Origin of the sequence: Pseudomonas sp. BF-RE-25, from assembly GCF_019956105.1 — a bacterium.
GTDB lineage: Bacteria > Pseudomonadota > Gammaproteobacteria > Pseudomonadales > Pseudomonadaceae > Aquipseudomonas > Aquipseudomonas migulae.
Genome location: NZ_JAHBDB010000029.1, coordinates 1 through 57,531, shown reverse-complemented (window position 1 = coordinate 57,531; position 57,531 = coordinate 1). Strand labels below are relative to the sequence as shown.

The window sequence follows — 57,531 nt, the reverse complement described above, 5'->3', positions numbered from 1 at the left end:
CCGTTTGGGTTCACAGGCGGCTGAACAGCGCGCTCTGCTGGAGCAGGCGCAGGTGGCGCTGAATGCGGTCCAGCAACGCCTGGCCACGCTGGAGGTGTCTGGCGTCAAGGCGCCTGAAACCAGCGAGCCACTTGCCGAGGAACCGCTTGCCAGCGAACCGGCCCCGTCCCCGGTATTCATTCTCGAAGAAGTCCCTGTCTCTACCCCGGAGATGGTCTGGGAACTCCCGCCCGAACTCGAACCGATCACCGCGACAGCGACGCAAACCAGCCGCCCGCTGCCCGACGATGCCTGGAAGTCCGAACCGGTTGCCCGCGAACCCGCCGTTCCGCGTGGCCCGAACTTCATCGAGCGCGCCATCAGCGGCGCCCGTAACTGGCTGTTCGGTGGCAACACCGTGCTGCGGGTCGGTGTGGTGCTGTTGTTCCTCGGTCTGGCGTTTCTGCTGCGTTATGCCACCGAAGGCATGGTGGTGCCGATCGAACTGCGTTACGCCGGGGTGGCGGCGGCTGCGTTGGCCCTGCTCGGTCTGGGCTGGTGGCTGCGTCATCGCAACACTAACTATGCGTTGATGCTGCAAGGCACCGGGATCGCCGTGTTGTACCTGACGGTGTTCGCGGCCATGCGTTTGCATCCGCTGCTTGATCCGACGGCGGCGCTCGGGCTGCTGGTGGCGGTGACGGTGTTCTCGGCCATTCTGGCCATCACTCAAGACTCGCTGGCACTGGCGTGCGCCGCCGCGTTGGGTGGTTTCGCCGCGCCGATCCTGACGTCCACCGGCGCCGGCAACCATGTCGCGCTGTTCAGCTATTTCGCCTTGCTCAACGCCGGCATTCTCACCATCGCCTGGTTCAAGGCTTGGCGGCTGCTCAACCTGATCGGCTTTGTCGGCACCTTCGGCATCGGTTTCGCCTGGGGCCTGCGCTCCTACACCCCGGAGCTGCTGTGGAGCACCGAGCCGTTCCTGATTGTGTTTTTCCTGATGTACCTGGCCATCGGGCTGCTGTTTGCACGGCGCAAGTTGCTGGAAATGAGCGACGCGCCCGAGGACGACAGCCGCGAGGCGCTGCTGCACTGGTCGGCGCGCAAAGGCGACTACGTCGACGGCACGATGCTGTTCGGCCCGCCGCTGGTGGGTTTCGGTTTGCAGTTCGCGCTGGTCCAGCATCTGGAGTTCGCTGCCGCTTTCAGTGCATTGGCGCTGGGCATGATTTACATGGGCATGGCCCGTTTGCTGATGGGTGGTCGAGCGTTGTTGCTGGCGGAAACCTGTCTGGCGTTGGGCGTGATCTTCGCCAGTCTGGCGATCCCGTTGGGGCTTGATGCGCGCTGGACAGCGGCCGCTTGGGCGGTGGAAGGCGCCGGGATTTTCTGGCTCGGATTGCGTCAGCAAAGACCGCTGGCGCGCGCCTTTGCATTGCTGCTGCAACTGGGTTCGGCGCTGGCGTTCCTCAGTGAGCTGCGGTTCGGCGAAAGCAGCCTGCTGGAAGGTGCACCGCTGGGCGCGTTGATGCTCGGCGTGGCGCTGCTGTTCAGTTTCTACCAATTGCGCAACGCCTTGCCTGAGCAGACGTTGGCGTGGGAGCGCAAAGGCTTGCCGGTGCTGGCCTGCCTCGGTTTGACCTTCCTCTATCTGCTGGCGCCGCTGTTCTTCTTTACCCATGGCACGGCGATCAGTTGGGCGCTGGCCGGTCTGGCGACGTTGTTTGTCGGTTTGCGTCTGCAATCGCGCACTTTCCTCTTCACCGCGTTCGCTGTGCAATTGCTGGGCGGCGCGTTGTTCCTGCTGCGGCTGCAAGGTGCGAGCGGTGAGTCTGGCGCGGTGTTCAGCGCCGGTTGGAGCGGATTGCTCAGCGCGTCGCTGATTGGTCTGGCGTTGATCGCCGGTATGTTGCTTGCTGCGCGCGATGACATGGTGCGCAGCGATGTTCGGCTGTTGCGCGGTTTGTCAGTGGTGTTGCTGGCCGGCCTGGTGCTGATCAACCTCGCTGTTCTGTTCGTGCTGCCGTGGCAAACCGCAAGTGCGGTGTGGGCGGCCAGTGGTCTGTTCATTATCTGGCTGAGCCTTTATCTGAAGCAGCGCGTGAGTTTCGTCTTCGGTCTGCTGTTGCAGGTGATTGGCGGGGCGGCGTTCCTGTTCGCCGGGCCGGACCTGCTGGGGCCGCTGGCCAGCGAAGGGTTGAAACCATTGGCGCATAGCGGATTCTGGACGCCGTTGGTGCTGGGGCTGGCGGCGTTGGTCGGCGCCTGGCGCTTGCAGCTCGGCAACCATGCATCGGCTTTCGATGTGCTGAGTTTGCAGCGTTTGTCTGAAGTGCTGCTGGTGTGGGGCGCGGGTTGGTGGGCGCTGGCGTGGATCAGTGAAGTGCTGCGCTTTGCACCGGTAAATCTTCAGGCGACGTTGCTGCTGACGGTCGCGGCGCTGAGCGTGGCGCTGTGGGCCGTGTTGGCGTTGCGCCTGAAATGGCCGTCGCTGGGTTTGCTCTGCACTTTGCTGATTCCTGCGGCGGGTGTGGTATTGCTCGGGGCATGGCACGCGCGTTACCACCCGGCGGCCGATGTCGGCTGGCTCGCCTGGGCGGCGGTGTTCGTCGTGCATTTCATCTCGTTGCGGCGTCTGGCGCCGATGCTCCCCGAGCGGTCTTTGAGCACCGCTCATGTGCTCGGCTGCTGGTTGTTGATCGGTGTACTGGCGCTGGAGTTGCGTTACGGCTTGCTGCTGTTGTCCGAGCAATACAACGCCTGGCGTTGGCTGGGTTGGGCGATTCTGCCGAGTGTTTATCTGGTGTTGATGGCCGCGCCGCGTACCTGGCCGTGGCCGGTGTCGGCTTATCCGCGCGAGTATCGACTGTACGCGGCGGCGCCGCTGGCCTTGCTCATGCTCGGCTGGTTCTGGCTGGCGAATATTGTCAGCGACGGCACCGCCGAGCCGCTGCCCTATGTGCCGCTGATCAATCCGCTGGAGTTGGGGCTGCTGTTTGCGCTGTTCGGCGTTTACGTGTGGGCCCGCAGCGCCGTGACGCAACTGGCGATCCGCAAGGACATCTTCGATCACGCCACGCAGCTGATTGCGGGTGTTTCGCTGTTCGCGTTTTTCACCGCGCTGGTGAATCGCACGGCTCACCATTGGGGCGGCGTACCGTTCGAGCTGGATTTGCTGCTCGCGTCGATGCAGGTGCAGGCCGGTCTGTCGATCGTCTGGACCTTGATGGCGCTGAGTCTGATGATCGGCGGCCATCTGCGCCATCGTCGTGAAGTCTGGCTGATCGGCGCGGCGCTGATCGGTGTGGTGGTCGCGAAACTGTTCTTTGTCGAATTGAGTAACCGTGGCGGACTCGCCCGGATCGTCTCGTTTATCGGTGTTGGCGTGTTGCTGTTGGTGGTGGGCTATTTCGCCCCGTTGCCGCCCAAGCGCGTCGATGCTGCGCCGGAATCTGAAAAACCGGCCCCGGAAACCGAAGGAGTGTCGTCTTGAGTCAGAAGCTGAACCTGGTCTGGTTGGGCGTTGTTGCGTTGGGCGTGGCGCTGTCGGCCAGCGCGCAGGAAAAACCGGCGGACTTCGCCACGCAAGTGCCGTTGACCGTGAGCGGCGAAGGTCCGTGGTATCGCCTCGAATTGCCCTTGGCCGTGCAACTGAATGCGCGACAAACCGACCTCAGCGATGTGCGCGTGTTCAACGCGGCCGGTGAGGCTCAGGCCTACGCCGTGGCGCGGGAGACCGCGAAAAACGGCGAAGCCCCCACCCTGACCGACGTGAAATGGTTCCCGTTGTACAACTCGGCGGACGCCACCGAGCGCGCGCCGAGTGTGCGGGTGCAATCGAGCGCCAATGGCACGCTGGTCGAAGTGCAGCCGTCGAGTCAGCTGGAGGTGGGCGAAGAAGTGCTGAGCGGCTGGCTGCTCGACGCCAGCGGCATCAAGGCACCGTTGCAGCAATTGATCCTCGACTGGACCAGCGAGCGCGATGGCTTCCAGCGTTTCAGCATCGAAGCCAGCGACGATTTGCAGCATTGGCAGTCGTGGGGTGACGGGCAGGTGGCGCGGCTGACGTTTGCCGACGAGCGGGTCGAGCAGCATGAGGTCGGCTTGCCGGGACAATCGGCGCGTTATCTGCGTTTGTTGTGGAACACGCCGCAATCGGCGCCGATATTGACCTCGGCGCAACTGCAAAGCGCCAGCACGCGCAGCCTGCCGCTGCCATTGGTCTGGTCGCAACCGTTGGCGGGCGCCAGCGTGAAGGCGGGAGAATACACCTGGCAATTGCCGATGGGATTGAACGTCGAGCGCGTGCAGGTCGAACTGAATCAACCGAACAGCCTGGCGCCGGTGACGTTGTCCGGTCGTCGGGAAAGCAGCCTGCCGTGGCAGCCGTTGAGCAGTGGTTTGCTCTATCGCCTGACCCAGAGTGGCCAGGACGTGGTGCAGAACGAATTGCAGTTGCCGGGGCAAACCGTGCAGCAGTTGAAGTTGACGGTGGACGAGCGCGGCGGTGGCTTGGGCGCCGAGGCGCCGACGGTGCGTTTCGCTGTGCGCTCGACGCAACTGGTGTTCCTGGCGCGCGGGGCCGGGCCTTATACGCTGGCGTTGGGCAATGCGACAGTGAAAGCGGCGAACCTGCCGCTGGCAACGCTGATTCCGGATTACAGCGCGGCGAAGTGGGCGGCGTTGGGCAGGGCGACGGTGGCGGGCGGAGTGGTAGAGACGCCGAGCTCCACACTCACATCCGTTGCACACGCTGAACCGAACTGGAAGAAATTCGGGTTGTGGGCGGTGTTGTTGCTGGGTGTTCTGTTTTTGGCGGCGATGGCGTTCAGCTTGTTGCGTAAACCTCCGGCCAATTCCTGAGAATGGCTGGCGCTGCGCGCCATTCGCGGGCAAGCCTCGCTCCCACATTGGAATGCGGTCAACTGTGGGAGCGAGCCTGCTCGCGATGACTGACTGTCAGGCAGCAAAAATCTCAAAACTGCCACCTGTCGCCGGCCCACATCCGGCCGGTTTCGATCTACGCTAAACCCGGCACATGAACTCTGTTGGACGTATCACGTCTGATAGGAGGAAATACGCCCCGACTCGCGTTAAACTGCGCGGGTTTTTAGCCCCCCATTCCACCGGAGCCTTCCATGTCCCGCGTTACCCTGAGTCGCTATTTGATTGAGCAGACCCGTAGCAACAACACCCCTGCCGATCTGCGTTTCCTGATCGAAGTGGTGGCGCGCGCCTGTAAAGAAATCAGCCACGCCGTCTCCAAAGGCGCCCTGGGTGGTGTTCTGGGCAGCATGGGCACTGAAAACGTCCAAGGTGAAGTGCAGAAGAAGCTGGACGTGATGTCCAACGACATCCTGCTCGAAGCCAACGAATGGGGCGGTCACCTGGCCGGCATGGCGTCCGAAGAAATGGACAATGCCTACCAGATCCCGGGCAAATACCCGAAAGGCGCGTACCTGCTGGTATTCGACCCGCTGGACGGTTCGTCGAACATCGACATCAACGCGCCGGTCGGTACGATCTTCTCGGTGCTGCGTTGCCCGAACGAATACCTGACCCAGAACGAGCCTTTGAACGAAAAGGCCTTCCTGCAGCCAGGCGCTCAGCAGGTTGCCGCCGGTTACGCGATCTACGGTCCACAGACCATGCTGGTGCTGACCTTGGGCAATGGCGTCAAAGGCTTCACCCTGGACCGTGAAATGGGCAGCTTCGTACTGACCCATGAAGACATCACGATCCCTGAGTCCACTCAGGAATTCGCGATCAACGCCTCCAACCAGCGTCACTGGGAAGCGCCGGTACAGCGTTACGTCAGCGAATTGCTGGCTGGCGATGAAGGCCCGTTGAAAAAGAACTACAACATGCGCTGGGTTGCCGCGATGGTTGCCGACGTGCACCGCATCCTGACCCGTGGCGGTCTGTTCATGTACCCACGCGACAGCCGCGAGCCGTCGAAGCCGGGCAAACTGCGCCTGATGTACGAAGCCAACCCGATGTCGTTCCTGGTTGAACAGGCGGGCGGCGCGTCCACCGACGGCCATCAGCGCATCCTCGACATTCAACCGGAAGGCCTGCACCAGCGCGTAGCAGTGTTCCTCGGTTCGAAAGAAGAAGTCGCACGCGTCACGGCTTACCACCAGGAGTAAACATGACCGCGCCCTGGCAGCCGTTGCTCGAATGGTGGTTCGGAAATTCCGAATCGTCGAACGAAGTAGCGGCTGAGAAGGGCAGGTTATGGTTCGGCAAGCACGACAGCCAGGACCTCGAAGCGCAGACGCGTTTCGGGGACTGGGTTGAGCAGGCACTGGCCGGCGGATTGACTGACTGGGCGCAACGCCCGGAAGGTTGGCTGGCCTTGGTGCTGCTGCTCGATCAACTGCCGCGAATGATCTTTCGCGAAACACCCAAATCCTTTTCCGGCGATCTCAGGGCTCAGGCACTGGTGGCGCAAGGCATTGCTGCGGATTTTGATCGGCAGTTGCGGCCGATTCAGCGGGTGTTCATCTATCTGGTGTTCGAGCACTGCGAGAATCTGGCGGTGCAGAATGAGGCCGTCTCACGCTATATCGATCTGGTGGCGCAACAGCCAGAGGGCGACCGGGCGCTGTTCGGCGATTATCTGAATTATGCCGAGAAGCATCAGCAGGTGATTGCGCGGTTTGGACGGTTTCCGCATCGCAATGCGGTGTTGGGAAGGGAGTCTACGGTTGAGGAGTTGGTGTTTCTTTCGCAGCCTGGGTCAAGGTTCTAAATCTTTATCGCGGCTGATGCCGTCATCGCGAGCAGGCTCGCTCCCACAGTGGATCTCCAGCGTTACGAAGATCCATGTGGGAGCGAGCCTGCTCGCGATGAGGCCCGTAAAAGCGCTTTAGATCCTGAAGCTACCGACCAATTGCTTAAGACGCGCCGCCTGCTGCTCCAGATCGGAACACGCCCGCAACGTCGATTGCAGGTTTTCCACCCCTTCCTGGTTCAGCGTGTTGATCTCGGTAATGTCGACATTGATCGACTCCACCACCGCAGTCTGCTCTTCCGTCGCCGTCGCCACGGACTGGTTCATCCCGTCGATCTCACCAATACGCTGCGTCACGCTACCCAGACGCTCGCCCGCCTGATTGGCGATGCCGACGCTGCTTTCACTCTGACGCTGGCTGTCGGTCATGGTGCTCACCGCTTCACGGGCGCCGACTTGCAGTTCCTCGATCATCTTCTGCACTTGCTGCGCCGAGTCCTGGGTGCGATGCGCCAGGTTGCGCACTTCGTCGGCGACCACGGCAAAACCGCGCCCGGCTTCACCGGCACGGGCGGCTTCGATGGCGGCGTTCAGCGCCAACAGGTTGGTCTGCTGCGAGATGCTGGTGATCACTTCCAGAATCTGCCCAATGTTCACCGTGTTGCTGTTGAGCGTCTCAATGTTGCCGCACGAATCGCTGATCTTCGCCGAGAGCTGCTGCATCGCCGCGATGGTTTTATCCACCACTTGCTGACCGTCTTCGGCCAAGGCGCGCGCGTCGCTGGAATGCTGCGAGGCGAGGGCGGCGTTCTGGGCGATTTCCTGGGCGGCGGCGCCCAGTTCATTGATGGCGGCGGCCACGCTGCTGGTGCGCGAGGCTTGCTGATCGGAGTTGAACATCGACGAGTTGGACGCGGCGACAACGCGCAAGGCGACTTCGTTGACCTGGCCGGTGGCCGAGGACACTTCGCGGATCGAGGTGTGAATCCGCTCGACAAAACGGTTGAACGAAGTACCCAGCGCGCCGAATTCGTCGTGGCCGTGAATGGTCAGGCGCTTGGTCAGGTCGCCTTCACCTTCGGCGATGTCATGCATGGCGCGGCCCATGGTCAGCAGCGGCTGCATCAGGAAGCTGATCAGCATGCCCAGCAGCGCGATGATGATCACCACCGCGATAACCATGGCGATGATCGCCGAGGTGCGGAACTCGCTGAGCATCGAGAACGCGGTGTCCTGATCCAGCACCAGCGCCACATACCAATCCGCCGACGGCACGCCGTTGACGTGGGTGAAGGAGATGAACTGGCGTTTGCCGTCGATCTCGACCTCTTTCATGCCCGGGCTGACTTGCGGCGCGCCGTTCGGGTAGGCCTCGGCGAGGTTCTTGAGCACCAGTTTGCTATCCGGGTGGATCAGGATCTTGCCGTCGGCGCTGACGATAAACGCATGGCCGTGACCGCCGAAGTTCAGCGAGTTGATGATCGCGCTGACGCTGGACAGGTCAATGTCGGCGCCGGCGACGCCGATCATCTGGTTCTGATGCTTCACCGGTGTGGCCACGGTGATCACCAGTTTGCCGGAGGACGCAGCGATGTACGGTTCGGTGACGATGGTCTGTTGCGCGCCGTTGGCCGCCTTGTACCAGCCGCGTGCGCGAGGGTCGTAATCGGCGGCGCGATTGCCGGCCGGAACCGAGAACATCACGCCGTCAGTGCCGCCGAAGTAGCTCAGCTGGAAATTGCTGGTGTAGGCCGGCAAGTCGATGGCGCGCTTGAGGCTGGCCTGGGCGCTGCCGTCCACGGCGATCTGTTGGGACAGCGATTGCAGCAGCTGGATGCGGCTTTCCAGCCAGGTTTGAATGTTGCTGGTGGTCAGGCTGCCGAGTTCCTGCATCGACGATTCGGTACTGCTGCGCAAGGTCTGGCGCTGGCGGTAGTCGTTGAAGAGGATGAAACAGGCGAATGCAACGGCCACCACGAGGGCAGCAGCCAACAAGATTTTGTGGCTGAACTTCATGTTTCTGGTCATTAAATGAACTACCGCGGAGGTGCTGGTCGACAAGGGGCGTCAATTTGCCACAGGAACGGGCTTTGCGCTGCTTTTATGTCGACTGAGCGGCGCCAAAGATTAGGCGAATTCTGTCAAAACCGACGAAATGCTCAACAACGCGAGAAAGTGGCTGATTTTTCGGCAAAAGGCAGACGAGCGGCCCGATAAATAGGCGCTCGGTCAGGGAACCAGACAGGGGTTTTCTCTTCTAAGCTTCAGCTTGGCTGTCATGCCATTCCCCTTTGTCCCAGGAGCTACACAATGTTGCTGCGTTCCATCGCCCTGCTTTCGTTCTGCGTGTTGCTGGCCGCGTGCGGCAAAATCAATCAGGAAAACTACTCCAAGTTGTCGACAGGCATGGCCAAGGCCGAGGTGGAAACCTTGCTGGGCAAACCTACCGACTGCGCGGGCGCGCTCGGCATGTCCAGTTGCACCTGGGGCGACAAGAACAGCTTTATCAGCGTGCAGTACGCCGGTGACAAAGTGTTGATGTTTTCCGGCCAAGGCCTGAAGTAAACCGGGGCGATATGCCCACGGGAGAAAAACAATGAAGCGGTTATTGATCCTCCTTTTTGCCAGCCTGGTATTGGCCGGCTGCGCCACTTCTGGTGAAAATCCGTTGGCGCCGAAAACGGTCAACAGCGTCAATCTCAAGAAGTACCAAGGGACCTGGTACGAGTTGGCGCGTCTGCCGATGTATTTCCAGCGCAACTGCGCGCAATCCGAAGCGCATTACACGCTCAAGCCGGACGGCAACATTCTGGTGCTGAATCGCTGCCTGACGGCGGATTGGCAATGGGAAGAGGCCAAGGGCACGGCTTATCCACAGGTGCCGGGCAAGACCGACAAGTTGTGGGTCGAGTTCGATACCTGGTTTTCGCGGTTGATACCGGGTGTGGCGAAGGGCGAATACTGGGTGTTGTTCGTCAGCGACGACTACAAGACTGCGATCGTCGGCGACCCGAGCCGTCGCTATCTGTGGTTGCTGTCGCGAACCCCGACGGTCAACGGTGTAGTGCGCGAAGAACTGCTGAGCAAGGCGCGTCAGCAGGGGTATGACACCACGCGGCTGATCTGGCGTGCGACGGATACGCAGATGGCCAAGACCTCCAACTGATCACGCACCCTTTGTAGGAGCCGGCTTGCCGGCGATGGGGCCGTCATGTTCAACATCACTGTTGACAGACAGTCCGCCATCGCCGGCAAGCCGGCTCCTACAAGGGTTTGTGTCAGCCGAGGAGATCGCGCAGGACTTGGGTGAACGCGCGGTTACTTTCCTCTTCCCCGGCATGTCGCCCATCGCGCACAACCCATTGGCCATTGACCAGCACATCGCGCACCTGGCGATCGCCGCCGGCAAACAACCAACGATTGATAATCCCGTCTCCACTGGCGGTCGCCAGGTACGGATCGTTGCCGTCCAGTACCAGCCAATCTGCCCGTTTGCCAACTTCCAGTGCACCGATCGGCTGCCCCATCGCCTGCGCGCCGCCGTCGAGTGCTGCGTCGTACAGCGTACGGCCGACCATCGGCTGATCCGCGCCATACAACCGGTTACGCCGCTGATCTCGCAGGCGCTGGCCGTATTCCAGCCAACGCAATTCTTCCACCACGCTCAGCGACACATGGCTGTCAGAACCGATGCCCATGCGCCCACCTTGAGCGAGGAAGTCCACCGCCGGGAAAATCCCGTCGCCGAGGTTGGCTTCGGTGGTCAGGCACAAACCGGCAATGGCGCGACTCTTGGCCATCAGCGTCACTTCTTCCGGGTTGGCGTGGGTCGCGTGGACCAGGCACCAGCGTTGGTCGACTTCGGTGTTTTCGTACAGCCATTGCAGCGGACGGCGACCGCTCCAGCTCAGGCAGTCGTCGACTTCCTTCTGCTGCTCGGCGATGTGAATGTGCACCGGGCACTGCTTGTCGCTGGCCGCCAGCACTTCGCTGATCTGCTGCGGTGTTACCGCACGCAACGAGTGGAAACACAGACCCAGCGATTGGGCCGGTTGCTGCGCCAGGATCGGCTGTAAGCGCGACTGGAGCTTGAGGTAGTTTTCAGTGCTGTTGATAAAGCGACGTTGGCCGTCGTTCGGCGTCTGGCCGCTGAAACCGGAATGGCTGTAGAGCACCGGCAGCAGGGTCAAACCGATGCCGGCGGAGCTGGCCGCCTGGCTGATGCGTAGCGCCAGTTCGGCCGGATCTGCATAGGGTTGGCCGCTTGTGTCGTGGTGCACGTAATGAAATTCCGCCACCGAGGTGTAACCGGCCTTGAGCATTTCGATGTACAGCTGCCGGGCGATTACGCCGAGTTGATCCGGGCTGATTTTTCCGACGAGACGGTACATCAAATCGCGCCAGGTCCAGAAACTGTCGTTCGGATTACCGGCCACTTCCGCCAACCCGGCCATCGCTCGCTGGAACGCGTGTGAGTGCAGATTCGGCATGCCTGGCAGCAGCGGACCGCTTAGCCGTTCGGCACCATCTGCGTGGGAATCGGCCTGGATATGGGTCAAAACGCCGTCGGCGCTGACCTCAAGACGTACATTGTTGGCCCATCCACTAGGCAGCAGCGCGCGTTCGGCAAAGAAGGCGGACATGGTTCAGCACCCCATCGTGTGTTATTTGTATATACATATACAGACGTTTGCCTGCCCGGTAAACTCCGGCAAGCTAGCAACCTCTCTTCAACGAACAAGGATTAACCGTGCCGACTCCGCCTGCAGTGTCACCGTTGGCCGCGAACATGGGCGACAGTCCGGCGCCCTTGTACGCCCGCGTCAAACAGATGATCACCCAGCAAATCGACAGTGGAAACTGGCCGCCGCACTACCGCGTTCCGTCGGAAAGCGAGCTGGTCAGCCAACTCGGTTTCAGCCGCATGACCATCAACCGCGCGTTGCGCGAGATGACTGCCGACGGTCTGTTGGTGCGTATGCAAGGCGTCGGCACGTTCGTCGCCGAACCGAAAAGCCAGTCCGCGCTGTTCGAAGTGCACAACATCGCCGACGAAATCGCCTCCCGTGGCCATCGCCATACCTGCAAGGTCATTACCCTTGAAGAAGAGGCCGCCGGTTCCGAGCGCGCCCTGGCGCTGGACATGCGTGAAGGTCAAAAAGTCTTCCACTCGCTGATCGTGCATTTCGAAAACGATATTCCGGTGCAAATCGAAGACCGTTTCGTCAACGCGCTGGTCGCCCCGGACTATCTCAAGCAGGACTTCACCCTGCAAACGCCTTACGCCTATCTGAACCAGGTCGCGCCGCTGACCGAAGGCGAACATGTGGTCGAGGCGATTCTGGCCGAGGCCAGCGAGTGCAAGTTGCTGCAGATTGAGAAAGGCGAGCCGTGCCTGCTGATTCGTCGCCGCACCTGGTCTGGCCGTCAGCCAGTGACCGCCGCCCGTTTGATCCACCCTGGTTCTCGTCATCGTTTGGAAGGTCGGTTTCATAAATGAGTCGGATAAAGGTTTTACGTGCCGTTGATTACCCGCGCATGCCGTGGAAAAACGGCGGCGGCAGCACTGAAGAAATCACTCGCGATGCGGGTACTGGCCTGGATGGTTTCGGTTGGCGCCTGTCGATTGCCGATATTGGTGAGTCGGGCGGGTTTTCCACCTTCGCCGGTTACGAGCGCATCATCACCGTGCTGCAAGGCGACGGCATGACCTTGTCGGTTGATGGCCAGAACACGCGGCCGTTGTTACCGCTGGACCCGTTTGCCTTCAGCGGTGAGAGCCACGTTGCCTGCACACTGCTCGGCGGGCCAATTCGCGATTTCAACCTGATTTATGCGCCGCAGCGTTACAGCGCACGGTTGCAGTGGCTGGACGGTGAGCAACGGTTTTTCAGTTCGGCGGGCACGGTGTTGGTGTTCAGTGTCGGCGAGGCGCTGGCAGTGCAGGTCGGTAACAACACCCAGCAATTGGGTCGCCATGACTGCCTGCAACTCGACGGTAATAATGGCCTGCTGGAAGTCTTCAGTGTCGGCCCGTGCTGTGTGGTCGAGCTGACTGCACGCTGATCCAAATTCCTTTCGCGGGCAAGCCTCGCTCCTACAGTGGACCGCAGATCCCCTGTAGGAGCGAGGCTTGCCCGCGAAGCTTTTCGCTACTTGAACGCGTTTCCCATCGCGCACCAACTTGTTACCGAACGCCCCAGCGTGGCGCAAAACCCCGCTCAAGTAACAAGCCATCACCCCTTCGAAAAATCCCCCCGAAAAATTTCATCTCCCGCAGAACCCTTGATCTACAGGCTTCTCAGCCCCTAAACAATTTTTCTTGAACACCCATCCAACAAGTTGGCCGCTTGATTGCATATGCTTGTATGTACAAGTAAAGACGTATGCGTATGAGTCGATCGAGACTCTCCGCAGCGTCCACTGATTCGCTTGTGTCGCGTTGACGCGCACAGGCTGGCTTGCCCACCGCCAGGGTTGGTTTGAATTGATCGCTGAGGAGTCTTTTTCGTGACTGACAATACCCAGAAACCTACTAAGTTTCGTGACGTTGAAATCCGTGCCGCCCGCGGTAATAAGCTGACCGCCAAGAGCTGGCTGACCGAAGCGCCGCTGCGCATGCTGATGAACAACCTCGACCCGGAAGTCGCCGAGAACCCTAAAGAGCTGGTGGTTTACGGTGGTATCGGTCGTGCGGCGCGTAACTGGGAATGCTACGACAAGATTGTCGAAAGCCTGACCAACCTGAACGAAGACGAGACCCTGCTGGTGCAATCCGGCAAGCCGGTCGGCGTGTTCAAGACCCACAGCAACGCCCCGCGCGTACTGATCGCCAACTCCAACCTGGTGCCACACTGGGCGAGCTGGGAACACTTCAACGAACTCGACGCCAAAGGCCTGGCCATGTACGGCCAGATGACCGCCGGCAGCTGGATCTACATCGGCAGCCAGGGCATCGTTCAAGGCACCTACGAAACCTTCGTCGAAGCCGGTCGCCAGCACTACAACGATGACCTCAAAGGTCGTTGGGTCCTGACCGCAGGCCTGGGCGGCATGGGCGGCGCTCAACCTCTGGCTGCAACTTTGGCCGGCGCTTGCTCGCTGAACATCGAATGCCAACAGGTCAGCATCGACTTCCGTTTGAACAGCCGCTACGTCGACGAGCAAGCCAAAGACCTCGACGACGCTCTGGCTCGCATCGAGAAATACACCAAGGAAGGCAAAGCGATTTCCATCGCCCTGCTGGGTAACGCCGCTGAAATCCTGCCGGAACTGGTACGCCGCGGTGTGCGCCCGGACATGGTCACCGACCAGACCAGCGCCCACGACCCGCTCAACGGTTACCTGCCGGCCGGCTGGACCTGGGAAGAGTACCGCGCTCGTGCCAAGACCGAGCCTGCTGCCGTGGTGAAAGCCGCCAAGCAATCGATGGCCGTACACGTTAAAGCGATGCTGGATTTCCAGAAAATGGGCATCCCGACTTTCGACTACGGCAACAACATCCGTCAGATGGCCCAGGAAGAAGGCGTGGAAAACGCATTCGACTTCCCAGGCTTCGTACCGGCTTACATCCGTCCGCTGTTCTGCCGTGGCATCGGCCCGTTCCGTTGGGCTGCACTGTCGGGCAACGCCGAAGACATCTACAAAACCGACGCCAAGGTCAAAGAACTGATCCCGGACGACGCCCACCTGCACAACTGGCTGGACATGGCGCGCGAGCGCATCAGCTTCCAGGGTCTGCCGGCACGTATCTGCTGGGTTGGCCTGGGTCTGCGCGCCAAGCTTGGTCTGGCGTTCAACGAAATGGTACGCAGCGGTGAATTGTCCGCGCCAATCGTGATCGGTCGCGACCACCTGGACTCCGGTTCGGTGTCGAGCCCGAACCGCGAAACCGAGTCGATGCAAGACGGTTCCGATGCCGTGTCCGACTGGCCACTGCTCAACGCCTTGCTCAACACCGCGAGCGGCGCGACCTGGGTTTCCCTGCATCACGGCGGCGGCGTCGGCATGGGCTTCTCCCAGCATTCCGGCATGGTGATTGTCTGCGACGGCACTGACGAAGCGGCCGAGCGTATTGCCCGCGTTCTGCACAACGACCCGGCCACCGGCGTTATGCGTCACGCCGATGCGGGTTACCAGATCGCGATCGACTGCGCCAAGGAACAAGGGCTGAACCTGCCGATGATTACCGGTAAATAAAACAGCCTTCGGCACTACGCAAAACCTGTAGGAGCGAGGCTTGCCCGCGAAGGCGTCTTTACTGACCCACCGCGGTTCGCGGGCAAGCCTCGCTCCTACAGGGGGATATACCAACCCGGAAGAACAATCCACAGAGGTTGAATCATGGCTGTTAACAACGATCGTGCAGGCAGCAAACCGTTGATCGAGAAACGTTCGATCGACTACATCCCGGAAGCGGAAAGACACGGTCGTCTGTTCAGTCAGTTCACGCTGTGGATGGGTGCCAACCTGCAAATCACCGCGATTGTCACCGGGGCCCTGGCCGTGGTGCTGGGCGGTGACGTGTTCTGGTCGTTGATCGGTCTGTTGATCGGTCAACTGCTCGGCGGCGGGGTGATGGCGCTGCACGCTGCGCAAGGGCCCAAGCTTGGCCTGCCGCAGATGATCTCCAGCCGTGTGCAGTTTGGCGTTTATGGCGCGGCGATCCCGATCGTGCTGGTGTGCCTGATGTACCTGGGCTTCACCGCAACGGGTACCGTGCTGTCCGGCCAGGCGCTGGGCCAGTTGTTTGGCGTCAGTGACACCGTCGGTATCCTCATCTTCGCCAGTGTCATCGTGCTGGTCACGGTGCTGGGCTATCGGGTGATCCATTGGATTGGCCGTATTGCCAGCGTCATTGGTGTGATTGCCTTCGTTTACCTGTTCAGTCGTTTGATGAGCCAGACTGACGTTGGCGCACTCCTGCAAATCCGCCACTTCAGCTGGAGCAGCTTCCTGCTGGCGGTGTCGCTCGCGGCGTCCTGGCAGATCGCCTTCGGTCCTTACGTGGCTGACTATTCACGCTACTTGCCGAGCAAGACTTCCTCGGTGAAAACCTTTTTCGCCGCGGGTGCAGGTTCGGTCATTGGCGCGCAGGTGGCGATGATCCTGGGCGTGTTTGCCGCCGCTTCGGCCAATGGGCAATTCGCCGGTCACGAAGTGGCCTACATCGTGGGTCTGGGTGGTACCGGTGCCACCGCTGCGCTGCTGTACTTCAGCATCGCGTTCGGCAAGGTCACCATCTCCACGCTGAACTCCTACGGCAGCTTCATGTGCATCGCGACCATCATCAGCGGTTTCCGTGGTGACCTGAAAGTAACGCGCTTGCAGCGTCTGCTGTTTGTGCTGGTCATCGTGGGTACGGCGACCCTGATGGCGTTGCTCGGTCAGCACTCGTTCCTCGGTGCGTTCAAGTCCTTCATCCTGTTCTTGCTGGCGTTCTTTACCCCATGGAGCGCGATCAACCTGGTGGACTACTACTGCATCACCCGTGAGCGCTACGACGTGCCGGCGCTGTCCGATCCGAACGGTCGTTACGGTCGTTGGAACTTTCTGGGTATCAGCGTCTATGTTTTCGGTGTGCTGGTGCAGCTGCCGTTCATCTCCAGCAAGTTCTATACAGGTCCGCTGGTGGCCGCTCTGGGTGATGTGGATATCTCCTGGATCATCGGCCTGGTGATTCCCGCCGCCCTGTATTACGTGTGTGCAAAAAAATGGCACGGCACAGTGCCCGATCAACTGATCCTGCCGGTCGAGCGGGACGTTATTACCGAACAAAAGCTGAATGTCGGTCGCGCTGCGGCGCAGGCCTGATTGGACGTGGACAGGGCTGGATGCCTCTTGACTGCCGTAAGCCAATTCATGATTAGGAGCGTCACAACAATGAAATCGAACAAGACCCTGCTGACCACATTGCTTTCTATGGGCCTGCTGGCCAGCGCCGGCGCCACTCAGGCAGCCGGTTGGTGCGAATCGGGCAAACCGGTGAAATTCGCCGGCCTGAACTGGGAAAGCGCCATGCTCCTGACCGACGTGCTGCAAGTCGTGCTGGAGAAAGGCTACGACTGCAAGACCGACAGCCTGCCGGGCAACTCCATCACCATGGAAAACGCCCTGAGCAGCAACGACATTCAAGTGTTTGCCGAAGAGTGGGTCGGCCGCAGCGAAGTCTGGAACAAGGCCGAGAAGGCCGGCAAAGTCGTCGGTGTCGGCGCACCAGTCGTGGGCGCAGTCGAAGGCTGGTACGTGCCGCGCTACGTGATCGAAGGCGACGCCAAGCGCAAACTGGAAGCCAAGGCGCCGGACCTGAAAAACATTGCCGACCTGGGCAAGTATGCCGCCGTGTTCAAGGACGCCGAAGAACCCGCCAAGGGCCGTTTCTACAACTGCCCGGCGGGCTGGACCTGTGAGCTGGACAACAGCGAAATGCTGAAAAGCTACGGCCTGGAAAGCAGCTACACCAACTTCCGTCCGGGCACCGGCCCGGCACTGGATGCCGCAGTGCTGTCGAGCTACAAGCGTGGCGAGCCGATCCTGTTCTACTACTGGTCGCCAACGCCGCTGATGGGTCAGGTTGACCTGGTGAAACTCGAAGAGAAGCCGGGCGTGGACAAGCGCGTGACCATCAAGGTCGGCCTGTCCAAGACCTTCCACGAGCAAGCCCCGGAACTGGTGGCCGTGCTGGAAAAGGTCAACCTGCCGATCGACCTGCTGAACCAGAACCTCGGGCGTATGGCCAAAGAGCGGATCGAGTCGCCAAAACTGGCCAAGATCTTCTTGAAGGAACATCCTGAAGTCTGGCACGCATGGGTGAGCGAAGACGCAGCCAAAAAGATCGACGCGGCCTTGTAGGTTGAGCTTTTCCGACTGCCGTCAGCGGCAGTCGGATGCTTGATCGCAACCCCTTGATTGAGAGTCTCTTATGTTTCCCGAAAGCTTTACCTTTTCCATCGCCGACTGGGTCAACGGTTGGGTCGATTCGCTGGTCACCAACTACGGCGATGTGTTCCGCAGCATCTCCGACACCCTGTTGTGGGCCATCGTCAATCTTGAAGGGCTGCTGCGTGCGGCGCCCTGGTGGCTGATGCTGGCAATCGTGGCGGGCGTTGCCTGGCACGCGACCCGCAAGGTCGTGACCACCTCCGTGATCGTCGGTTTGCTGTTCCTGGTGGGCGCGGTCGGCCTCTGGGACAAGCTGATGCAGACCCTCGCGCTGATGATGGTCGCGACGGTCATTTCGGTGCTGATCGGCATTCCGCTGGGCATTCTCTCGGCACGCAGCAATCGCCTGCGTTCGGTGCTGATGCCGTTGCTGGACATCATGCAGACCATGCCGAGCTTCGTGTACCTGATCCCGGTGCTGATGCTGTTCGGCCTGGGCAAGGTCCCGGCGATTTTCGCCACCGTGATCTACGCCGCGCCGCCGCTGATCCGCCTGACTGATCTGGGCATCCGCCAGGTCGACGGTGAAGTGATGGAAGCGATCAACGCCTTCGGTGCCAACCGCTGGCAGCAACTGTTTGGCGTGCAATTGCCGCTGGCCCTGCCGAGCATCATGGCCGGGATCAACCAGACCACCATGATGGCCCTGTCGATGGTGGTAATTGCCTCGATGATCGGTGCCCGTGGCCTGGGTGAAGATGTGTTGGTGGGGATTCAGACCCTCAACGTCGGACGCGGCCTTGAAGCCGGTCTGGCGATCGTGATTCTGGCAGTGGTGATCGACCGCATTACACAGGCGTACGGTCGTGCACGGCATGAGGTGAGCAAATGAGCAACGCAGCCATCAGCAAGATCGAAGTCAAAAACGTCTTCAAGATTTTCGGTAACCGCTCCAAGGAAGCGCTGGGCATGATCGGCCAGGGCAAGACCAAGGATCAGGTGCTGGCCGAAACCGGCTGCGTGGTCGGTGTGAACGACCTGTCGTTGAGCATCGGTAGCGGCGAGATCTTCGTGATCATGGGCCTGTCCGGTTCTGGTAAATCGACCCTGGTGCGCCACTTCAACCGCCTGATCGACCCGACCAGCGGCGCGATCCTGGTGGATGGCGTGGACATCCTGCAATACGACATGGAAGCCCTGCGCGAATTTCGTCGTCGCAAGATCAGCATGGTGTTCCAGAGCTTCGGCCTGTTGCCGCACAAGACCGTGGTGGACAACGTCGCCTACGGCCTGAAAGTGCGCGGCGAGAGCAAGCAGATGTGCACCGAACGCGCGCTGCACTGGATCAACACCGTGGGCCTCAAGGGCTACGAAAACAAATACCCGCATCAGCTTTCGGGCGGCATGCGTCAGCGTGTGGGCCTGGCACGTGCGTTGGCGGCGGACACCGACATCATCCTGATGGACGAAGCCTTCAGTGCGCTCGATCCGCTGATTCGCGCCGAGATGCAGGACCAGTTGCTGGAGCTGCAAAAGACCCTGCACAAGACCATCGTCTTCATTACCCACGACCTCGACGAGGCCGTGCGCATCGGCAACCGCATCGCGATCCTCAAGGATGGCCGCCTGATTCAGGTCGGCACCCCGCGAGAGATCCTGCATTCGCCGGCGGATGAGTATGTCGACCGGTTCGTACAGCGGCGGGCGGCGGTGGTTTAAAGGTTTGCGGCGTTTGTGCCGGCCCCATCGCGAGCAGGCTCGCTCCCACACCTGTAGGAGCGAGGCTTGCCCGCGAAGGCGCCGGTGAAGCTGCATCAATATTCAGGTTGTACGGTTGAGGTTAATGATGTCCCAGGCTGAAAAAATCGTTATCGCCGATGCCCCGCTGCGTTGGCAGGATGTGGTCGCGGTAGCCCGTCACGGCGCACAACTCGAGCTGTCGGCCCAGACCTGGGCACGCATCGACAATGCCCAGGCGATCGTCCAGCGCATCGTCACCAGCGGCGAACGCGCCTATGGCGTCAACACCGGTCTGGGCGCGCTTTGCAACGTTTCGCTCAAAGACGAACAGCTCAGCCAACTGTCGCGCAACACCTTGCTCAGCCATGCCTGTGGCGTCGGCGCTCCACTGGCCGACGAGCAGACCCGCGCGATCATGTGTGCAGCGATCCGCAACTACTCCCAGGGCAAATCCGGCATTCACCGGCAAGTGGTCGAAGCCTTGCTGGCGCTGCTCAATCGGGGCATCACCCCGCAAGTGCCGTCCCAGGGTTCGGTCGGTTACCTGACCCACATGGCGCACATCGGCATCGCACTGCTGGGTGTCGGCAATGTCAGCTATCGCGGGCAGATTGTTTCCGCTCAACAGGCGCTGGCTGAAGAAGGCCTGCAACCTGTTCAACTCGGCGCCAAGGACGGTTTGTGCCTGGTCAACGGTACGCCGTGCATGAGCGGCCTCAGCTGCCTGGCGATTGCCGATGCGACGCGCCTGCTGCAGTGGGCCGACGTGATCAGTGCCATGAGCTTCGAAGCCCAGCGTGGCCAGATCGCTGCGTTCGACGCCGAGATCATCGCGCTCAAACCGCATCCGGGCATGCAACAGGTCGGGATCAACCTGCGGGCGCTGCTCGATGGCAGCGAAGTGATTGCCAGCAGCAAAGGCATTCGTACGCAGGATGCGCTGAGCATCCGGTCGATCCCGCAAGTCCACGGCGCCGCACGGGATCAACTGACCCACGCGATTCAACAGATCGAAACCGAGCTTAACGGCTGCACCGACAACCCGTTGCTGCTGGGCACACCGGACAACTTCCGCGTCATGTCCCAAGCCAACCCGCACGGTCAGTCCGTGGCCCTGGCAGCTGATTTGCTGGCCATCGCCATGGCCGAAATCGGCTCCATCGCCGAACGACGTCTGGACCGTTTGATCAACCCGCACGTCAGCGGTCTGCCGGCGTTCCTGGTGGCCAATCCGGGGGTGAACTCCGGGATGATGATCGTGCAATACGTCGCCGCTTCGCTGTGTGCGGAAAACCGCCAGTTGGCGCAACCGGCGGTGCTCGACAACTACGTCACTTCCGGCTTGCAGGAAGACCACCTGAGCATGGGCACCAACGCCGCGCTGAAGCTGCATCGCGCGCTGGAAAACTGCACGCAGATCCTCGCCATCGAGTACCTGCTGGCGGCCCAGGCTTTTGAGTTCCTCAAAGAGCAACGCTTCGGCGCCGGCACCGATGCGGCGTGGCGTCTGCTGCGTGAGCGTGTTCCGGCCTACGACCAGGATCGCTGGCTTGCACCGGACATCGCCGCCGCTGCCAGCGTATTGAAAGACTCGAATTTGCTGCACAAGGCTTTACCGAATCTGAACTGATTTCCACACAACACCAACGTGCCAAGGCGCGGCTCCCAAAAAGCGAGTCGCGACGGACAACGGATATCTCCGGAGCGTCTGGTGAGTCTTCTTCGTTTATGAAGAATAAAAACTCTCAAAAGGAGCACAAAATGACTGCACTAAACCTGATCCCCGGCCAACTGAGCCTTGCCCAACTGCGTGATGTCTATCAGCAACCGGTCAAAATCACCCTCGATAACAGCGCTGCTGCCCAGATCGAAGCCAGCGTTGCCTGCGTGGAACAGATCCTCGCCGAGAACCGCACCGCTTACGGCATCAACACCGGTTTCGGCCTGCTGGCCTCGACCCGCATCGCCAGCGAAGACCTGGAAAACCTGCAGCGCTCGCTGGTGCTGTCCCACGCTGCCGGCGTCGGCGAGCCGATCAGCGACGCGTTGGTGCGTCTGGTCATGGTGCTCAAGGTCAACAGCCTGAGCCGTGGCTTCTCCGGTATTCGTCGCGTGGTCATCGACGCGCTGATCGCCCTGATCAACGCCGAGGTTTACCCGCACATTCCATTGAAAGGTTCGGTCGGTGCCTCCGGCGACCTGGCGCCATTGGCCCACATGTCGCTGGTGCTGCTGGGTGAAGGCAAGGCTCGTTACAAAGGCGAGTGGATGGAAGCGACCGAAGCGCTGAAAGTCGCCGGTCTGACCCCGCTGACCCTGGCCGCGAAAGAAGGCCTGGCGCTGCTCAACGGTACTCAGGTGTCCACCGCTTACGCATTGCGCGGTCTGTTCGAAGGTGAAGATCTGTTCGCGGGCGCCCTGGCCCTGGGCGGCCTGACCGTTGAAGCGGTGCTGGGTTCGCGCTCGCCGTTCGACGCCCGTATCCACGCTGCCCGTGGCCAGAAAGGCCAGATCGACGCCGCTGCCGCTTACCGCGACTTGCTGGGCGAGCGCAGTGAAGTGTCCGATTCGCACGAGAACTGCGAAAAGGTCCAGGACCCGTACTCCCTGCGCTGCCAGCCGCAAGTCATGGGCGCCTGCCTGACCCAGTTCCGTCAGGCTGCCGAAGTGCTCGCCGTCGAAGCCAACGCCGTTTCGGATAACCCGCTGGTGTTCGCTGCTGAAGGTGACGTGATCTCTGGCGGTAACTTCCACGCCGAACCTGTCGCGATGGCCGCCGACAACATGGCCCTGGCCATCGCTGAAATCGGCTCGCTGAGCGAACGCCGCATCTCGCTGATGATGGACAAGCACATGTCGCAACTGCCGCCGTTCCTGGTGGCCAATGGCGGCGTGAACTCCGGTTTCATGATCGCCCAGGTGACCGCTGCGGCACTCGCCAGCGAGAACAAGGCGTTGTCCCATCCGCATTCGGTGGACAGCCTGCCAACCTCCGCCAACCAGGAAGACCACGTGTCGATGGCTCCGGCTGCCGGCAAGCGTCTGTGGGAAATGGCCGAGAACACCCGTGGCATCCTCGCGGTGGAATGGCTGGCCGCCGCTCAAGGCCTGGACCTGCGCGACGGTCTGAAGACCTCGCCGAAACTGGAAAAGGCTCGGGCGATTCTGCGTAAAGAAGTGCCGTTCTATGAGAAGGACCGCTTCTTTGCGCCGGATATCAATGCGGCCAGCGAGTTGTTGGCGACGCGTTGCCTGAATGAACTGGTATCGGCGAAGTTGCTGCCTAGTCTGTGATGGCTTCTTCGCGGGCAAGCCTCGCTCCTACATTGTAGGAGCGAGGCTTGCCCGCGAACCGATTTTGAACATTGTGGAGATTACGGGATGAAAACTCTCTGGCAACACTGCCACGTCGCAACCATGGCGCAAGGCGTCTACTCGATCATCGAGGACGCGGCCATCGTGACGTCCGGTGCGCACATTGAGTGGATCGGCCCACGTGCTGAACTGCCGGCGGGTGAATACCCGGCCGTCAACGATTTGAACGGGGCCTGGGTTACGCCGGGCCTGATCGACTGCCACACCCACACGGTGTTCGGCGGTAACCGCAGCGGTGAATTCGAACAGCGTCTGCAAGGCGTCAGCTATGCGGAAATCGCCGCGGCCGGCGGCGGCATCGCCAGCACCGTGCGCGCCACGCGGGCGGCCAGTGAAGACGAGTTGTTCGCCAGCGCCGCCAAGCGGCTGAAGAGTTTGATGCGCGATGGCGTGACCAGCATCGAAATCAAATCCGGCTACGGCCTCGACCTGGCCAACGAACGCAAGATGCTGCGCGTGGCCCGCCGTCTCGGGGCGGAACTGCCGATCAGCGTGCGCAGCACCTGCCTGGCGGCCCACGCCTTGCCGCCGGAATACAAGGATCGCGCCGACGACTACATCGATCACATCTGCGCCGAGATGCTCCCGGCCCTGGCCGCCGAAGGGCTGGTGGATGCGGTGGACGCGTTTTGCGAATACCTGGCGTTCTCGCCGGCACAGGTCGAGCGGGTGTTCGTCACTGCGCAAAAACTGGGCTTGCCGGTGAAGCTGCATGCCGAGCAACTGTCGTCGCTGCACGGTTCGAGCCTGGCGGCGCGTTATCACGCTCTGTCCGCCGATCACCTAGAATTCATGACCGAAGAAGACGCCATCGCCATGGCCGCGTCCGGCACGGTCGCCGTGTTGTTGCCCGGCGCGTTCTACTTCCTGCGCGAAACCCAATTGCCGCCAATGGAGGCGTTGCGCAAACACGGGGTGAAAATCGCCATCGCCAGCGACCTCAACCCCGGCACGTCACCGGCGCTGTCGCTGCGCTTGATGCTGAACATGGCTTGCACCTGTTTCCGCATGACCCCGGAAGAAGCCCTGGCCGGTGCGACGATTCATGCCGCCACCGCGCTGGGCATGGCCGACACCCATGGTTCGCTGGAAGCCGGCAAGGTCGCTGACTTCGTCGCCTGGCAAATCGATCGTCCCGCCGACCTGTCGTACTGGCTGGGCGGTGACCTGGAAAAACGCGTCGTGCGTCACGGCGTCGAAACAAGCGTTTAGGAGAGCAGTTGTGGATAAGGTTCTGAACTTCAAACAAGGCCGCGTGCCGCTGCTGATCAGCATGCCCCACGCCGGCGTGCGCCTGACCCCGGCGGTTGAAGCCGGGTTGATCCCCGACGCGAAAAGCTTGCCGGACACCGACTGGCACATCCCGAAACTCTACGAATTCGCTGCCGAACTGGGCGCCAGCACTCTGGCTGCCGAGTACTCGCGGTTTGTCATCGACCTGAACCGACCGTCCGACGACAAACCTTTGTATGTCGGCGCCACGACCGGTCTGTACCCGGCGACGCTGTTCGACGGCATTCCGTTGTTCCGTGAAGGCATGGAACCGTCGATGGCTGAGCGCGCGACGTATCTGGAGCAGGTCTGGACGCCGTATCACAGCACGTTGCAGAACGAGCTGGCTCGTATGAAAGCCGAATTCGGCTATGCATTGCTGTTTGATGCGCACTCGATCCGCTCGATCATCCCGCACCTGTTCGACGGTAAGCTGCCGGACTTCAACCTCGGCACGTTCAACGGCGCCAGTTGCGATCCACAGTTGGCGACTCAACTGGAAGCGATCTGCGCCAGGCACACCGATTACAGCCATGTGCTGAACGGGCGCTTCAAGGGCGGCCACATCACCCGGCACTATGGCAATCCGGCGCAAAACATCCACGCCGTGCAACTGGAGTTGGGCCAGTGCACGTACATGGAAGAGTTCGAGCCGTTCCGTTATCGCCCGGACCTGGCAGAGCCGACACAAGTGGTGCTCAAGGAGTTGCTGCAAGGGCTGCTGACCTGGGGCCAAAAACACTACAGCCCCTGAAGCCTGGCGCAAAACCCTGTAGGAGCGAGCTTGCTCGCGATGGACGTTAACGATAACGCGTGCTGCCTGAATAAACGCGTTGCCCATAGGTTTTTCGCGAGCAAGCTCGCTCCTACACGGGGTGGTGTTCATTCGAAAGTGCTGCCTCACAGTCGCCACTGTGCAAATCTCGGTCGCTACAGTTCGCTTTTGGTCTCTCACTGCTGCGTAATGTTCTGGACACGGTGCATCAAGACACCGGACCCATAATAATTCTGCCGCACGAGATCATTCCCAATGAAAAGACTGTTGACCTGCTGTCTCTCAATCCTCTGCGGTACCGCTCTCCTGAGCACCCCTGTCTTGGCCAGTGACGACGCTTCCTGCAAAGCCGTGCGCATGGGTGTGGTCAACTGGACCGACGTCATCGCCACCAGCGGCATGGCCGACGTGCTGCTCAACGGCCTTGGCTACGAAAGCAAGCAAACCAGCGCCGTGCAGCAAATCATCTTCGCCGGCATCCGCGACAAGCGCCTGGACATCTTCCTCGGTTACTGGAAACCGGCGATGGACAAGAACATCGCGCCGTTCCTGGCCGCCAATCAAGTGAAGGTCCTGGAAAAACCGAGCCTGGCCGACGCCCAGGCAACCCTTGCCGTGCCGGAATACGTGGCCGAGGCCGGGCTGAAAACCTTCGCCGATATCGCCAGGTTCAAGGACCAGCTCGGCGGCAAAATCTACGGCATCGAGCCGGGCAGTGGCGCCAACACCACGATCAAAACCATGATCGAGTCCAATCAGTTCGGCTTGAAGGATTTCAAACTGATCGAGTCCGGTGAGGCCGGCATGCTTGCCGCTGTGCAACGGGCGGTGAACCGCAAGGAGTTCGTGGTGTTCGTCGGCTGGACGCCGCACCCGATGAACATCAACATGAAAATCGCCTACCTGACCGGCAGCGAAGACGTTTACGGGCCGAACGAAGGCGCGGCGACGGTCTCCACCGTGACGTCCCCGGACTACGCCGAGCGTTGCCCGAACGTGAACCGTTTGCTGGAAAACCTGACCTTCACCGCTGCTCAGGAAAGCCAGCTGATGGTGCCGATCATGGAGCGCAAGACGCCGCAGGACGTGGCCAAACAGTGGCTGCGTGATCATCCGCAAGACCTGCAGCGCTGGTTGGCCGGTGTCAGCAGTTTTGATGGCAAGGATGGTGTTGCAACCGTCCAGGCCAGCCTGAAAAACTGACCGTAACGCAAAACCCCTGTAGGAGTGAGCCTGCTCGCGATGGCGGAGTGTCAGTCAGCATTGTTGTTGGCTGACCCACCGCCATCGCGAGCAGGCTCGCTCCCACAGGGTTATCCCACTCCTCACAAATCCTCGGCGGCAGGTCCATGGAAACTTATCCCCTTTCTGACGAGATGACGGCATTCGTCGAAAAAACCGTCAGCTTCAACGCCACCGACACCAGCCTCGCCGGACTGCGCCAGGCCTACAGCGAGATGTGCCGGGCGTTCACCCCGCCGCGTCCCGCCGGGCTATACGTGGTGGATTTTGTATTGGCCGGTGTACCGATTCGGTCCTATCAGCCCGCAGCTTTGCCATCGACCGACGGTAGCCCGTGCATTGTGTATCTGCACGGCGGCGGTTGGGTGGTGGGGGATCTGGATTCCCACGACTTCATCTGCGCCGAGCTGGCGTCGACGCTCGGCGTGTTGGTGATCGCGGTCGATTATCGTCTGGCGCCGGAGTATCCGTTTCCAGCGGCGTTCGATGACTGCCTGAAGGTCTGGCGAGCGCTGCGCACCGGGCCGTTTCAGCTGGACCCCGCACGTACGCTGGTGGCGGGTGACAGCGCCGGTGGCAATCTCGCCGCCGCGCTGTGCCTGGCACTGCGCGATGCGGGTGAACCACTGCCGGCGGCGCAAGTGCTGATCTATCCCGGCCTCGGTGGCGATCACCGTTTGCCTTCACGCAGTGAATGCAGCGACGCTCCTCTGCTCAGCAGCAGTGACGTGGATTGTTATCACGCCTTGTATTTGCGCGGCACTCAAACGCCTGGCACCTATGCCATGCCGTTGCTCGCCGGGGATTTGCGTGGATTGCCGCCGGCATTGATCGCGGTGGCGCAGTTCGACCCGTTACGCGATGACGGCGTGCTGTACGCCGAGCGCCTGAACGCTGCGGGCGTGGCCGCGACGCTTTATTACGGGGAAGGGCTGGTTCATGGCTGTCTGCGGGCGCGGGGTCAGGTCGCGGAGGTCGATGCGCTCTACGAAACGCTGCTCGGCTATTTGGCAAAAAAACGGGTGGCAAAACTCTGACTCTGCATGGACATGCTCATTGACGTAAATCGGGTTTATGATGCCCAACGGCAGAATAATAGAAGTCCCCCCAGGGATGACCTCGACCCCTTACGGAGCGCGCAATGCAGACTTTGTACCCGCAGATCAAACCCCACGCCCGGCACGATCTGGCTGTCGATGAAACCCACACCCTGTATGTAGACGAAAGCGGTTCACCGGAAGGTTTGCCGGTGGTGTTCATCCACGGCGGCCCCGGTGCCGGGTGTGATGCACAGAGTCGCTGCTTTTTTGATCCGAACCTGTATCGCATCGTCACCTTCGACCAGCGCGGTTGTGGTCGCTCCACGCCCCACGCCAGCCTGGAAAACAACACCACCTGGGATCTGGTCGCCGACCTTGAGCGGATTCGCCAGCATCTGGGCATCGATAAATGGGTGCTGTTCGGCGGCTCGTGGGGGTCGACCCTGGCGCTGGCCTACGCGCAAACCCATCCGGAGCGTGTGCACGGTCTGATCCTGCGCGGGATTTTTCTCTGCCGTCCGCAGGAAATCGAGTGGTTCTATCAGGCGGGCGCCAGTCGTCTGTTCCCTGATTACTGGCAAGACTACATTGCGCCGATCCCGCTGGATGAGCGCGAAGACTTGCTCGGCGCTTTCCACAAGCGCCTGACCGGCAACGATCAGATCGCCCAGATGCACGCGGCCAAAGCCTGGTCTACCTGGGAAGGGCGGACCGCGACCTTGCGTCCGAACCCGTTGGTGGTCGATCGTTTCTCCGAGCCGCAACGGGCGTTGTCCATCGCGCGCATCGAATGTCACTACTTCACTAACAATGCGTTCCTTGAGCAGAATCAGTTGATCCGCGACATGGGCAAGATCGCCCACCTGCCGGGCGTGATCGTTCACGGTCGCTACGACGTGATTTGCCCGCTGGATAACGCCTGGGAGCTGCATCAGAACTGGCCGAACAGTGAACTGCAGGTCATCCGTGATGCCGGGCATGCCGCCTCCGAACCCGGCATTACCGATGCCTTGGTGCGCGCCGCCGATCAGATGGCCCGGCGCCTGCTTGACCTGTCCCCAGCAGAAGCATGAAGGGCCTGTTGCAGCGCGTGCGTGGCGCGCGCGTCGAGGTAGCGGGGGAGGTGGTCGGTGCCGTCGATCAGGGTTTGCTGGTACTGGTGGCGGTCGAGCCCGAGGACACTCGGGCCAGCGCCGACAAACTTCTGCATAAGCTGCTTAACTATCGTGTGTTCAGTGACGCCGAGGGCAAGATGAATCTGTCCCTGGCGGATGTCGGGGGCGGGTTGCTGCTGGTCTCTCAGTTCACCCTGGCCGCCGACACCAAAAACGGGTTGCGCCCGAGTTTTTCAACCGCTGCCCCTCCTGCGCTGGGCGAGGAGCTTTTCGACTATCTATTAGAGAAAGCGAAACAGGTGCATGGCACAGTGGCATCAGGTAGATTCGGCGCGGATATGCAGGTGCACCTGGTCAATGATGGCCCGGTAACCTTCCTGTTACAGACCTGAAAGCGCTTGAAACAAGTTTTTAAGCGCTTTTTCACTGAAAACAGGGGTTTTTCGCGAGAAATACTTTGTTGCGCCTGATGCGTTGTAACGCGGCCTACTAGATAATCGCGCGCTACGGGGATCAGCGTTCGTTGGTCCGTTTTGACTTAGGTAGAGACTTGTCCTGGGCCTGTTGGGGAATCATTTAGCCCCATAGGAGTCGGAACAATGCTCGCCAACTTGGCAAGAGTGGTCTGTAGGGACGGATTTTTCATCCCGTTTACCTCACAGGCCCTTTAACTGGCCGTTGGTTTTTTGATCTGTTTTCGGCGAGGGTTGCTCGTGATTGTTAGTCCCTGTAATGCACCAAGATTGTCAGCCAAACGGCTACGAAGCGCACTGGTAGCGGGTTCTGCACTGCTCTGCCTGTTCAGCGCCGGCCAGCTTTGGGCATTCAATCTGGATGATGTATCGGTCAAGGCAAAAGAGCTGGCCGGGCAGAAATTCGAAGCCCCGCGCAGTAACCTGCCGAACGAATTCCGTGAGATGAAATTCGCGGACTATCAAAAAATTCGTTTCCTGACCGAAAAAGCCGAATGGGCCGATCAGAAAACCCCGTTCAAGCTTTCGTTCTATCACCAGGGTATGCATTTCGATACTCCGGTGAAAATCAACGAAATCACGGCCAACACCGTCGAAGAGATCAAATACGATCCGTCTCGTTTCGATTTCGGCGACCTGAAATTCGATCCTAAAGCCACCGAACAACTGGGTTATGCCGGTTTCCGTGTGCTGTACCCGATCAACAAGGCCGACAAGCAAGACGAAATCATGACCATGCTGGGCGCGAGTTACTTCCGCGTTGTCGGCAAGGGGCACACGTATGGCTTGTCCGCTCGCGGCCTGGCAATCGATACCGCGTTGCCGTCCGGCGAAGAATTCCCGCGCTTCCGTGAGTTCTGGATTCAACAGCCGAAGCCGGGCGACAAGCACCTGGTGATCTTCGCGCTGCTGGATTCGCCACGCGCCACCGGTGCCTATCGCCTGACCCTGCGTCCGGGCAGCGACACCATTGTCGACGTCAAGGCGCAGATGTTCCTGCGTGACAAGGTCACCAAGCTTGGCGTTGCGCCGCTGACCAGCATGTTCCTGTTCGGCGCCAACCAGCCGTCGAAAGTGCTGAACTACCGCCGCGAACTGCACGATTCCAGCGGCCTGTCGATCCATGCCGGCAACGGCGAGTGGATCTGGCGTCCGCTGAACAACCCGAAACACCTGGCGGTGAGCAACTTCTCGATCGAGAACCCGCGCGGTTTCGGCTTGCTGCAACGTGGCCGTGACTTCAGCCACTACGAAGACCTCGACGACCGCTACGACAAGCGCCCAAGTGCCTGGATCGAGCCAAAAGGCGATTGGGGCAAGGGTTCTGTCGACCTGGTCGAAATTCCGACTGCCGATGAAACCAACGACAACATCGTTGCCTTCTGGAGCCCGGAAAAACTGCCTGAGCCTGGTCAGCCGCTGGAATTCGGCTACCGCCTGCACTGGACCATGGACGAAGCGGCGATTCACGCTCCGGACAGCGCCTGGGTCAAACAGACCTTGCGCTCCACCGGCGACGTCAAGCAGTCCAACCTGATTCGTCAGCCGGACGGCAGCGTTGCCTATCTGGTGGATTTCGAAGGCCCGTCCCTCGCGGCGTTGCCGGCCGATTCAGACGTTCGCAGCCAGGTCAGCGTGGGTGATAATGCCGAGCTGGTCGAGAACAGCGTGCGCTACAACCCTGAAACCAAGGGCTGGCGCCTGACCCTGCGCATGAAGATCAAGGATCCGGGCAAGTCCACCGAGATGCGTGCCGCACTGGTGCAGAACATCGTGCCTGCCGATCTGGCCAAGACTTCGATCCCATCGTCCACCTCTTCCGTTGCCAAGGCCGACAAAGTGGCCGCCAAGCAAGCGGAGAAAGCGGACAAGGACGCGAAGGCCGCCGAGGCCAAGCAGGCCGAAGCCAAGCCAGTTGCAGATGCCAAGGACAAGGCGAACAACAAAGACGCCAAGCAGCCTGTCGCTGCCGACGCGGCCCCAGCCACACCGGAATCGGCACCGACTGAAGAAGTCCTGACCGAGACCTGGAGCTATCAGTTGCCTGCCGATGAGTAATTCTCAAGTTCAGCCAGAAACTCTTGCCGAGTATCTGGCGCATCTGCCGATGACCGACGAGCAGCGCGCGGAACTCGCGGGCTGCAAGTCGTTCAGCGAACTTCACGAGCGTCTGTCGTCCTCGACGTTCGATGCACCGGTCGAGGCGGCTCAAGCCTCGGTCGGCCGTCGTTTGACCCTGAGCACCGCTGAAGAGCTGGAAGAAGCGGAAATGCTGGTGCTCGACGCCAGCGGTCGTGTTTGCCTCAAGGCAACCCCGCCGATCCGCCGGACCAAAGTCGTGCCGGAGCCTTGGCGCACCAATATTCTGGTGCGTGGCTGGCGGCGTCTGACCGGTCGCACCAATCCGCCGGCTCCGCCGAAAGACGAGAACGTGCTGCCGGCGGCCCGCTGGCGCACCGTGGGTTCGATCCGCCGTTACATCTTGCTGGTACTGATGCTCGGTCAAACCATTGTTGCCGGCTGGTACATGAAAGGCATCATGCCGTACCAGGGCTGGTCGTTCGTCGACCTCAACGAAGTGCTGCATCAGCCGCTCCTGCAAACCGTCACGCAAGTGCTGCCGTATGCGCTGCAGACCACCATCCTGATCATGTTCGGGATTCTGTTCTGCTGGGTCTCGGCCGGTTTCTGGACCGCACTGATGGGCTTCCTCGAGTTGCTCACCGGTCACGATAAATACCGCATCTCCGGTAAAAGTGCCGGCAACGAGCCGATTCCCAAAGACGCGCGCACCGCACTGGTGATGCCGATCTGCAACGAAGACGTGCCACGGGTGTTTGCCGGTCTGCGCGCGACGTTCGAGTCGGTCGCTGCCACGGGTGACCTGGACCGCTTCGACTTCTTCGTCCTCAGCGACAGTAACGATGCCGACATCTGCGTTGCTGAACAGCAAGCCTGGCTGGACGTCTGCCGCGAAGCCAAGGGTTTCGGCAAGATCTTCTATCGCCGCCGTCGCCGTCGCGTAAAACGCAAAAGCGGCAACCTCGACGACTTCTGCCGTCGCTGGGGCGGCGACTACAAGTACATGGTCGTGCTCGACGCTGACTCCGTGATGAGCGGCGAATGTCTGACCAGTCTGGTGCGCCTGATGGAGGCCACGCCGGACGCCGGGATCATCCAGACCGCGCCGCGTGCGTCGGGCATGGACACTCTTTATGCACGCATGCAGCAGTTTGCGACTCGCGTGTACGGTCCGCTGTTTACCGCCGGTCTGCACTTCTGGCAGTTGGGCGAATCGCACTATTGGGGCCACAACGCGATTATCCGCATGAAGCCGTTCATCGAGCACTGCGCCCTGGCGCCGTTGCCCGGTAAAGGCGCGTTCGCCGGCGCGATTCTGTCCCACGACTTCGTTGAAGCAGCGCTGATGCGCCGTGCCGGTTGGGGCGTGTGGATTGCCTACGACTTGCCGGGCAGCTACGAAGAATTGCCGCCGAACCTGCTGGATGAACTCAAGCGTGACCGTCGCTGGTGCCACGGTAACCTGATGAACTTCCGCCTGTTCCTGGTCAAGGGCATGCACCCGGTTCACCGTGCGGTGTTCCTCACCGGCGTGATGTCTTACCTGTCGGCGCCGTTGTGGTTCTTCTTCCTCGTGCTGTCGACGGCGCTGCTGGCGGTCAACACGCTGATGGAGCCGCAGTACTTCCTTGAACCGCGTCAGCTCTACCCGCTGTGGCCACAATGGCACCCGGACAAGGCCATCGCGCTGTTCTCGACCACTATCGTGCTGCTGTTCCTGCCGAAGCTGTTGAGCATCATCCTGATCTGGGCCAAGGGCGCGAAAGAGTTCGGTGGCAAGTTCAAGGTGACCCTGTCGATGCTGCTGGAGATGTTGTTCTCCATGTTGCTGGCGCCGGTGCGGATGATTTTCCACACCCGTTTCGTACTCGCCGCGTTCCTCGGCTGGGCCGCGACCTGGAACTCGCCGCAACGTGACGACGACTCCACGCCATGGAGCGAAGCAGTCAAGCGCCACGGTCCGCAAACCCTGCTGGGCTTCTTCTGGGCCCTGTTGGTGATCTGGCTGAACCCGAGCTTCCTCTGGTGGCTGGTGCCGATCGTCGGTTCGTTGATGCTGTCGATCCCGGTTTCCGTGATCTCCAGCCGTGTCGGCCTGGGCCTGAAGTCCCGTGACGAGAGCCTGTTCCTGATCCCTGAGGAATACAATCCGCCACAGGCGTTGCTGGCAACTGACCAGTACACCCATGAAAACCGTTGGCATGCGCTGAAAGACGGCTTCATCCGGTCGGTGGTCGATCCACAGCAGAACGCTTTGGCGTGCTCGCTGGCGACATCGCGCCACGGTCAGGCCGAGCCAATCGAATGGCTGCGGATCGAACGAGTTCGCCATGCATTGAAAGTCGGGCCTGACGGTCTGAACAACAATGAGCGTGTGCAACTGCTGAGCGACCCGGTCGCACTGGCTCGTTTGCATGAGCAGGTCTGGAGCGAAGGTCATCCCGAGTGGCTGGAAGCCTGGCGCAAATCGGTGAAATCCGATCCCCATGCGCCGTTGCTGCCGCTCAAGCCGCTGAGTGCGCAACCGCAGTTGGCATAATAAAGAACCCCGCGAAAGCGGGGTTTTTTTTGCCTCATCGTTCCCAAACACTTGTGCAAACGAGCGAGTACGTTAGCATCCGTCCCCGAATTGGTGCGCCCGGATAATTTTTGTCCGTATCGATGCGTTTCCTGAGGGGAGCCGCCGTTTGCGCGCCTCATAACGCACTGGTTTTGGGGACATGAAGATGAAGAAGTATCTCTCGATGCTGCTGGTCGGCGTCACGGCATTGGTTGCAGTCAGCGCGGCGCAGGCCGGTGCCATCGATGACGCGGTCAAGCGCGGCACGCTGAAAGTCGGCATGGACCCGACCTACATGCCGTTCGAAATGACCAACAAACGCGGCGAGATCATCGGCTTCGAAGTCGACATCCTCAAAGCCATGACCAAGGCCATGGGCGTCAAGCTGGAGCTGGTGTCCACCGGCTACGACGGCATTATCCCGGCCCTGCTCACCGACAAGTTCGACATGATCGGTAGCGGCATGACCCTGACCCAGGAACGCAACCTGCGCCTGAACTTCAGCGAACCGTTCATCGTGGTCGGCCAGACGCTGCTGATTCGCAAAGAGCTGGAAGGCACTATCAAGTCCTACAAAGACCTGAACACCGCTGACTACCGCATCACCTCCAAGCTCGGCACCACCGGCGAGATGGTCGCCAAGAAGCTGATCTCCAAAGCCAAGTACCACGGCTACGACAACGAGCAGGAAGCGGTGCTCGACGTGGTCAACGGCAAGGCCGACGCCTTTATCTATGACGCGCCTTACAACGTCGTGGCGGTGAACAAGGTCGGCAACGGCAAACTGGTGTTCCTCGACAAGCCGTTCACCTACGAGCCGCTGGCCTTTGGTCTGAAGAAGGGTGACTACGACAGCATCAACTTCATCAACAACTTCCTGCACCAGATCCACGAAGACGGCACCTACGATCGCATCCATGACAAGTGGTTCAAAGACACCGCTTGGCTCAAGGACATGGAATAAGGCCCGGTCAGATAGACCGCGTCGCGCCCATTCGCGGGCAAGCCTCGCTCCTACAGGATATGACTTTGTAGGAGCGAGGCTTGCCCGCGAAGGCGGCCTCCCTGGCGACACAGAATCCGGAACCTGCAATGAAACAGAAAAAAGCCCAATGGCCCTGGCACGTGTTGACCGTGCTGGTGCTGATCGGCCTGGCCGGCGCGTTGTATTACGCCACCTCGCTGATGTCCTACGAATGGCGCTGGAACCGCGTCCCGCAGTACTTCGCCTACCACGCCGAAGAGTCCCAGCGCGCCGCCGACATCTCCACCGTCAGCGAACTGGTGCGCAAAGGCGACAAAGCTGAAGTCACGTTGCGCAACGACGCGGGTGACGAGCAACGAGTGACCGTCGACGACAACAGCCTGCAAGTCGCCCAAGGCGATGATGTGGCCGAAGGCGACGTGATCGGTGTGACTCGCCATTGGGCCGCCGGGCCGCTGATGTGGGGTCTCTGGACCACCCTGTGGTTGTCCGTGGTGTCTGGCGTGCTCGGCCTGCTGATCGGCCTCGCCACGGGCTTGTGCCGTCTCTCGAACAATCCGACCCTGCGCGACCTCTCGACGATTTACGTCGAACTGGTGCGCGGTACGCCGCTGCTGGTGCAGATTTTCATTTTCTACTTCTTCATCGGCACCGTGATGAACCTGTCCCGGGAGTTCGCCGGGATCGCCGCACTGTCGTTGTTTACCGGCGCCTACGTGGCGGAAATCATCCGCTCCGGCGTGCAATCCATCGCCCGTGGCCAGAACGAAGCTGCGCGTTCCCTGGGCTTGAGCGCGGGTCAGTCGATGCGCCACGTGGTGCTGCCGCAAGCGTTCAAGCGCGTGCTGCCGCCGCTCGCCGGGCAGTTCATCAGCCTGGTCAAAGACACCTCGCTGGTGTCGGTGATTGCGATTACCGAGCTGTTGAAAAGCGGTCGCGAAGTTATCACTACTTCGTTTTCGCCATTCGAAATCCTGTTCTGCGTGGCTGGCCTGTACTTGTTGATCAACCTGCCGCTGTCGAAAATCGCCAGCCGGCTTGAGCGGAGGCTCGCGCAAAGTGATTGAAGTCCGCGATCTGGTAAAAGTCTTCGACACCCGTGGCCACGTGGTGCGCGCGGTGGATAATGTCTCCACCCAGGTGGCGAAGGGCGAAGTATTGGTAGTGATCGGTCCGTCCGGTTCCGGCAAATCGACCTTCCTGCGCTGCCTCAACGGCCTGGAAGAATTCGACTCGGGCTCGGTGAGCATCGACGGCCTGCAACTGGCCGATCCGAAAACCGATGTGAATGCCTACCGCCGCGAAGTCGGCATGGTGTTCCAGCATTTCAACTTGTTCCCGCACATGACCGTGCTGGAAAACCTCTGCCTCGCCCAGAAAGTCGTGCGCAAACGCGGCAAGAAGGAGCGTGAAGCCAAGGCCTTGGCATTGCTGGAAAAGGTTGGCATTGCGCAGAAGGCCAACGAGTTTCCGTCACGCCTGTCCGGCGGTCAGCAGCAGCGCGTGGCGATTGCACGGGCGCTGGCCATGGAGCCGAAGGTCATGCTGTTCGATGAACCGACCTCTGCGCTCGATCCTGAAATGGTCGGCGAAGTGCTGGATGTGATGAAAACCCTGGCCGTGGAAGGCATGACCATGGTCTGCGTGACCCACGAAATGGGCTTTGCGCGGGAAGTGGCGGATCGGGTGCTGTTTTTCGATCACGGCAAATTGCTGGAAGACGCCTCGCCGGCCGAGTTCTTCGATGCGCCGAAGGATCCGCGGGCGCAGGCCTTCCTTCGTCAGGTCCTTTGAAAGCAGCGGCCCTGGGGCCGCTAATCGCCAGCAGGCTGGCTCCCACAGTGGATTTGTGGTGCTCACACCAAACCCTGTGGGAGCCAGCCTGCTGGCGATTGCATCACCTCGGTCCATAGTGAACCGAGGCAAATGAATCACCTCAAACCTTGAACCGCCCCACCAGCATCTGCAAATGCGTCCCCAGCCGCGCCAGCTCAACGCTGGACGCCGCAGTCTCTTCACTGGCTGCCGAGGTCTGCTCGGACACATCGCGCACGTTCAGCACGCTGCGATTGATCTCTTCCGCCACCGCGCTTTGCTGTTCGGCAGCGGCGGCAATCTGCTGGTTCATCGACTGAATCGCCGACACGGTGCGGGTGATGCTTTCCAGCGAGCCACCGGCGCGGCGGGTCAGTTCGACGCTGCTGTCGGTCAGGATGCGGCTGTTGTCCATGATGGTCGCGACTTGCTGGGTGCCGCTCTGCAGGCCGACGATCAGCTCTTCGATTTCTTCGGTGGACTTCTGGGTGCGCTGCGCCAGGCTGCGGACTTCGTCGGCAACCACCGCAAAACCACGTCCGGCTTCACCGGCGCGAGCAGCTTCAATGGCGGCGTTGAGCGCCAGCAGGTTGGTTTGCTGAGCCACGGATTTGATCACGTCGAGCACACTGCCGATCTTGTCGCTTTCGCGTTTGAGATGCCCCATGGCGTCGGTGGAGTTGCCGACTTCCTTGGCCAGGCGTTCGATTTGAGCGATGGCTTCGCCGACCACCTTGTCGCCTTCGCGGGCCTGCTGATCGGCGGCGAGCGCGGCTTCGGAGGCTTCTTCGGCGTTACGTGCGACTTCCTGCACCGTGGCGGTCATTTCGTTCATCGCGGTCGCCACCTGATCGGTCTCGACCTTCTGGCTGTTGACGCCGGCGCTGGTCTGCTCGGTGACTGCGGACAGTTCTTCAGCGGCGCTGGCGATTTGCGTGACGCCGTCGCTGATGCCGCCGATCAGTTCGCGCAGGCCCAGGGTCATGCTTTGTATCGCCCGCTGGAGCTGACCGAGTTCGTCCTGACGCTCGGAAACGAGGTTCTGGGTCAGGTCGCCGGCGGCGATGCGCTCGGCCACTTTCAGCGTCTGGCTCAGCGGAATGACGATCTGCCGGGTGATCGCCCATGCCGCGAACAGGCCGAAGACCAGCGCCAGGGCGGTGGCCAGCAACAGCATGTTTTTGGCGTGCGCGGCGTCAGTGTCACGGATGACGGTTTGCGAGGCAGTGAGCTTTTTGCTGACGTCGAACAGGATGTCGCCTTGAGCGGCCATGCGTTTCAGCGCGGCGGCGCTGGCGACCTGGGAGTCACGGAACTGACTGACGGCGGCGCGGTAGGCTTTGAGTGAATCGGCGGCCTGTTGCAGGTTGGCGATGTGCTGTTCCGGCAATCTGGATGGCAGGCTTTCGAGGTTTTTCAGCGCATTGTCGATGGCGTCCAGCGCCGGTTGTTCGGCTTCGGTCTTGCCGCTGTAGGTATAGCCGCGCACCTGGAAGCGAGCTTGCTGGATCAGTTTGCTCAGGTCGATGACGCTGTTGAAATCGGCGACGCTGTCGCCTTGCAGCAAGGATTTCTCGACTTCACCCACGCGTGCCACGGCGTTATCGGCCGTGGCGCCAAGTTTGCTGCGAGCATCTTCGCGGTTTGCGCCGGCCTGGGTCATGGCGGCGAAGGCTTGTTTGTACTCGCTGACTGCGGCCAGTTGCTGATCGACCATGGCTGCGTCGGCAGGTTGCTCGATCAGTGTGCGGGCGGTTTTCAACCCGGTGTCGAGTTGGCCGAGCAGGTCGTTGACGGCGCCCGGGCCTTGTTCGCCACGGCGCATTTCGTAGTCCAGGCGGGCCAGGCGCAGGTCTTTGGTCAGTTCATTGAGGCTGGCAATAAACCCGAGCTTGTCGCCGCGATTCACCACGTCACTCAGGCCGGTCCAGCCCGTGACGGTGATCAACAATGTCAGCAGCAGCACCAGACCGAAGCCGACACCCAGTTTGCGATTGACGCTGACGTTCCCCAGTTTCTCGGCTAGCCATCGGTACATGCTGCAACTCCCACGGACCACAAGTTGGTTTTATGGGAACTGTATCGGCAGGCTGGCTGAATTCTGTAGGAGCGAGCCTGCTCGCGATGGACGTTAACGATGACGAGGGCTGCCTGAATAAATGCGGCGCCCTCTCGGTTTTCGCGAGCGAGCTCGCTCCTACGGGTGATGCGTAATGGCTAGAAGAGGCGGGCGAGCAGCGCGGTGACGGCAGTTTCGACGCGCAGGATACGCTCGCCGAGCTGAACCGGTTGCAGGCCGGACTTGGCCAGCAGGTCGATTTCGTAGGGAATCCAGCCGCCTTCCGGGCCGATGGCCAACGTGACCGGTTCGTCGAGGCCACGGGGGCAGGGCGGGTAATTGCCCGGATGGCCGACCAGGCCGAGGGTGCCTTCGGCAATCGCTGGCAGTCGGTCTTCGACAAACGGCTTGAAGCGCTTCTCGATGACAATTTCAGGCAACACGCTGTCCCGAGCCTGTTCGAGGCCGAGGATCAGTTGCTCGCGAATCGCTTCCGGTTCCAGGAACGGGGTCTGCCAGAAGCTTTTCTCGACGCGATAGCTGTTCACCAGCACGATCCGTGGCACCCCCATGGCCGCTACGGTCTGAAACACCCGGCGCAGCATTTTGGGACGTGGCAGGGCCAGCACCAGGGTCAGCGGCAGCTTGGCCGGTGGCGGTTGGTCGAGGGTGACGCGCAGTTCGGCTTCATCGGCGTCCAGGCGCAGCACTTCGGCGGAGCCCATCAGGCCGCCGATACGCCCGACGCGCATGCTGTCACCCACTTCACAACGGTGGACTTCCTGCATGTGCGTCAACCGCCGATCACGCAGGATCGCCCGGTCGGCCGCAATGAAATCGGCCTCTTCGAGGAGCAGCAGGTTCACGCTTGGGTCGCTGGCGGCTGGTCGTTGTGATCGTCAACCGGTTGGTCGTCCGGATGGTCGCCGCGCTTGCTGATCAGGCCGCCGAACAGGATGCCGATTTCAAACAGCAGCCACATCGGTACGGCCAGCAGCGTCTGCGAGAAGATGTCCGGTGGCGTCAGGATCATGCCGACCACGAAGCAGCCGATGATCACGTACGGGCGGATTTTCTTCAGGTATTTGACGTCGACTACGCCGATCCACACCAGCAGCACCACGGCCACCGGAATCTCGAACGCCACGCCGAAGGCGAAGAACAGCGTCATGACGAAATCGAGGTAGCTGCTGATATCGGTCATCATTTCCACGCCGGCCGGGGTGGCGGCGGCGAAAAATTTGAAGATCAGCGGGAATACCAGGTAATAGGCGAATGCCATGCCGGCGTAGAACAGCATGATGCTCGATACCAGCAACGGCACTGCGATGCGTTTTTCATGCTTGTACAGGCCCGGCGCAATGAAGCCCCAGATCTGATGCAGGATCACCGGGATCGCCAGGAACAGCGACACCATCATGGTCAGCTTCAGTGGCGTCAGGAACGGCGACGACACGTCGGTGGCGATCATCGTCGCGCCCACTGGCAGATACTGGCGCAGCGGCGTGGAGACGAAGGTGTAGATCTGCTGGGTGAACGCAAACAGCCCGGCGAAGATGATGAAGATCGCCGCTACGCAGCGCAGCAGACGGGTACGCAACTCGGTGAGGTGCGAAACCAGCGGCATGTGCTGGTCGTTTTCTGGGAGATCGCTCATGAGGCTCGCGGCGGCAAAGTGGTGTCGTGAGGAGCCGGCGTTGTCGGCGCGGCGGCAGGAGCAACGGGTTCTGCATGCGCCACGACCGGCGCCGCTTCAACCGCTTCCACCGCTTTCACGGTTTCCGTCGGCGCAGCAGCAGGCGCGGATTCTGTCGTCGATGCATGGATCGTCTGCTCCGCCACCGGCTGAACCGGAGTGGCTTCCTGCTGGGTCGGCGTGAAAATCTTCCGCGCCTCCTGTTCCAGCGACAGAATGTGCTCGTTGTGCAGTTGCCGACGAATTTCGTCGGCACCGATTTCACGCTCAACTTCCTGTTTGATCGCATTGAAGCTGCGCTTCAGGCGACCGACCCACAGGCCGGCGGTGCGCGCAGCACCCGGCAGACGCTCGGGGCCCAGCACCAGCAGGGCCACGAGGCCGACGAGCAGCAGTTCAGAGAAGCTGATACCAAACATTAGTCAGTGCTCACACGTCTTTGCGGATCGGCTCTTCGACTTTTTGCGCCTGCACGTCGATGGTGTGCGGCTGGTTCACGGACTGGGTGGTCTGTGGCTGAACAGGCGGAACCGGTTGGGCCGCTGCCGGATCGGCGGGTTTTTCGTCGTCGTTCATGGCTTTCTTGAAGCCCTTGATCGATTCGCCGACGTCAGTGCCGAGGTTTTTCAGTTTCTTGGTGCCGAACACCAGCACGACAACAACCAGGATTACGATCCAGTGTTTCCAGTCAAAAATGCCCATGTTGCTGCTCCTCTCTAATAGTTGTTCAGGCAGACGGGCGCGAGGCTTTCTCTGCGTGTCCGGACAGACCGAAACGACGGTCCAGTTCATCGAGTACAGCTTGTGGATGCTGCCCCAGTTGGGCGAGCATGACCATGCTGTGGAACCACAAATCGGCGGTTTCGTAGATCACATCGCTGCAGTCGCCGCTGATGGCGGCATCCTTGGCGGCGATGATGGTTTCGACCGACTCTTCGCCGACTTTTTCCAGAATCTTGTTCAAGCCCTTGTGGTACAGGCTGGCGACGTACGAGCTGTCGGCGGCGGCGCCTTTGCGCGCTTCCAGTACCTCGGCCAGTCGGGTCAGAGTGTCACTCATGTGTGTGTCCTGCGGAATAGATGGCGTGCGGGTCTTTGAGAACCGGGTCGACGGTTTTCCAGTCGCCGTTCTCGAAGACGCGATAGAAGCAGCTCTGCCGACCGGTATGGCAGGCGATGTCGCCGATCTGCTCGACCATCAGGATGATCACGTCGGCGTCGCAGTCCAGGCGCATCTCATGCAGGGTCTGCACGTGGCCGGACTCTTCGCCCTTGCGCCACAACTTGCCACGGGAACGTGACCAGTAGATGGCGCGGTTTTCGGCAGCGGTCAGTTCCAGCGCTTCGCGGTTCATCCAGGCCATCATCAGGACGCGCCCGGTCTTGTGATCCTGGGCGATTGCCGGCACCAGGCCGTCGGCGTCCCACTTGATCTCGTCCAGCCAGTTTTTCATCTTCGACTCCGACAGCGGGCTCCGCACTACATGAGCAGAGTCCAACGTTCAAACAGTGTGCCAGTGGATCACACAACTGGCTATCGGCGAACGACCAGATACAAGCCGACGGCCATCATGATTCCTGCCGGCCAGTAGGCCAGTTCGTTCAACGGCCCGCCCATGGCCAGTATTGCGCCGCCGGCCAGGTGCGCGGTACCGAGCAGGCGCAGGAACCAGTCGTCCCGGCGTCGATGCCACGATGGCGGCGGGTCGTAAGCGTGGGGCTGCGACATGCGTTCGAGCAGATCGCGCGCCATGTTGGCCAGGTGCGGCAGTTGTTCGAACTGGTTCTGCACGTTGCCGAGCAAGGCTTTGGGGCTGACGCGCTCGCGCATCCAGCGTTCTAGGAACGGCTGGGCGGTGTTCCACAGATCGAGGTCCGGGTACAGCTGACGGCCCAGGCCTTCGATGTTCAACAGGGTTTTTTGCAGCAGCACGAGTTGTGGCTGCACTTCCATGTTGAAGCGTCGAGCGGTCTGGAACAGACGCATCAGCACCTGACCGAAGGAAATATCTTTTAACGGTTTTTCGAAGATCGGCTCGCAAACGGTACGGATAGCCGCTTCGAATTCGTTGAGTTTGGTTTCCGCCGGTACCCAGCCCGAGTCGATGTGCAGTTGCGCCACACGCCGGTAATCGCGTTTGAAGAACGCGAACAGGTTGCGCGCCAGATAATCCTGGTCTTCGGGGGTCAGGCTGCCGACGATGCCGCAGTCGATCGCAATGTACTGCGGGCTCCACGGGTTGACGGTGCTGACGAAGATGTTGCCCGGGTGCATGTCGGCGTGGAAGAAACTGTCGCGGAACACCTGGGTGAAGAAGATCTCGACGCCGCGCTCGGCGAGCATTTTCATGTCGGTGCGCTGGTCGGCCAGGGTTGCGAGGTCGGTGACCTGAATGCCGTAGATGCGCTCCATCACCAGCACTTTCGGCCGGCACCAGTCCCAATAGACTTGTGGCACGTACAGCAGCGGCGAACCGTCGAAGTTACGCTTCAACTGGCTGGCGTTGGCCGCCTCGCGCAACAGGTCGAGTTCGTCGTAGATGGTTTTTTCGTAGTCGCTGACCACGTCCACCGGGTGCAGCAGACGCGCGTCGGCGGAGAGTTTTTCCGCTGCGCGGGCGAGGATGAACAACCACGCCAGGTCTTGCGCGATGATCGGTTTCAGGCCGGGGCGGATGACTTTGACGACGACTTCTTCACCGGTTTTCAACTGCGCGGCATGCACCTGCGCCACCGAAGCCGAGGCCAGCGGTTCGACGTCGAAACGGCTGAACACTTCACTGATCTTTTTGCCGAGCTGTTCTTCGATCAACTTGACCGACACTTGCGAATCGAACGGCGGCACGCGGTCCTGCAGCTTCATCAGCTCATCGGCGATGTCTTCCGGCAGCAGGTCGCGGCGGGTGGACAGGATCTGCCCGAACTTGATGAAAATCGGCCCCAGGTCCTGCAGCGCCAGGCGCAATCGCGCGCCACGGCTCAGGTCCAGCGGCTTGCGCGGGAACCAGCGCCACGGCAAGGCGTAGCGCAGCGCCAGCAGAAACCACGGCAGCGGCAGGGCGAACAGCAGGTCATCGAGGCGGTAGCGAATCACAACGCGCTGGATGCGCAACAAACGGCGGACGGCAAGCAGCTTCATGCGTTATCGCTTGGGTCGAGGGATCGGGAAAGGCGCTCGAAACGCGCCTCGAGACGTTCCAGATCGAGTTTGATCTGGTCCAGTTCACTGAATCGGGCTTCGGCTTCGCGCTGACCGACGAGGGTGCGCGATTCTTCGGCCAGGTATTCGCCCAGGTTCTGACCCAGGCTGGCAAATCCTTGCTGATACCAGCGTGCGCGACTGCGCAGGTGACCGCCGACCAGTTGCGTGGCCACGGGTCCCAGCCAGCGCGAAAGTTCGTATTCCCAGTCCAGCTCCAGGTCCTGGAGGATCGCGGCCAGTTCCAGCAGCACGCCGCTGTCGCCATCGAGTTCGACTTCAGGGGCATGCAAAACGGAGGTCTTGTCCTTGCTCATCGCCAGTTTCAACAGGCTGGAAGCCGGTGCACGCAAGGTGCAGTCGGCGCCGGTTTCCCAGTGGGTCGCCAACATCAAGCCTTCGTCGCTGGGCAGGATGAACAGTTGCAGTGCCGGGCTGCGGCAATCGACGGCAATCACCCGGCCGCTCAAATGCGCCAGCCGCGGCAGCGCCGTGCTGTCGAGACGCAGCACCCGGTTCAGGCCGAGTTCAATGCTGGCGAGCAGACCGGCCAGCAACATCAGGGTTTGATGCCACGGTGCAGGGCCACGATGCCTGCGGTCATGTTGTGGTAGGTCACGCGGTCGAAACCGGCCTCGACCATCATCGACTTCAGGGTTTCCTGATTAGGGTGCATGCGGATCGATTCGGCCAGGTAGCGATAGCTTTCCGAGTCGTTGGTGATCAGCTTGCCCATCAGCGGCATGAAGGCGAACGAGTAGGCGTCGTAGGCCTTGGACATCAGCGCGTTGGTTGGCTTGGAGAATTCCAGCACCAGCAAACGGCCACCCGGCTTGAGTACGCGCAGCATCGAACGCAGGGCGTCTTCTTTATGCGTCACGTTGCGCAGGCCGAATGCGATGGTCACGCAGTCGAAATGGTTGTCCGGGAACGGCAGCTTTTCAGCGTCGGCCTGAACGAATTCGACGTTGCCGGCCACACCCAGGTCCAGCAGGCGGTCACGACCGACCTTGAGCATGGATTCGTTGATGTCGGCCAACACCACTTGGCCGGTCGGGCCCACGAGGTGCGAGAATTTTTTGGTCAGGTCGCCGGTGCCGCCGGCAATGTCCAGCACGCGGTTGCCGGTGCGAACGCCCGACAGCTCGATCGCAAAACGCTTCCACAAACGGTGCATGCCGCCCGACAGGAGGTCGTTCATCAAGTCGTACTTGGCGGCTACCGAGTGGAAAACCTCAGCGACTTTTTCCGCTTTTTGGCTTTCCGGAACGTTTTTGAAACCGAAGTGCGTGGTGGGTTCGGCATCGCTGCCTTTGCGCTGATCAGTCATATCGCTGTCACCAGAAGAGAATGCGGGACATTCTAATCCCGGTGGCCTGCTTTGTCTTGGCAAGGCTGAAGGTAAGATGTAGAACCGCCGGGACGTTTTGCCGCAGGCGCGGTCAAGATGCTTCAGGAAAGTATTCATAAAGCAGGAGTCATTCGATGGCCCGTATTAGTGTTGAACGTGCCCACGGCCTGGGCAAGGAAGCGGCCCGCGAGAAGGCCAACCAGTTGGCGCAGAAACTGTCCGATCAATATGGCCTGGAGCCGCAGTGGTCCGGCGACACCCTGAACCTCAAGCGTTCCGGGGTGAAAGGCGCGGTGCATGTGGGCGAGGATTCGATTCGCGTTGATGTGGAATTGGGCCTGATGATGTCGGCCATGAGCGGCATGATCAAATCGGAAATCGAAAAGGCCCTCGATAAAGCCCTGGTCTGATTTCCGAGTCGAACCACATCCCCTGTGGGAGCCAGCCTGCTGGCGATGGCGGTGTATCAGTCAACATTGATGTTGATGGATAAATCGCTATCGCCAGCAGGCTGGCTCCCACATTTGTTTTAAGGTGCGCCCGAGGTTTTATGTCAGTTGTTAGGGTGCCGTTTCTAATTTTTCTCCCTACTTTGTGCATGAGCCCGACACTTTCGCGGGCAGTTCCTCAAACCTTCTGCGCGTGAGGTGCACCATGGCCAAAGTTATTTTGAAGAAAAAAATCGACGCTTCGACAACCGCTCTGAGCGACGTCAAATCCTATGCCCGCAAGATCTGGCTGGCAGGCCTGGGTGCCTACGCCAAGGTCGGCCAAGAGGGCAGCGATTACTTTCAAGAGTTGATCAAGGCTGGTCAAACTGTTGAAAAGAAAGGCAAAAAGGTAGTTGCCGAGAAACTTGAAGCAGCTAACGCCGAGATTGATGAAGCCAAGAGCGAAGTAAGCACTTTCAAAGGCAAGGTCGAAGTTCAACTCGACAAGGTCGAGAAGGCTTTTGACTCGCGTGTCGCAAGTACCTTGAATCGTATTGGCATTCCGTCTAAACATGACGTTGAGGCACTCTCTGCTAAGCTCGATGAGCTGACGGCATTGCTCGAACGCGTCGCGCGTAAATCTTAAGGAGAACGGGATGGCTGGTAAAAAGAACACCGAAAAAGAAGGCAGCTCGTGGATCGGGAAAGTCGAAGACTACTCCCGCAAAATCTGGCTTGCTGGTTTAGGCGTGTACTCGAAGATCGACACTGACGGCAGCAAGCTCTTCGATACATTGGTCAAAGACGGCGAGAAAGCCGAGAAGCTCACCAAGAGCGCTGTCGGCAAGAAAGTCGATGCCGCCAAGGACTCCGCTACCTCTGCCAAATCGCGCATCACTGGCGTGAAAGATCGTGCGCTGGGCAAGTGGGATGAGCTGGAAGGGGCTTTCGACAAGCGCCTGAACAGCGCCATTTCGCGCCTGGGTGTCCCGAGCCGCAACGAAGTGAAAGCGCTGCACAGCAAGGTCGATACCCTGACCAAGCAAATCGAAAAACTCACCGGTGCCAAGGTTGCGCCTGTTGCGGCGAAAACCGCAGCAGCCAAACCAGCGGCTAAAACCGCTGCCAAGCCACTGGTAAAAGCTGCCGCTAAACCGGCTGCAAAGCCCGCTGCCAAACCCGCCGCGAAAGCAGCGGCCAAGCCGGCAGCCAAAACGGCCGCAGCAAAACCTGCCGCAGCCAAGCCAGCAGCGAAACCGGTTGCCGCCAAAGCCGCCGCTAAACCGGCTGCTAAACCTGCAGCAGCCAAGCCTGCGGCAAAACCTGCCGCCGCGAAAAAACCAGCAGTGAAAAAACCGGCAGCGCCGAAAGCTGCTGCTCCAAAACCAGCAGTGGCTGCCGCCAAACCGGCAACCCCGGCGCCGACAGTGAGCAGCTCCAACTCTGCTACCGCGCCGACCCCTGCTGTAACCCCGACTGCCGCGCCAGCTCCATCGACGCCAACCAGTCAGTCCTGATTTCAGGGCTCAAAAAAACGCCCGGCCTGCAAAGGTCGGGCGTTTTTGTTTGTGCACGGTTCTGTAAACACCGCAGAGCCATTGTGGGAGTGAGCCTGCTCGCGATTACGGTGTGTCATTCAACATTGATGTTGACTGACCCGACGCCATCGCGAGCAGGCTCACTCCCAAATTGGAATGTGTTTATCCAGTGAAAGGGTTACTCGTGTTCTTCGAGGTATTGGAGTGCCAGTTGCTCCGTCGCGACCTTGATCGGCGGCAGCAGATGCGGCGCCACCAGCATCATGATCTGATACACCACCAGCCTCACCTCACCTTCGCGATCCAGAATCCGCTGGTAATCCAGCGAAAACAGCAGCGTCATGGTGATCTGTTCCACCAACTGCCCCAGCGCCTGCGTGTCGCTGACCAAGTGCCCCTGAGCCTTCAACCGCGCCAGCAACGAAGCCAGTGTGCGCTTCAGCGCGTTGAGCAGGTTGCGAATCCCTTTGGCTAGTTTCGGCAGACGCCCGGCGAGGTTCGACAGGTCCTGAAAGAGAAACCGATAGTGCGACAGGCGCTCGACGATCAGGTGCAGGAACAGCCAGTAATCTTCCGGTGCCAATTCCACATCGGACGGCGGATCGAGCAGCGGCGCAAGCTCCGCCTGGAAGCGCTCGAACAGCCCGAGAATCAGCGGCTCCTTACCGTGAAAGTGGTAGTAGAGGTTGCCCGGGCTGATGCCCATTTCATTGGCAACTTCCATGGTGGAGACGTTCGGTTCGCCCTTCTGATTGAACAACTGCAGGGCACATTCGAGGATCCGGTCGCGGGTTTTCATCCAGTCTTCTTAATGATCATTCCAATCCAGCCTCCTCCCTGTAGGAGCGAGCCTGCTCGCGATGGACGTTAACGATAACGCGTGCTGTCTGGATGAACGCGTTGCCTAAACGTTTTTCGCGAGCAGGCTCGCTCCTACAGGGGGAAGACCGTGGTGTGTTGGGTGTCAGCGCACGCGCACGTAAGTGCCGGGTGCCGCCTCCATGGGTGGATAGTTCTGGTTGCCGAGGGCCATGTGGGTTTCCTTTTGCGCGCCAGAACGTTCCTGAATCCAGCTCAGCCACTGCGTCCACCAGCTGCCGTCGACTTGCTTGGCGTCGTAATACCAGGCCCGCGGATCGCTGCTCAGTTTGGTGCTTTCGATGAAGTTGGCTTTCGGGTTGGACGGCGGGTTGAGGATGCTCTGTACATGACCGCTGTTGGACAGCACGAAGCGTCGCTCGCCACCCAGCAGCAGCGTCGAGCGATACACCGCATCCCACGGCGTAATGTGGTCGTTGATGCCGGCCACGCTGAAGCTGTCGACGGTGACTTTCTGCAAGTCGATCGGCGTGCCGCACACTTCCAGGCCCCCCGGATGACTCAGCGGGTTGTGCTTGAAGAAGTCCAGCAGGTCGCCATGAAAGGCGGCCGGCAGGCGTGTGTTGTCGTTGTTCCAGTAGAGGATGTCGAACGCCGGCGGCTCCTTGCCCAACAGGTAGTTGTTGACGAAGTAGCTCCAGATCAAATCGTTGGGGCGCATCCAGGCGAAGACCTTGGCCATGTCGCGACCGTCCAGCACGCCCTTCTGATAGGACCGACGCTTGGCCGCTTCCAGGGTCTGTTCGTCGGCGAACAGGGTCGCGGGGCTCTCCATCTGGCTGTCGAGCAGGCTCACCAGATAGGTTGCGCTGGATACACGGCGAAGTTGCCGCTTCGCCTGCAAATGACCTTGCAGCGCAGCAATGGTCAGCCCGCCGGCGCAGGCGCCCATCAGGTTGACTTCCCGGGCGCCGGTGATCGCCCGGCATACATTCATCGCTTCTTCGACGGCTTCGACGTAGGTCGAAAGGCCCCATTCGCGATGGCGCACATCCGGGTTGCGCCAACTGATCATGAAGGTTTGCAGGCCGTTTTTCAGGGCGAACTGGACGAAGCTGTTGTTCGGGCTCAGGTCGAAAATGTAGTACTTGTTGATCTGTGGCGGCACCACCAGCAGCGGTTTGGAATACTGCTTTTCGCTCATCGGCTTGTACTGGATCAGTTCCAGCAGTTCATTGCGAAACACCACGGCGCCGGTGGTGGTGGCGACCGTCTTGCCGACCTCGAAGGCCTGCTTGGTCACTTGCCTGGGCAGGCCGTCGTTGTGCAGGAAATCATCGACCAGGTGACTGACGCCACGCACCAGGCTGTTGCCGCCGGAGTTGAAGATTTCCTTGACCGCCAGCGGATTGAGCAGGGTGTTGGACGGTGACACCGCATCATTGAGCAAAGCGAACGCGAAGTGGGCGCGGGCGCGATCGTCCGGGTCCATGTTGCTCTCGTCGATCCAGCTTTTGACCTGTTTCTGCCAGCTCAGGTAGGCCTGCAAACTGCGGCGATAAAACGGGTTGAGGCTCCATGCGGGGTCGGCAAAGCGATTGTCGTTGGGGTTGGTCGGGTGCAGGGTTTCGCCCAGCAACACGCGCCCCAGTTGACCGCCCAGCTTCAACGCATGGCGGGCGCTGTGCACGGGGTTGCGCAAACCATGGGCGGCAACGCTGCGCAGGGTCGAAAACAGATCCCGACCACGCAGGCCGGTAATCGCACTCTGTGCGTTGATGAACGCTGCGGGAGTCGGTAAAGATTCCCTCGCTGGCTTGTCGCGCATGACTCAACACTCCTTCGTCTTCAGGCCAAATACAAACACACCGAACCAGAACACCATAGACGCTGTAACGGGTTGTTGCGCGGCGCGGCGTCCTGCCGACCGACGATAAGTCGGTTAGCCGCCCGATGGAGCCGGATGCGGATGCATCACGGCGCGCTGCCGTTCTTCCTCGAGAAACTTCATGATGATCGGCGCCACGGCCTCGGCGCGGGTGATCAGGAACAGGTGCCCGTCATCGATGATGTGCAACTGGGCATTGGGAATCCGCCAGGCCAGCAAGCGCATGTTGATCAACGGGATCAGCGGGTCATCGTCGCCGGCCAGCACCAGCGTCGGCTGGTGGATCTTGTGCAGCCAGTGAATGCTGGTCCAGCCGAGCCCGGCGAACAGCTGCCAGTAGTAACCGAGCTTGCCTGCCGAGCGCACCTTCGCCGCATGGCTGGCCGCCAGTGTCGGATCGCGACGGAACGAGCCGCCGTAGATCATCGGCGCAATGCGGATCACGTGCGATGGCTGGATGTAGCGCCGTGGGCTGGCCATCATCCACAGCACTTTCGGTTTGCCCGGCACCATCACCGCACCTGCCGCCGTCGCCGCCAGCACCAGTTTCTTGCAGCGCTCGGGGTAGTCGTAAGCAAACTGCTGGGCGAGGGCGCCACCCCATGACACACCGATCACGTTCACTTGCCCGTAATCGAGATAGTCGAGCATCCGCGCCGTGAGTTTGGCCAGGCCCGGAAAACGATACGGCCGGTTCGGCGTCGACGAACCGCCGACACCGGGCACGTCGAAAGCGATGACTTCGAGGTCCGGGTCCAATGCTGCGACAAACGGAAACACCAGCTCCAGGTTGGCGCCGATGCCGTTGAAAATCAGCAAGGGCGTCAAGTGAGGCTTGCCGGGGCGTACTGCCGTGCGGAGGGTCTGGCCATCCAGGTCGACGGTACGAAAAATGAACGGTTGCGGCATGCTTCAAGCCCTGTGGGTTAATTCGTCCCCTATCCCCTGTAGGAGCGAGCTTGCTCGCGAAAAACGAAAGGGCAACGCGTTCATCAGGTGGCGCGCGTTATCGTTGACGTCCATCGCGAGCAAGCTCGCTCCTACAGGTAATCGGGGTGTGTCAATTACCGCTCATGTACGTAAGTGCCCGGTGCTGCTTCACCTTCGGGATAAGCCTTGTTGCCCAGTTTTGTCGGGGATTTTTTCAATTCGCCCGAACGCTCGGCCTGCCAGGCTTGCCAGTGCAGCCACCAGGAATCGGTGTGCTTGGTGGAGTTTTCCTGCCACTCCTCAGCCTTCAACGGCATCTCGGCGCCCGTCATGTAGCGCGATTTCGGGTTGCCCGGCGGGTTCAGAATGCTCTGGATATGCCCGCTGCTGGACAGCACGAATTCGACCTTGCCGCCGAACAGTTGCGCCGACTTGTAGCAGGACTTCCACGGCGTGATGTGGTCGTTGGTGCCGGCCAGGGAAAAGATGTCGGCCGTGACCTGCTTCAGGTCGATCGGCGTGCCGCACACTTCCAGTGCATCCGGGCGGATCAGCGGATTGTTTTTGAACATCTCGATCAGGTCGCCGTGGAACGCGGCGGGCAACCGGGTGGTGTCGTTGTTCCAGAACAGAATGTCGAACACCGGCGGCTCGTTGCCAAGCAGGTAGTTGTTGACCCAGTAGTTCCAGATCAGATCGTTGGGGCGCATCCAGGCGAACACTTTCGCCATGTCGCGGCCTTCGAGTACACCCGCCTGATATGAATGGCGTTTGGCGGCTTCAAGCGTCTGCTCGTCGACAAACAGTGCCACGTCGCTGTCCAGGGTGGTGTCCAGCACGCTGACCAGCAGCGTCAGGGCGTTGACTTTGTTCTCGCCGATTGCGGCGTAGTGGCCCAGCAACGCGGTGCAGGTGATGCCGCCGGAGCAGGCGCCGAGCATGTTCACGTCTTTGCTGCCGGTGATCGCGGTGACCACATCAACCGCTTCCTTGAGCGCTTCGATGTAGGTCGACAGACCCCATTCGCGTTGCTCCTTGGTCGGGTTGCGCCAGCTGACGATGAAGGTCTGTACGTGATTGCGCAGGCAGAAACGCGCCAGGCTTTTGTCCGGGCTAAGGTCGAAAACGTAGAACTTGTTGATTTGTGGCGGCACCACCAGCAATGGGCGCTCATGCACCTGCTCGGTGGTCGGCCGGTACTGGATCAGCTCCAGCACGTCGTTACGGAAAACCACCGCACCTTCGGTCACGCCCAGGCTCTTGCCGACTTCAAATGCGCCCATGTTGACCTGGCTCGGCATGCCGCCGTTGTGCACCAGATCCTTGGCCAGGTGCGAGAGGCCGTCGAGCAGGCTCTTGCCACCGGTTTCGAAGAAGCGTTTGACCGCTGCCGGGTTGGCCGCCGTGTTGGTCGGGGCCATGGCTTCGGTCATGAGGTTGATCACGAAATGCCCGCGTGCCACATCCTTGGGCCCGAGGTTACTGTCGTCGATCCAGTCGTGGAGTTCCTTGCGCCACGCCAGGTAGGTTTGCAAATAACGTTTGTAGAGCGGGTTCTGGCTCCAGGCCGGATCGGCGAAACGACGGTCATCGCTGGTCGGTAGCAGCTCGGATTTGCCGAACAGCACGTTCTTCAGTTCAAGACCGAAATGAGCGACATGTTTCGCACTGTGAATCGGTTGTTTAATGGCCTGCCTGAGCACCATTCGAGCAGAAGCCAGTAGATCCTTTCCACGCAGCCCAACGACAGGATTAAGCCCCAAGGTGTTTTCCGAGGCTTGATTCTTCAAGTCATCGTTATTCTTGTTACTCATCTACGACGCTCCATTGTCCTGAGACGAGTACCTGAGTCCAGCCGTGTAGTCACACAGCCAATGCCAGGTACTACTGCTCGGGTGACCGATAATTCTGCATCGCTGCTTTTTAGTTCAGAGAGCACTGCAGGTAACTTGCCAGCTCCATTGGTTACCCGAGTTTAATTTTTTTCGCAAGCAGGCTAATGACTGACCTCGCGGCCAAGCATTCAAACAGATGAAATTAGAAAATGCCTTCTAATGCGCAAGAGGCGCGGGTTAGAGCATCAGCTTGACGACAGATTCGTTAGGGTCGCGGGTCTTTCCGGCCGCTTTCAGTTCGGCAAGATAATCGTTCCAGAGATCCTCTTGGCGCACGCCCAGCTGGTACAGATATTCCCAGGTGAACAGGCCGCTGTCGTGGCCGTCGTCGAAGGTCAATTTCAGTGCGTACTGACCGGCCGGTTCTACCTTGGTCAGGCCTACGCCGATCTTGCCAAATTGCAGGATAGGTTTGCCGTGGCCCTGGACCTCGGCGGAAGGAGAGTGCACGCGCAGGAACTCTGCGGGCAGGTGATGTTCCTCGCCGGACGCGTATTTCAGCGACAGGGTTTTCGAGGCTTTGTGCAGTTTGATGTCGGTGGGGAGTTGGGTCATGACCTGATGTCCGTCAGTGTGGAACTCTCGCGGTCCCTTGTAGGAGCCGGCTTGCCGGCGATGGCGATCTCAAGGTCCCCATCGCCGGCAAGCCGGCTCCTACACAGGTCTCACATGACCTACAGGATATAACGGGACAGGTCTTCGTTCTGCGCCAATTCGCCGAGGTGGTTGTTGACGTAGTCGGCGTCGATCAGGATCACCTTGTCATCGTGAGCGCTGGCCAGGTCGCCGGCGCTGAACGACACCTCTTCGAGCAGGCGCTCAAGCAGCGTGTGCAGGCGACGGGCACCGATGTTCTCGGTTTTCTCGTTGACCTGCCAGGCGATCTCGGCGATGCGCTTGATGCCATCCGGCTGGAACTCGATGGCCAGGCCTTCGGTTTTCAGCAGTGCGCAATATTGCTCGGTGAGCGAGGCGTGCGGTTCGCTGAGGATGCGTTCGAAGTCTTCCGGCGTCAGCGCCTTCAGCTCGACACGAATCGGCAGACGCCCTTGCAGCTCAGGCACCAGATCGCTCGGTTTGCTCAAGTGGAACGCACCGGAAGCGATGAACAGGATGTGGTCGGTCTTGACCATGCCCAGTTTGGTGTTGACGGTGCAGCCTTCGATCAGTGGCAGCAAGTCGCGTTGCACGCCTTCACGGGACACGTCGACGCCACCGGAGTTACCGCGCTTGGCAACCTTGTCGATTTCGTCGATGAACACGATGCCGTGCTGCTCGACCGCTTCCAGCGCCTTGGCCTTCAGCTCTTCATCGTTGACCAGGCGGCTGGCTTCTTCGTCGCGGACCAGTTTCAGCGCTTCCTTGACCTTGAGCTTGCGGCTCTTGCGTTTACCCTTGCCCATATTGGCGAACAGGCTCTGCAACTGGTTGGTCATTTCTTCCATGCCCGGTGGCGCGGAGATATCGACGCCGGACACTTCGGCGACTTCGATTTCGATCTCCTTGTCGTCCAGCTGACCTTCGCGCAGGCGCTTGCGGAACAGCTGGCGGGTGTTGGAGTCGGCCGACGGGGCGTCATCGTTGTTGAAACCCATGCGCGCCGGTGGCAGCAGGGCGTCGAGGATGCGCTCTTCGGCGGCATCTTCGGCGCGGTGGCGAACCTTGGTCATTTCCTGTTCGCGCAGCAGCTTGATGGCAGCATCGGCCAGGTCACGAATGATCGACTCGACGTCGCGGCCAACGTAGCCGACTTCGGTGAACTTGGTCGCTTCGACTTTGATGAACGGTGCGTTGGCCAGTTTGGCCAGGCGACGGGCGATCTCGGTTTTGCCGACACCGGTCGGGCCGATCATCAGGATGTTCTTCGGCGTTACTTCAACGCGCAGTTCTTCCGGCAGTTGCATCCGGCGCCAGCGGTTACGCAGCGCGATGGCGACGGCGCGTTTGGCATCGTCCTGGCCGATGATATGGCGGTTGAGTTCGTGGACGATTTCACGGGGAGTCATGGACATAATATTTTGACGGACCTTAAACAAGATGAGTCGTGGCGTGGGGCCGAAACAGACTTACTCGTCGCCTTTGGCGCAGTCCTGCTCCTCAATGGTCTGGGTGTGGTTGGTGAATACACAAATGTCGCCGGCAATGCCGAGGGCGGTTTCGACGATTTCCCTGGCTGACAGGTCGGTTTTCTTCAGCAGCGCACTGGCGGCGGCCTGGGCGTAGGCGCCGCCGGAACCCATGGCGATCAGGCCTTGTTCAGGCTCTACAACGTCGCCGTTACCGGTGATGATCAGGGACGCGTCTTTGTTGGCGACCGCGAGCATGGCTTCGAGGCGGCTGAGGGTGCGGTCGGTGCGCCATTCTTTGGCGAGTTCGACGGCGGCGCGAACCAGATGGCCCTGGTGTTTCTCCAGTTGACCTTCGAAGCGTTCGAAAAGGGTAAAGGCGTCGGCCGTGGCGCCAGCAAAACCGGCGAGGACTTCGCCGTGGTAGAGGCGACGAACTTTCTTCGCGTTGCCTTTCATCACGGTATTGCCGAGAGAAACCTGGCCGTCGCCGCCCATGACGACTTTGCCGTGGCGGCGAACTGAAACGATGGTGGTCAAGGGAGAGTCTCCACGCAGCGGGGCGAAAATGCCTTATGCCAACTCATATGGGGGTGGTGGAGCGTTTTTCAACTGCGGGGCGGGAGAGGGGACGAGCGGTGTTGCGCGGGGGAAGGTGTGTTGTCTGGTCTGACGCCATCGCCAGCAAGCTGGCTCCTACAGGTTGCGCGATTTTCACGGATACGGTGAACCGTGGATTTCACGGCGTTCACGATATCGCGAACGATGCATAACCTGTAGGAGCCGGCTTGCCGGCGATGAACGATAACGCGGTCTTACTGACGAAATCAGCGGTTCTGGCGTTGTTGTAACAACAGGTTGCTGAACCCGGCGCCGGACAGTTGTTTCTGCGCGGTGGTCAGTTGTTCGCGATTGCTGAACGGCCCGACCAACACTCGATACCAGGTCTCGTCCTTCACCGTGCCGGACTCAACCGACACCGCCTGACCGAGCAGAATGATCTGCGCGCGCACCTTGTCTGCATCAGCCTCCTTGCGGAACGAACCGGCCTGCAGGAAGAACTTGGTCACCGGTGCCGCCTTGGCCACGGGTGGCGGTGGCGGCGGGGTGATGCCAGCCAATGCCGCCTGAGCCCGCGCCGTGTCGATCTTCGCCGCTTCCGCCGGGGTTACCGGCGTTGTCGGTACAGCTGGCGTCGGCGGTGTTTTCTCCGGCACGGCATCCGGCGGCACGATGACTTCCGATTCCGGCAGCAAGGTGTAGAAGTCGTACTTCGGCTTCACCGGTTGCGTCGGGCTCGGCGGGGTCTTGTTGGCCTCGGCGACCTTGGTGGCTTTCTGCTGCTCGATCTTCTCGCGCTTGACGCTGTCGCTGCCCTTGCCCGGTTCCAGCTTCATCAGGAACACAATGAACGCGCCGACCGTCAGGCCGATGGCCATCCACAACCAACCCGGGATCGGTTGCTTTGCTGGAGCTTGGTAACGGCTGGCGCCACGCTTGGGTGCAGGTTTTTTCTTGGCAGCCAACTTACATACGCTCCAGAGTTTCCAGACCCAAGAGTTCCAGGCCTTGCTTGAGAGTGCGGCCGGTCAGCGCGGCAAGACGCAAGCGGCTTTGCATTTGCGCCGGGGTTTCAGCACTGAGGATCGGGCAGTTCTCGTAGAAACTGGAGAACAGGCCGGCAACGTCGTACAGGTAGGTGCAGAGGATGTGCGGCGTGCCTTTCTCGGACACGTTGTTCAGGATTTCGCCGAATTGCGCGAGTTTGGCTGCCAGCTCATGTTCATGCGCGGCTTCCAGGACGATCTGGCCTTCGACTTCGCTGAAGTCCTTGCCGAGCTTGCGGAACACGCCCGCCACGCGGGTGTAGGCGTACAGCAGGTACGGCGCGGTGTTGCCTTCGAAGTTCAGCATCAGGTCGAAGTTGAAGCTGTAGTCGCTGGTGCGGTGCTTGGACAGGTCGGCGTATTTCACTGCGCCGATGCCCACGACCTTGGCGATGTTGCGCAGCTCGTCTTCGGCCAGCTCCGGGTTTTTCTCTTTGACCAGGTTGTAGGCGCGCTCCTGGGCTTCGGTCAGCAGGTCGATCAGCTTCACGGTGCCGCCATCGCGGGTCTTGAACGGACGGCCATCGGCGCCGTTCATGGTGCCGAAGCCCATGTGTTCCATTTCCATCGGGTGCGTCACGAAGCCGGCCTTGCGGGCGACGGCGAACACTTGCTGGAAGTGCAGGGCCTGGCGCTGGTCAACAAAGTACAGCGCGCGATCAGCCTTCAGCTTGCCACTGCGATAACGTACTGCTGCCAGGTCGGTGGTGGCGTAGAGGTAGCCGCCATCCGCCTTGACGATGATCACCGGCAGCGGGTCGCCGTCAGCGTTCTTGAACTCGTCGAGGAACACGCACTGCGCGCCGTTGCTCTCGACCAGCATGCCAGCGGCCTTGAGGTCGTTGACCACGTTGATCAGGTCGTCGTTGTAGGCGCTTTCGCCCATCACGTCGGCCATGGTCAGTTTGACGTTCAGCAGCTCGTAGATTTTCTGGCAGTGCGACAGCGAGATGTCCTTGAACTTGGTCCACAGTGCCAGGCAATCCGGGTCGCCGGCTTGCAGCTTGACCACCAGGCCACGGGCGCGGTCGGCGAACTCTTCGGATTCGTCAAAACGTCCCTTGGCGGCGCGGTAGAAGTTTTCCAGGTCCGACAGCTCGTCGCTGGTGATCGGGTTTTCCTGCAAGTAAGCCATCAGCATGCCGAACTGGGTGCCCCAGTCGCCCACGTGGTTCTGACGGATCACTTCGTCGCCGAGGAACTCCAGAACGCGAGCCACGCCGTCGCCGATGATGGTCGAACGCAAGTGGCCGACGTGCATCTCTTTGGCGAGGTTCGGTGCCGACAGGTCGACCACGGTGCGTTGCGCCGGGCCGGCCTTGCGCACGCCGATGTGCTCGTCGGCCAGTGCGGCGTCGAGGCGGGTGGCCAGGGCGTCGGTGTTCTGGAAAAAATTCAGGAAGCCAGGACCGGCGATTTCGGTCTTGGTGATGTTTTCGTCGGCCGGCAGCGCGGCGATGATTTTCTCGGCCAGATCGCGCGGCTTCATGCCGGCCGGCTTGGCCAGCATCATGGCGATGTTGCTGGCGAAGTCGCCGTTCTTCTTGTCGCGGGAGTTTTCCACCTGGATCGCCGGCGTCAGGCCTTCAGGCAACACACCTTCGTTGACGAGTTGGGTGATGGCTTGTTGGATCAACTGGCGAATGGTGTCTTTCATGGTCTTCTCTTTCGACCGCAAGCGCGGCGGCGCTTCGATGCGCTGGTGGAAAAACTGGGCATTATCCGTTGCGAAGGCGGGCTTGCCAACTATAGCGGGCAGGTTGTGGATATGTGGTGACAAATAGACCGCCTTCGCGGGCAAGCCTCGCTCCTACAACGGATAGCGTGAGTCCCGTAGGAGCGAGGCTTGCCCGCGAAGGCAATATTGAAATCAATACAAATCCACAGGATCGACATCCAAAGACCAGCGCACCGCCCGCCCACTCGGCATCTGCTCCAGCACCAGCAACCAACTGGCCAGCAACCGGTGCAGCGGCGCC

The 57,531-nt window shown here is 60.6% G+C and carries 51 protein-coding genes and 2 pseudogenes (1 of these 53 only partly in view); 29 read left to right on the top strand and 24 right to left on the bottom strand.

The features are described from left to right. The 4 genes from KGB24_RS14865 to KGB24_RS14850 all read left to right on the top strand — a co-directional run. On the top strand, positions 1-3,475 hold the 3' portion of the coding sequence (locus tag KGB24_RS14865; RefSeq protein ID WP_223415482.1) for a DUF2339 domain-containing protein. Its footprint begins 119 nt before the window's first position; the window shows 3,475 of its 3,594 coding nt (coding positions 120-3,594); the start codon falls outside the window, past its left edge; the stop codon is at positions 3,473-3,475. Continuing rightward, complete coding sequence (locus tag KGB24_RS14860; RefSeq protein ID WP_223415483.1) at positions 3,472-4,845, top strand: DUF3999 domain-containing protein; 1,374 nt, start codon at positions 3,472-3,474, stop codon at positions 4,843-4,845. The genes KGB24_RS14865 and KGB24_RS14860 overlap by 4 nt, the downstream gene beginning before the upstream one ends. 275 nt (positions 4,846-5,120) lie before the next feature. Continuing rightward, positions 5,121-6,131: a class 1 fructose-bisphosphatase gene (locus tag KGB24_RS14855; RefSeq protein WP_008028035.1), complete on the top strand. Its 1,011-nt coding sequence runs from the start codon at positions 5,121-5,123 to the stop codon at positions 6,129-6,131. A 2-nt stretch (positions 6,132-6,133) separates the two neighbouring features. After that, positions 6,134-6,736 (top strand): DUF924 family protein, encoded by a 603-nt coding sequence (locus tag KGB24_RS14850; protein WP_223415484.1) that lies wholly within the window; start codon positions 6,134-6,136, stop codon positions 6,734-6,736. Positions 6,737-6,853: 117 nt separating this feature from the next. On the opposite strand, the gene KGB24_RS29430 is transcribed toward KGB24_RS14850, so the two are convergent. Together KGB24_RS29430 and KGB24_RS29425 are read right to left on the bottom strand one after the other, a co-directional pair. Next, a complete protein-coding gene (locus KGB24_RS29430; protein ID WP_411736650.1) occupies positions 6,854-7,618 on the bottom strand; it encodes a methyl-accepting chemotaxis protein in 765 nt (254 codons plus the stop codon). Positions 7,619-7,711: 93 nt separating this feature from the next. Further along, positions 7,712-8,734 (bottom strand): annotated as a pseudogene (locus KGB24_RS29425) (cache domain-containing protein); the annotation flags it as partial. 294 nt (positions 8,735-9,028) lie between these two features. Between KGB24_RS29425 and KGB24_RS14840 the strand changes: the two are divergent. Both KGB24_RS14840 and KGB24_RS14835 read left to right on the top strand, forming a co-directional pair. Further along, positions 9,029-9,283 (top strand): outer membrane protein assembly factor BamE, encoded by a 255-nt coding sequence (locus KGB24_RS14840; RefSeq protein WP_223415486.1) that lies wholly within the window; start codon positions 9,029-9,031, stop codon positions 9,281-9,283. A 31-nt stretch (positions 9,284-9,314) separates the two neighbouring features. Further along, on the top strand, positions 9,315-9,884 hold the full coding sequence (locus KGB24_RS14835; RefSeq protein ID WP_192417185.1) for a lipocalin family protein: 570 nt from the start codon (positions 9,315-9,317) through the stop codon (positions 9,882-9,884). A 112-nt stretch (positions 9,885-9,996) separates the two neighbouring features. On the opposite strand, the gene KGB24_RS14830 is transcribed toward KGB24_RS14835, so the two are convergent. Beyond that, positions 9,997-11,361 (bottom strand): formimidoylglutamate deiminase, encoded by a 1,365-nt coding sequence (locus KGB24_RS14830; protein WP_223415487.1) that lies wholly within the window; start codon positions 11,359-11,361, stop codon positions 9,997-9,999. A 146-nt stretch (positions 11,362-11,507) separates the two neighbouring features. Here KGB24_RS14830 and hutC point away from each other — a divergent pair, with 146 nt between their 5' ends. The 20 genes from hutC (at position 11,508) to KGB24_RS14730 (ending at position 36,052) form a co-directional block, all read left to right on the top strand. Continuing rightward, positions 11,508-12,218 (top strand): histidine utilization repressor, encoded by a 711-nt coding sequence (hutC, locus tag KGB24_RS14825; protein WP_172435301.1) that lies wholly within the window; start codon positions 11,508-11,510, stop codon positions 12,216-12,218. Continuing rightward, on the top strand, positions 12,215-12,784 hold the full coding sequence (locus tag KGB24_RS14820; RefSeq protein ID WP_223415488.1) for a HutD family protein: 570 nt from the start codon (positions 12,215-12,217) through the stop codon (positions 12,782-12,784). The genes hutC and KGB24_RS14820 overlap by 4 nt, the downstream gene beginning before the upstream one ends. 444 nt (positions 12,785-13,228) lie before the next feature. Beyond that, positions 13,229-14,917, top strand: a complete 1,689-nt coding sequence (gene hutU, locus KGB24_RS14815; RefSeq protein ID WP_192226835.1) for a urocanate hydratase — start codon at positions 13,229-13,231, stop codon at positions 14,915-14,917. Between the two features lie 144 nt (positions 14,918-15,061). Further along, entirely contained in the window at positions 15,062-16,531 is a 1,470-nt protein-coding gene (locus KGB24_RS14810; protein ID WP_223415489.1) for a purine-cytosine permease family protein, read from the top strand. 69 nt (positions 16,532-16,600) lie between these two features. Continuing rightward, on the top strand, positions 16,601-17,569 hold the full coding sequence (locus KGB24_RS14805) for an ABC transporter substrate-binding protein (RefSeq protein ID WP_008025265.1): 969 nt from the start codon (positions 16,601-16,603) through the stop codon (positions 17,567-17,569). A gap of 70 nt (positions 17,570-17,639) precedes the next feature. Then, complete coding sequence (locus KGB24_RS14800) at positions 17,640-18,491, top strand: ABC transporter permease (RefSeq protein ID WP_008025264.1); 852 nt, start codon at positions 17,640-17,642, stop codon at positions 18,489-18,491. Continuing rightward, positions 18,488-19,318, top strand: coding sequence for a glycine betaine/L-proline ABC transporter ATP-binding protein (locus tag KGB24_RS14795; RefSeq protein WP_008036590.1), 831 nt, complete (start codon positions 18,488-18,490; stop codon positions 19,316-19,318). The genes KGB24_RS14800 and KGB24_RS14795 overlap by 4 nt, the downstream gene beginning before the upstream one ends. Before the next feature lie 127 nt (positions 19,319-19,445). Continuing rightward, positions 19,446-20,969 carry a histidine ammonia-lyase gene (gene hutH, locus KGB24_RS14790; RefSeq protein ID WP_223415490.1) on the top strand — a complete coding sequence of 508 codons (1,524 nt, stop codon included), beginning with the start codon at positions 19,446-19,448 and terminating at the stop codon, positions 20,967-20,969. Between the two features lie 131 nt (positions 20,970-21,100). After that, complete coding sequence (gene hutH, locus KGB24_RS14785) at positions 21,101-22,633, top strand: histidine ammonia-lyase (protein ID WP_223415491.1); 1,533 nt, start codon at positions 21,101-21,103, stop codon at positions 22,631-22,633. A gap of 87 nt (positions 22,634-22,720) precedes the next feature. Next, a complete protein-coding gene (hutI, locus tag KGB24_RS14780) occupies positions 22,721-23,926 on the top strand; it encodes an imidazolonepropionase (protein ID WP_008025259.1) in 1,206 nt (401 codons plus the stop codon). Between the two features lie 10 nt (positions 23,927-23,936). Beyond that, positions 23,937-24,740, top strand: coding sequence for an N-formylglutamate deformylase (gene hutG / locus KGB24_RS14775; RefSeq protein ID WP_223415492.1), 804 nt, complete (start codon positions 23,937-23,939; stop codon positions 24,738-24,740). Between the two features lie 276 nt (positions 24,741-25,016). Further along, entirely contained in the window at positions 25,017-25,964 is a 948-nt protein-coding gene (locus KGB24_RS14770) for a choline ABC transporter substrate-binding protein (RefSeq protein ID WP_223415493.1), read from the top strand. Between the two features lie 146 nt (positions 25,965-26,110). Next, positions 26,111-27,040 carry an alpha/beta hydrolase gene (locus tag KGB24_RS14765; protein WP_223415494.1) on the top strand — a complete coding sequence of 310 codons (930 nt, stop codon included), beginning with the start codon at positions 26,111-26,113 and terminating at the stop codon, positions 27,038-27,040. A 104-nt stretch (positions 27,041-27,144) separates the two neighbouring features. After that, complete coding sequence (gene pip / locus KGB24_RS14760; RefSeq protein ID WP_223415495.1) at positions 27,145-28,116, top strand: prolyl aminopeptidase; 972 nt, start codon at positions 27,145-27,147, stop codon at positions 28,114-28,116. Continuing rightward, positions 28,113-28,550, top strand: a complete 438-nt coding sequence (gene dtd / locus KGB24_RS14755) for a D-aminoacyl-tRNA deacylase (RefSeq protein WP_008025248.1) — start codon at positions 28,113-28,115, stop codon at positions 28,548-28,550. The genes pip and dtd overlap by 4 nt, the downstream gene beginning before the upstream one ends. A 321-nt stretch (positions 28,551-28,871) precedes the next feature. After that, complete coding sequence (locus tag KGB24_RS14750) at positions 28,872-30,689, top strand: glucan biosynthesis protein G (protein ID WP_008025247.1); 1,818 nt, start codon at positions 28,872-28,874, stop codon at positions 30,687-30,689. Beyond that, a complete protein-coding gene (gene mdoH, locus KGB24_RS14745) occupies positions 30,682-33,252 on the top strand; it encodes a glucans biosynthesis glucosyltransferase MdoH (protein ID WP_032832668.1) in 2,571 nt (856 codons plus the stop codon). Before KGB24_RS14750 ends, mdoH begins: the two co-directional genes overlap by 8 nt. A gap of 187 nt (positions 33,253-33,439) precedes the next feature. Further along, positions 33,440-34,237, top strand: a complete 798-nt coding sequence (locus KGB24_RS14740; protein ID WP_008025244.1) for a transporter substrate-binding domain-containing protein — start codon at positions 33,440-33,442, stop codon at positions 34,235-34,237. Between the two features lie 128 nt (positions 34,238-34,365). Next, positions 34,366-35,325: an amino acid ABC transporter permease gene (locus KGB24_RS14735; protein WP_008025242.1), complete on the top strand. Its 960-nt coding sequence runs from the start codon at positions 34,366-34,368 to the stop codon at positions 35,323-35,325. Further along, a complete protein-coding gene (locus tag KGB24_RS14730) occupies positions 35,318-36,052 on the top strand; it encodes an amino acid ABC transporter ATP-binding protein (protein ID WP_008025241.1) in 735 nt (244 codons plus the stop codon). The genes KGB24_RS14735 and KGB24_RS14730 overlap by 8 nt, the downstream gene beginning before the upstream one ends. Positions 36,053-36,194: 142 nt before the next feature. Here KGB24_RS14730 and KGB24_RS29420 read toward each other — a convergent pair whose 3' ends face one another. The 11 genes and pseudogenes from KGB24_RS29420 to ubiE all read right to left on the bottom strand — a co-directional run bounded on the left by KGB24_RS29420 (position 36,195) and on the right by ubiE (position 44,357). Beyond that, the gene (locus KGB24_RS29420; RefSeq protein WP_411740560.1) at positions 36,195-36,908 is read right to left on the bottom strand and encodes a methyl-accepting chemotaxis protein; all 714 of its coding nucleotides are present in this window, start codon (positions 36,906-36,908) and stop codon (positions 36,195-36,197) included. 144 nt (positions 36,909-37,052) lie between these two features. Further along, a pseudogene (locus KGB24_RS29415) lies at positions 37,053-38,111 on the bottom strand (methyl-accepting chemotaxis protein); the annotation flags it as partial. A 179-nt stretch (positions 38,112-38,290) separates the two neighbouring features. Continuing rightward, entirely contained in the window at positions 38,291-38,998 is a 708-nt protein-coding gene (locus KGB24_RS14720; RefSeq protein ID WP_008025237.1) for a 16S rRNA (uracil(1498)-N(3))-methyltransferase, read from the bottom strand. Then, positions 38,995-39,789 carry a twin-arginine translocase subunit TatC gene (tatC, locus tag KGB24_RS14715; protein ID WP_008025235.1) on the bottom strand — a complete coding sequence of 265 codons (795 nt, stop codon included), beginning with the start codon at positions 39,787-39,789 and terminating at the stop codon, positions 38,995-38,997. Before tatC ends, KGB24_RS14720 begins: the two co-directional genes overlap by 4 nt. Further along, entirely contained in the window at positions 39,786-40,247 is a 462-nt protein-coding gene (gene tatB, locus KGB24_RS14710) for a Sec-independent protein translocase protein TatB (protein ID WP_192226844.1), read from the bottom strand. Before tatB ends, tatC begins: the two co-directional genes overlap by 4 nt. A gap of 10 nt (positions 40,248-40,257) precedes the next feature. Next, entirely contained in the window at positions 40,258-40,530 is a 273-nt protein-coding gene (locus KGB24_RS14705) for a twin-arginine translocase TatA/TatE family subunit (RefSeq protein ID WP_008025233.1), read from the bottom strand. Positions 40,531-40,555: 25 nt separating this feature from the next. Continuing rightward, on the bottom strand, positions 40,556-40,888 hold the full coding sequence (locus KGB24_RS14700) for a phosphoribosyl-ATP diphosphatase (RefSeq protein WP_008025232.1): 333 nt from the start codon (positions 40,886-40,888) through the stop codon (positions 40,556-40,558). Next, positions 40,881-41,282 carry a phosphoribosyl-AMP cyclohydrolase gene (hisI, locus tag KGB24_RS14695; protein WP_007899278.1) on the bottom strand — a complete coding sequence of 134 codons (402 nt, stop codon included), beginning with the start codon at positions 41,280-41,282 and terminating at the stop codon, positions 40,881-40,883. The genes KGB24_RS14700 and hisI overlap by 8 nt, the downstream gene beginning before the upstream one ends. A gap of 80 nt (positions 41,283-41,362) precedes the next feature. Then, positions 41,363-42,967, bottom strand: a complete 1,605-nt coding sequence (gene ubiB / locus KGB24_RS14690; RefSeq protein ID WP_008041890.1) for a ubiquinone biosynthesis regulatory protein kinase UbiB — start codon at positions 42,965-42,967, stop codon at positions 41,363-41,365. Beyond that, positions 42,964-43,587 (bottom strand): SCP2 domain-containing protein, encoded by a 624-nt coding sequence (locus KGB24_RS14685; protein WP_008025228.1) that lies wholly within the window; start codon positions 43,585-43,587, stop codon positions 42,964-42,966. Before KGB24_RS14685 ends, ubiB begins: the two co-directional genes overlap by 4 nt. After that, positions 43,587-44,357, bottom strand: a complete 771-nt coding sequence (gene ubiE / locus KGB24_RS14680; RefSeq protein WP_007948968.1) for a bifunctional demethylmenaquinone methyltransferase/2-methoxy-6-polyprenyl-1,4-benzoquinol methylase UbiE — start codon at positions 44,355-44,357, stop codon at positions 43,587-43,589. Before ubiE ends, KGB24_RS14685 begins: the two co-directional genes overlap by 1 nt. Before the next feature lie 155 nt (positions 44,358-44,512). Between ubiE and KGB24_RS14675 the strand changes: the two genes are divergently transcribed. The 3 genes from KGB24_RS14675 to KGB24_RS14665 all read left to right on the top strand — a co-directional run bounded on the left by KGB24_RS14675 (position 44,513) and on the right by KGB24_RS14665 (position 46,326). Further along, on the top strand, positions 44,513-44,788 hold the full coding sequence (locus KGB24_RS14675) for a polyhydroxyalkanoic acid system family protein (protein ID WP_008025227.1): 276 nt from the start codon (positions 44,513-44,515) through the stop codon (positions 44,786-44,788). Between the two features lie 244 nt (positions 44,789-45,032). Continuing rightward, on the top strand, positions 45,033-45,455 hold the full coding sequence (locus tag KGB24_RS14670; protein WP_008025226.1) for a phasin family protein: 423 nt from the start codon (positions 45,033-45,035) through the stop codon (positions 45,453-45,455). Between the two features lie 10 nt (positions 45,456-45,465). After that, a complete protein-coding gene (locus KGB24_RS14665; RefSeq protein WP_223415497.1) occupies positions 45,466-46,326 on the top strand; it encodes a phasin family protein in 861 nt (286 codons plus the stop codon). A 199-nt stretch (positions 46,327-46,525) separates the two neighbouring features. Here the strand turns inward: KGB24_RS14665 and KGB24_RS14660 are convergent, their stop codons facing one another. The 10 genes from KGB24_RS14660 to KGB24_RS29410 all read right to left on the bottom strand — a co-directional run. Continuing rightward, positions 46,526-47,146: a TetR/AcrR family transcriptional regulator gene (locus tag KGB24_RS14660; protein WP_008025224.1), complete on the bottom strand. Its 621-nt coding sequence runs from the start codon at positions 47,144-47,146 to the stop codon at positions 46,526-46,528. Positions 47,147-47,311: 165 nt separating this feature from the next. After that, complete coding sequence (gene phaC / locus KGB24_RS14655; protein ID WP_223415498.1) at positions 47,312-48,994, bottom strand: class II poly(R)-hydroxyalkanoic acid synthase; 1,683 nt, start codon at positions 48,992-48,994, stop codon at positions 47,312-47,314. A 114-nt stretch (positions 48,995-49,108) separates the two neighbouring features. Continuing rightward, the gene (phaZ, locus tag KGB24_RS14650; RefSeq protein WP_008025220.1) at positions 49,109-49,963 is read right to left on the bottom strand and encodes a poly(3-hydroxyalkanoate) depolymerase; all 855 of its coding nucleotides are present in this window, start codon (positions 49,961-49,963) and stop codon (positions 49,109-49,111) included. Positions 49,964-50,118: 155 nt separating this feature from the next. After that, positions 50,119-51,798, bottom strand: coding sequence for a class II poly(R)-hydroxyalkanoic acid synthase (phaC, locus tag KGB24_RS14645; RefSeq protein ID WP_223415499.1), 1,680 nt, complete (start codon positions 51,796-51,798; stop codon positions 50,119-50,121). Positions 51,799-52,056: 258 nt separating this feature from the next. Continuing rightward, positions 52,057-52,434, bottom strand: a complete 378-nt coding sequence (locus KGB24_RS14640; protein ID WP_008025216.1) for a gamma-butyrobetaine hydroxylase-like domain-containing protein — start codon at positions 52,432-52,434, stop codon at positions 52,057-52,059. A gap of 119 nt (positions 52,435-52,553) precedes the next feature. Next, positions 52,554-53,891, bottom strand: a complete 1,338-nt coding sequence (hslU, locus tag KGB24_RS14635) for an ATP-dependent protease ATPase subunit HslU (RefSeq protein ID WP_008025214.1) — start codon at positions 53,889-53,891, stop codon at positions 52,554-52,556. A 54-nt stretch (positions 53,892-53,945) separates the two neighbouring features. Beyond that, the gene (gene hslV / locus KGB24_RS14630; RefSeq protein ID WP_008025213.1) at positions 53,946-54,485 is read right to left on the bottom strand and encodes an ATP-dependent protease subunit HslV; all 540 of its coding nucleotides are present in this window, start codon (positions 54,483-54,485) and stop codon (positions 53,946-53,948) included. A gap of 287 nt (positions 54,486-54,772) precedes the next feature. Further along, positions 54,773-55,471 (bottom strand): SPOR domain-containing protein, encoded by a 699-nt coding sequence (locus KGB24_RS14625; protein ID WP_008025212.1) that lies wholly within the window; start codon positions 55,469-55,471, stop codon positions 54,773-54,775. A gap of 1 nt (position 55,472) precedes the next feature. Further along, a complete protein-coding gene (argS, locus tag KGB24_RS14620) occupies positions 55,473-57,209 on the bottom strand; it encodes an arginine--tRNA ligase (protein ID WP_192226850.1) in 1,737 nt (578 codons plus the stop codon). A gap of 213 nt (positions 57,210-57,422) precedes the next feature. Next, on the bottom strand, positions 57,423-57,531 hold a 109-nt coding region (locus tag KGB24_RS29410; protein WP_411741942.1), incomplete at its 5' end, for a hypothetical protein.

What these genes read in the sequence shown, in the direction of transcription:
- KGB24_RS14855 (WP_008028035.1), top strand. Translation starts at nt 5,121, where the DNA reads ATGTCCCGCGTTACCCTGAGTCGCTATTTGATTGAGCAGACCCGTAGC.
- KGB24_RS14850 (WP_223415484.1), top strand. Translation starts at nt 6,134, where the DNA reads ATGACCGCGCCCTGGCAGCCGTTGCTCGAATGGTGGTTCGGAAATTCC.
- KGB24_RS29430 (WP_411736650.1), bottom strand. Translation starts at nt 7,618, where the DNA reads ATGTTCAACTCCGATCAGCAAGCCTCGCGCACCAGCAGCGTGGCCGCC.
- KGB24_RS14840 (WP_223415486.1), top strand. Translation starts at nt 9,029, where the DNA reads ATGTTGCTGCGTTCCATCGCCCTGCTTTCGTTCTGCGTGTTGCTGGCC.
- KGB24_RS14835 (WP_192417185.1), top strand. Translation starts at nt 9,315, where the DNA reads ATGAAGCGGTTATTGATCCTCCTTTTTGCCAGCCTGGTATTGGCCGGC.
- KGB24_RS14830 (WP_223415487.1), bottom strand. Translation starts at nt 11,361, where the DNA reads ATGTCCGCCTTCTTTGCCGAACGCGCGCTGCTGCCTAGTGGATGGGCC.
- hutC (WP_172435301.1), top strand. Translation starts at nt 11,508, where the DNA reads ATGGGCGACAGTCCGGCGCCCTTGTACGCCCGCGTCAAACAGATGATC.
- KGB24_RS14820 (WP_223415488.1), top strand. Translation starts at nt 12,215, where the DNA reads ATGAGTCGGATAAAGGTTTTACGTGCCGTTGATTACCCGCGCATGCCG.
- KGB24_RS14810 (WP_223415489.1), top strand. Translation starts at nt 15,062, where the DNA reads ATGGCTGTTAACAACGATCGTGCAGGCAGCAAACCGTTGATCGAGAAA.
- KGB24_RS14805 (WP_008025265.1), top strand. Translation starts at nt 16,601, where the DNA reads ATGAAATCGAACAAGACCCTGCTGACCACATTGCTTTCTATGGGCCTG.
- KGB24_RS14800 (WP_008025264.1), top strand. Translation starts at nt 17,640, where the DNA reads ATGTTTCCCGAAAGCTTTACCTTTTCCATCGCCGACTGGGTCAACGGT.
- KGB24_RS14795 (WP_008036590.1), top strand. Translation starts at nt 18,488, where the DNA reads ATGAGCAACGCAGCCATCAGCAAGATCGAAGTCAAAAACGTCTTCAAG.
- hutH (WP_223415490.1), top strand. Translation starts at nt 19,446, where the DNA reads ATGTCCCAGGCTGAAAAAATCGTTATCGCCGATGCCCCGCTGCGTTGG.
- hutH (WP_223415491.1), top strand. Translation starts at nt 21,101, where the DNA reads ATGACTGCACTAAACCTGATCCCCGGCCAACTGAGCCTTGCCCAACTG.
- hutI (WP_008025259.1), top strand. Translation starts at nt 22,721, where the DNA reads ATGAAAACTCTCTGGCAACACTGCCACGTCGCAACCATGGCGCAAGGC.
- KGB24_RS14770 (WP_223415493.1), top strand. Translation starts at nt 25,017, where the DNA reads ATGAAAAGACTGTTGACCTGCTGTCTCTCAATCCTCTGCGGTACCGCT.
- KGB24_RS14765 (WP_223415494.1), top strand. Translation starts at nt 26,111, where the DNA reads ATGGAAACTTATCCCCTTTCTGACGAGATGACGGCATTCGTCGAAAAA.
- pip (WP_223415495.1), top strand. Translation starts at nt 27,145, where the DNA reads ATGCAGACTTTGTACCCGCAGATCAAACCCCACGCCCGGCACGATCTG.
- dtd (WP_008025248.1), top strand. Translation starts at nt 28,113, where the DNA reads ATGAAGGGCCTGTTGCAGCGCGTGCGTGGCGCGCGCGTCGAGGTAGCG.
- mdoH (WP_032832668.1), top strand. Translation starts at nt 30,682, where the DNA reads ATGAGTAATTCTCAAGTTCAGCCAGAAACTCTTGCCGAGTATCTGGCG.
- KGB24_RS14740 (WP_008025244.1), top strand. Translation starts at nt 33,440, where the DNA reads ATGAAGAAGTATCTCTCGATGCTGCTGGTCGGCGTCACGGCATTGGTT.
- KGB24_RS14735 (WP_008025242.1), top strand. Translation starts at nt 34,366, where the DNA reads ATGAAACAGAAAAAAGCCCAATGGCCCTGGCACGTGTTGACCGTGCTG.
- KGB24_RS29420 (WP_411740560.1), bottom strand. Translation starts at nt 36,908, where the DNA reads ATGAACGAAATGACCGCCACGGTGCAGGAAGTCGCACGTAACGCCGAA.
- tatC (WP_008025235.1), bottom strand. Translation starts at nt 39,789, where the DNA reads ATGAGCGATCTCCCAGAAAACGACCAGCACATGCCGCTGGTTTCGCAC.
- tatB (WP_192226844.1), bottom strand. Translation starts at nt 40,247, where the DNA reads ATGTTTGGTATCAGCTTCTCTGAACTGCTGCTCGTCGGCCTCGTGGCC.
- KGB24_RS14705 (WP_008025233.1), bottom strand. Translation starts at nt 40,530, where the DNA reads ATGGGCATTTTTGACTGGAAACACTGGATCGTAATCCTGGTTGTTGTC.
- KGB24_RS14700 (WP_008025232.1), bottom strand. Translation starts at nt 40,888, where the DNA reads ATGAGTGACACTCTGACCCGACTGGCCGAGGTACTGGAAGCGCGCAAA.
- hisI (WP_007899278.1), bottom strand. Translation starts at nt 41,282, where the DNA reads ATGAAAAACTGGCTGGACGAGATCAAGTGGGACGCCGACGGCCTGGTG.
- ubiB (WP_008041890.1), bottom strand. Translation starts at nt 42,967, where the DNA reads ATGAAGCTGCTTGCCGTCCGCCGTTTGTTGCGCATCCAGCGCGTTGTG.
- KGB24_RS14685 (WP_008025228.1), bottom strand. Translation starts at nt 43,587, where the DNA reads ATGTTGCTGGCCGGTCTGCTCGCCAGCATTGAACTCGGCCTGAACCGG.
- ubiE (WP_007948968.1), bottom strand. Translation starts at nt 44,357, where the DNA reads ATGACTGATCAGCGCAAAGGCAGCGATGCCGAACCCACCACGCACTTC.
- KGB24_RS14675 (WP_008025227.1), top strand. Translation starts at nt 44,513, where the DNA reads ATGGCCCGTATTAGTGTTGAACGTGCCCACGGCCTGGGCAAGGAAGCG.
- KGB24_RS14670 (WP_008025226.1), top strand. Translation starts at nt 45,033, where the DNA reads ATGGCCAAAGTTATTTTGAAGAAAAAAATCGACGCTTCGACAACCGCT.
- KGB24_RS14665 (WP_223415497.1), top strand. Translation starts at nt 45,466, where the DNA reads ATGGCTGGTAAAAAGAACACCGAAAAAGAAGGCAGCTCGTGGATCGGG.
- KGB24_RS14660 (WP_008025224.1), bottom strand. Translation starts at nt 47,146, where the DNA reads ATGAAAACCCGCGACCGGATCCTCGAATGTGCCCTGCAGTTGTTCAAT.
- phaC (WP_223415498.1), bottom strand. Translation starts at nt 48,994, where the DNA reads ATGCGCGACAAGCCAGCGAGGGAATCTTTACCGACTCCCGCAGCGTTC.
- phaZ (WP_008025220.1), bottom strand. Translation starts at nt 49,963, where the DNA reads ATGCCGCAACCGTTCATTTTTCGTACCGTCGACCTGGATGGCCAGACC.
- phaC (WP_223415499.1), bottom strand. Translation starts at nt 51,798, where the DNA reads ATGAGTAACAAGAATAACGATGACTTGAAGAATCAAGCCTCGGAAAAC.
- KGB24_RS14640 (WP_008025216.1), bottom strand. Translation starts at nt 52,434, where the DNA reads ATGACCCAACTCCCCACCGACATCAAACTGCACAAAGCCTCGAAAACC.
- hslU (WP_008025214.1), bottom strand. Translation starts at nt 53,891, where the DNA reads ATGTCCATGACTCCCCGTGAAATCGTCCACGAACTCAACCGCCATATC.
- argS (WP_192226850.1), bottom strand. Translation starts at nt 57,209, where the DNA reads ATGAAAGACACCATTCGCCAGTTGATCCAACAAGCCATCACCCAACTC.